The following is a 53,711-nucleotide window of genomic DNA, read 5'->3' as shown; positions in this document are numbered from 1 at the left end:
CACACCCGCCATATCGGCGATCTGCTGCACCGCCTCGGGGAAGCTCAGGCCTTCGAGGTCAGTGAGGAAGCGGAAGTGGTCGCCGGTAACACCGCACCCGAAGCAATGGTAACGACCCTTGCGATCCTCGCAGTGGAAGCTCGGGGATTTCTCGCCGTGAAACGGGCAGCAGGCCCAGTAGTCGCCGCGCGAGACATTGGTCTTGCGCCGATCCCAGGTGACGCGTTTGGCGATCACGTCCGAAATCGGCACGCGGTCGCGTATCTCGTCAAGAAAGGACTGTGAAAAGCGCATGGATACCTCTGGTCGATCCTCCATATAGGCGGCGAAACGGTCGGACGCCACAGCGCTGACCGGCCGTGCCCGCAATTCACAGGCTATCACGACAGAATTTGGAAGCATGGGATGGGATGGCACGCAGGGCCGCGGCGGCCTCTGGCCGTCGCAGGGTCTCATCCGGGAATATTGGGAAGATCAGGCGGAGAAATTCGCGCTGATCGATCAGGCCTATGAAACGCCTTCAGCGCCGGAACGGCGCCCGCCGCAGATGAGCGGGCGCAGTCGGTTACTTCAGCAGGTCCTTGACCAGGCCCGACGCCTTGGCGAAGTCCATCTGGCCGGGATAACGCTCCTTGAGCGCATTCATGCATTTGCCCATGTCGCGCAGCCCCTGTGCGCCGGTTTCCTGGATCACCGAGGCACAGAGCTCCTTGACCTCGTCGTCCGACAGTTGGGCCGGCAGGAACTGGTTGATGATGACGATTTCCTGCCGCTCTTGCTCCGCAAGCTCCGGCCGCCCGCCCTGATCATATATGCGGGCCGATTCCTCGCGCTGCTTGATCATCTTGGCGAGGATCTGCAGGATCTCGTCGTCGCCGACCGGATCCTTGCCCAGGCCACGGTTGGCGATATCACGATCCTTGATTGCCGCCTGGATCAGCCGCACGGTAGAGGTGCGCCGTGTGTCCTTGGCCTTCAGGGCTTCTTTCAGTACCTCAGCGAACTGGTCGCGCATGTCTTTCTCCATGTCGAAGCCGGCCCGCGGTGCTCTTGCCCGGAACCGGTTCGATGCATCAATGTTGTCGTCGTCTTAAACCAGTGCGGCAGGTGCAATCAAACGAATTACACAACCGCTTGAATTAAAAGGAATTTTATTTCCGGACAATTCACAGCGGCTGGTTGACCGGGCTTTGCGCTTTGGCTATTTTCCCGCACCTGCACGACATCGGCATGTGAGCACTTTTCGCGGGGATTCCGCGCGTCCATGCCTGAGCACATGAAATGGCGATCAGCCGCCGGGCTTTCAAGCCCCGCCTCGCGCCGCAACGGGATAGGAACGATGACCGCGACACCCGCATGGACCACTGAAAAACCCACCGCTTTGCTCGTTCTTGCCGACGGCACCGTAATCGAAGGCAAGGGCATCGGCGCAACCGGCAAGGTGCAGGCGGAAGTCTGCTTCAACACGGCGTTGACCGGCTACCAGGAAATCCTGACGGACCCTTCCTATCTCAGCCAGATCGTCACCTTCACCTTCCCCCACATCGGCAATATCGGCGCCAATGACGAAGACATCGAAGACCTGACGCCGGCAGCCCGCCACGGCGCTGTCGGCGTCATCTTCAAGGCTGACATTACCGAGCCCTCCAACTACCGCGCCGCCAAGCATCTCGACGGCTGGCTGAAGGCGCGCGGCATCATCGGCCTTTGCGGCATCGACACCCGGGCGCTGACCGCCTGGATCCGCGAAAACGGCATGCCCAACGCCGTCATCGCCCATGACCCCTCCGGCGTTTTCGACATCGAAACGCTGAAGGAGGAAGCCAAGGCCTGGAGCGGGCTTGAAGGCCTCGACCTTGCCAAGGTTGCCACCTCCGGCCAGTCGTCGCAGTGGACCGAGAAGCCTTGGGTCTGGGACGAAGGCTATTCGACGCTCGGCGATGCCGAGGCGGACTATCACGTCGTCGCCCTCGACTACGGCGTCAAGCGCAACATCCTGCGTCTCTTCACCGGCCTCAACGCCCGCGTCACCGTGATGCCGGCAACGACAAGCGCCGAAGACGTGCTTGCGCAGAAGCCGGACGGCATCTTCCTCTCCAACGGCCCGGGCGACCCGGCGGCAACCGGCGAATACGCCGTGCCGGTAATCCAGGACCTCCTGAAAAGCGATATCCCGGTATTCGGCATCTGCCTCGGCCACCAGATGCTGGCGTTGGCGCTCGGCGGCAAGACCGAGAAGATGCACCAGGGTCACCACGGCGCCAACCATCCGGTCAAGGACCACACCACAGGCAAGGTCGAGATCGTCTCGATGAACCACGGCTTCGCAGTCGATTCGAAGTCGCTGCCGGAAGGTGTTGAAGAGACTCACATTTCGCTGTTCGACGGCACCAACTGCGGCCTTCGGGTCGCCGGCAAGCCGGTCTTCTCTGTGCAGCATCACCCGGAAGCCTCGCCGGGCCCGCAGGACAGCCATTACCTCTTCCGCCGGTTCATGAACCTCGTGCGCGAGAAGAAGGGCGAACCGGCGCTTGCCGAGCGCTGAGAGCGCCGCCGAGACAGGTATTGAAGGCCCGCCCCGAGCGGGCCTTTTCTTTTGGAGCACAGGTTTTCAACGCCGCCCACTCTTACCCTGCGGGCAGATGCTCCGCGATGAAATCGACCACCGCGCGCACCGACGGCAATTGCCCGCGCCGATGCGGCATCAGCAAGGTCGTGGTGACGCTGCCGGCCTCCCAATCAGGCAGGACACGAACGAGGCTGCCGTCGTCGATTTCCGCCCGGCAGAGCTTGCGCGGCAGCGCCGTGATGCCGAGGCCGGAAAGGGCGGCCGCGCGAAGCACATGGGATTCGTCGGCGAGAAAACGCGGCGCGGGACGGACCCGGACGACGACGCCCGCGTCGTTGCGCATCGTCCATCCCTCTGCGGTCAAGGATGCCAGCAGTCCGTCATGACGCGAAAGGTCGCTTGGCTCTGGCGGGGCGCCGCGGCTTTCGAGATAGCCGGGCGCTGCCACCAGCCATATGGCGTCCGTTGCCCCCCGCCGCTGCACCAACCCGGAATCGGGCAAGGGCGCGAAGTGGTCGCGCACCGCAATGTCGAAACCCTCCTGGACGACATCGACGAAACGGTCGGTCGCGTGCAGCATCACCCGCATCTTGGGATAGGCGAGCGCCAACGGCGGCAACAGTGCGGCCAACGTCATCTGCGCCGTCGGTACCGAGGCGGTGATCCGGACCGTACCGCTCGGCTCGGCGAGCCGCCCCTTGACGATGGCTTCCGCCGCTTCCGCCTCGATCAGCATCGCCGCGGCGTGGCGATAAAAATCCTCGCCGACCTCGGTGACGGTGAAGCGGCGCGACGTGCGGTTGATCAGCCGAACGCCTAGCGTCTTTTCCAGTTCGGCCACGCGTTTGCTCAGCGTCGATTTCGGCACGTTGAGCGCCCGTGCCGCCGGCGCAAACCCCTTGTGGTCGACCACATGGGCGAAGACGACGAAGTCGTTGAGATTGCGCATCGCAAATTCCAATGTCTACATGCATGGACGATACATCCACATTTGCCTGTCTTTCGCAATATCGTCCATGAATTTATCTCTCTGCCATCGAAACCGAACATCGAAGGAAGAGAACATGGATCACTATCAGGGCAAGAAAGCCGTCGTCATCGGCGGCACGCATGGCATGGGTCTGGCGACGGTCGAGCGGCTCGTCGACGGTGGCGCCGAGGTGCTTTTGACCGGCAACAACGCGGCAAACCTCGCCAGGATCCAGGAGCGGTTCGGCCCGCGTGTGCATGCGGTAAAGTCCGACATCTCCAACCTCGGCGAGATCGCCGTGCTCGGGGCGACGGTGGGCCAGAAGCTGGGCACGATCGACCTCTTGCATGTCAATGCCGGCACATCGTTGCTCGAGCCCTTCGACCAGGTGACCGAGGCTTCCTATGATCGCCAGTTCACGATCAACACCAAGGGCGCCTTCTTCACCGTCCAGCGCCTGGCACCGCTGATCCGCGACGGCGGCTCGATCGTCTTCACCTCGTCGGTTGCCGATGTCGGCGGCCATGCGGGCATGGCGGTCTATAGCGGCAGCAAGGCGGCGCTGATCTCGTTTGCCTCCGTCTTTGCCGCCGAACTCTTGCCACGCGGTATCCGGGTGAATTCGGTCAGCCCTGGCTTCATCGACACGCCGACCAAGGGCGTTGCCGGCATCACCGATGCGGAACGTGCCGAGTTCAAGGCGCTGGGCGATGCGATCACGCCGATGGGCCGCAACGGCACCGCCGACGAAGTGGCCCGCGCCGTGCTCTTCCTCGCCTTCGACGCGACCTTCACCACCGGCGCAAGACTGACGGTTGACGGCGGTCTCGGCCAGCAATTGTCGCAGGCTGCCTGAACCCCGCCAGAACGGAGAATCCAGATGTCCAATACCATCTCGGTCATCGGCCTCGGCGCGATGGGTACGGCCCTCGCAAACGCCCTTATTGACGCCGGCAACGCCACAACCGTCTGGAACCGCACGCCGTCGCGGGCCGACGCTCTCGTTGCCCGCGGCGCCCACCGGGCCGACACCGTCACTGAGGCCATCGCAGCGAGCGACGTGATCGTCCTATGCCTCACCGACTATGCCGCCGTCGAAGCCACGCTTCATGATCTTGGTCCCGGCCTGTCCGGCAAGACGATCGTCAACCTGACCAATGGCCGTCCGGACGAAGTCCGGGCGATTGCCACCCGCCTTGACGGATGCGACGCCCACTATCTCGACGGTGGCATCATGGCGACGCCACCGATGATCGGCTCGCCGCACGCCTTCATTCTCTATAGCGGCAGCGCCGATGCCTTTGCATTCGCCAGGGATCGGCTCGCGGCCTTCGGCCGGAGCCACTATCTCGGCGAAGATCCGATCCTCGCCGCGGTCAACGACCTCGCCTTGCTTTCGGCGATGTACGGGCTCTTCGGCGGCTACCTGCACGCAACAGCGCTTGCCGGCAGCGTCGGCGTCTCGGCGACGGCGTTCCTGTCCCTGGTCGAGCCCTGGCTTGCGGCAATGATGACAGTCCTGCCCGACTATGCCGAACGGATCGACAGCGGCGATCACGGCCGCGACGTGATGTCGAACCTTGCAATGCAATCGGTGGCGATCACCAATATCGTCGCTGCAAGCCGCAGCCAGGGCATCGATCCGGCTTTCATGGAGCCGATGGAAAGGCTGGCGCAAAAGCGCCTCGCCGGCGGCTTCGGCACCGACGAGATCTCCGGCATCATCGAGGCGATGAGGCGAAAATAGGGTTCTGTCTCCAACACACAGCCGACGCTGGTGAAAGCCCGCCCGGCCGTTGTCGAAACGTCGCATCAACCGAACTGCGCAGCAATGGTCCGTGGTCGAAAGGTCGCGGACCGTCTGCTTGCGATTGACCCGCCGCCGGCCTTCACGCATCCTGCCTGCAACTGGAGGTGACGATGATTACGGGTACACAATGCCGCGCCGCCCGGGCGCTGATCGAAATTTCGCGCGAGATGCTGGCGAGCTTTTCGGGCGTCAGCGAGGACACGATCCTCAAGTTCGAGCGCAAGCTGGAGACGCCCGCCGACGAGGTGATCCTGTCGCTGAGGCATGCGCTCGAAAATGCCGGCGCGATGTTTTTGCCGGAAGGCGAACGCGGTATCGGCGTCTGCCTGAAGTTCACCCGATCCGAGGCGCGTCGCCTCTCCATTCTCGAAAGCGAGGGCGGCGTCGTCGGCGACGACGAGGTTCCGGGCGCTTGAAGTTCAAATCTGATTTCAACGGCTTAGCCGACACGCTTGAATCAGAATGGCCACCCGTTGAATCGGTTTGCCAACAAAAAAGCCCGCCGTTGCGGCGGGCTTTTTCATGAGATCGAATACCTGAGCTTACTTGCAGGCCGCGCAGAAGCGCTGGGTGCGGCGGCATGCTTCTTCGAGCTGCGCTTCCGACGGTGCGTAGGAGATGCGGAAGTTCGGACCAAGGCCGAAAGCCGAGCCGTGAACGACGGCAACGCCTTCGGATTCGAGCAGTTCGGAGACGAAGTCCTCGTCCGTCTCGATGACCTTGCCCGACGGTGCGGTCTTGCCGATCAGGCCGGCGCAGGACGGGTAGACGTAGAAGGCGCCTTCCGGCGTCGGGCATGCAATGCCCTTGGCCTGGTTGAGCATCGACACGACGAGATCACGGCGACCTTCGAAGATCTTCTTGTTCTCGGGGATGAAGTCCTGCGTGCCGTTGAGCGCCTCGACGGCGGCCCACTGCGCGATCGACGTTGCGCCCGAGGTCTGCTGGCCCTGGATCATGTCCATCGCCTTGATCAGTTGCAGCGGGCCGGCTGCGTAGCCGATGCGCCAGCCGGTCATGGCATAGGCCTTGGAGACGCCGTTCATGGTCAGCGTGCGGTCGGAGAGGCCGGGCTCGACTTCAACCGGGGTTGCGAACTTGAAGTCGCCATAGGTCAGGTGTTCGTACATGTCGTCGGTCAGCACCCAGACATGCGGGTGCTTCATCAACACGTCCGTCAGCGCCTTCAGCTCGGCATGGCTGTAGGCGGCGCCCGACGGATTGGACGGCGAGTTGAAGACGAACCACTTGGTCTTCGGCGTGATCGCCTTGTCCAGGTCTTCAGCCCTGAGCTTGAAGTTGTTCTCCTGGGTGGTCGAGACGAAAACGGGCGTGCCGCCGCACAGCGCCACCATCTCCGGATAAGAAACCCAGTAGGGCGCCGGGATGACGACTTCATCGCCCGCGTTCAGGGTCGCCATGAAGGCGTTGAAAAGAATCTGCTTTCCGCCGGTGCCGACGATCGTCTGGGCGGCGGTGTAGTCGAGGTTGTTCTCGCGCTTGAACTTCTTGGCGATCGCTTCGCGCAGTTCCGGAATGCCCGAAACCGGCGTGTACTTCGTTTCGCCGCGGTTGATCGCGTCGATCGCAGCCTTCTTGATATTGTCCGGCGTGTCGAAATCCGGCTCCCCTGCACCAAGGCCGATCACGTCGCGTCCCTTCGCTTTCAGCTCGCGGGCTTTCTGCGAAACGGCGATGGTGGCGGAAGGCTTTACACGGGAAAGGGCATCGGCAAGGAAGGCCATGATGAAAGGTCCTGATCGTTTCGAGACGCGGTGAGCGCTACGGAACGAAAAAGTCAGGCTCCATAGCGGTTAGGTCTATGTCGAAAGACGCCCGGTCTTGCAAGCGCCGGAACGGCAAAAACGCTGGGAATGCGGGCAAAATGCGTCACCATGACAAAGTTTCATGAGTGCGATCAGCGATGACGATCGCCGGTCGATATCCGATCGGCGCCTGTCGGCAACCGCAACGGGATGCATGTGTCGCGACACTCGCCGCCGATGTTCACCCCGAGCCGGCAGTCCGGGGCTGCCGAAAACCATCAACCAAGAACGTCCGGCGGCGGGCATTTATTCAGAAAAAACAGCGGATTTCGGCTTTTTCCGAAAAGCCTTATTTTGGCCACAACAACTGTCGCGGAACGCCGCAATTCCGTCGCGCAACAGCCGGTTTCCGGGCCTTTCCTCTCATGATCCGAACGCATGGCATCACGGGGGTGTGCAATGTTTCTCGACGACGAAATCGCTGAATCACGGACACGGCAGAACGAAGCGCGCTGGGGCATGTATCTGGCGCTCGCAGCCCTCGCCGCCTGCATCGTGATGATCCTCGGCCTGATGACCCAGGCCTCGGCCCAGACGGCCAGCGCCAGGCCGGAGCAGATGGCCGGCTATGTCAGGCCCAACGACATGGGCACCGGTGCCCTGCTCTTCCCCTCCAAGGAACCCGGCTATTTCGTCGAGGCGCCGCGACTGGCGACCGACGTGCAGATCGACGTTAACGGTCCGATCATGCGCACCCGCGTCACGCAGCGGTTCCAGAACCCGAGCAAGGGATGGGTCGAAGGCACCTATGTCTTCCCGCTTCCCGATGATTCCGCCGTCGATACCCTGAAGATGCAGATCGGCGACCGCTTCATCGAAGGTCAGATCAAGCCGCGCCAGGCAGCCAAGGAAATCTACGAGCAGGCAAAGGCCGAGGGCAAGAAGGCGGCGCTGCTCGAACAGCAGCGCCCCAACCTCTTCACCAATCAGGTCGCCAATATCGGCCCCGGCGAAACGGTGGTCGTGCAGATCGAATACCAAAGCGGCGTGCGCCAGTCGAACGACGCCTTTACCTTTCGTTTCCCGATGGTGGTAGCGCCTCGCTACAATCCGCAGCCGGTCGTGCAGACCGTCGATCTCGACAGCCGCACCGGCTATGCCGTCAGCGATCCGGTTCCCGATCGCCAAAAGATCGAGCCGCCGGTGCTCGATCCGCGTGAAAACGCCAGGATCAACCCGGTGACGTTGACGATCAACCTGAAGGCGGGCTTCCCGATCGGCGAGGTGACATCAGCCTATCACGAGATCGAAACTACCACGCTCGACCAGCTGACCCGCAAGATCACGCTGAAGGCCGCAAGCGTTCCTGCCGACAGGGATTTCGAACTCAGCTGGAAGGCGGTCGAAGGCAAGAGCCCCTATGCCGGCCTGTTCCGCGAGCCCGTCGGCGGCAAGACCTATCTCCTGTCCTTTGTCCCCCCGCCGGTCACCGCGACAGAGACCGACAAGCCGGTCAGGCGCGAGGTCGTTTTCGTCATCGACAATTCCGGCTCTATGGCCGGCCCGTCGATGGAGCAGGCAAAGGAAAGCCTGGCGCTGGCGATCTCGCGGCTGAAGCCGGAGGATCGGTTCAACGTCATCCGCTTCGACGACACGATGACCGTGCATTTGCCTGATCTTGTCGAGGCGACGCCTGATAAGCGCGAGGATGCGATCGCCTTCGTGCGCGGCCTGACCGCCGATGGCGGCACGGAAATGCTGCCGGCGCTGGAAGCGGCGCTGCGCACCCAGGGACCGGTTGCATCAGGCGCCCTTCGCCAGGTGGTCTTCCTCACCGATGGCGCCATCGGCAATGAAGGCCAGCTTTTCCAGGAGATCCAGAGCAACCGTGGCGACGCCCGCGTCTTCACCGTCGGCATCGGTTCGGCGCCCAACAGCCATTTCATGACCAAGGCCGCCGAATACGGTCGCGGCACTTTCACGCTGATCGGTTCCGAGAGCCAGGTGGCCGCCCGCATGGGCGAGCTCTTCACCAAGCTTGAGAGCCCGGCCATGACCGACATTTCGGCGACGTTCGAAGGCGCTGCCTCCGGCGACATCACGCCGAACCCGATGCCCGATCTCTACCGCGGCGAGCCGGTGGTGCTGACCGCCGAACTCGACGGCACATCGCCCGAAGGTAAGCTTCGCATCGTCGGCAAGGCCGGCGACCAGCCCTGGCGTGTCGAGATGGACATCGCCAAGGCCGCGACCGGCGAAGGCATCGCCAAGCTCTGGGCCCGCCGCAAGATCGACGATCTCGAGGCAAGCGCGTCGGCGATCGCCGACCCCGCAACGCTCGACAGGCAGATCGAAACCGTGGCGCTTGCCCATCACCTGGTCTCGCGCCTCACCAGCCTTGTCGCCGTCGATGCGACACCGTCGCGGCCCGCCGGCGAAAACCTGACGGAAACCGATGTGCCGCTCAACCTGCCGGCCGGCTGGGACTTCGGCAAGGTTTTTGGCGAGAAGTCCGATGCGACCGGCCCCGATGCGACCGGCGAAGTCGACGAGCGCGAGGCTTCGGCCGAAAGCCAGACGAAGCTGGCGATGGTCACGGCCGACCGCATGCTGGCGGCACCGACGGCGCGCGCAGCGAGCCTCATTGCCGAAGCCAACAACCAGGTGAACCTGCCGCAGACAGCGACCGAAGCGGACAAGCAGATCCTCATCGGCCTGACGCTGCTCGCCTTTGCCCTTGTTGCCGGCAGCACCTTCGTCTTCTGGCGCGTGCAGATCGCCGCCCTCGTCATCGCAGGGGTTCGACGCCATGGCCGCTGACGACGACCTGCCCGGGCCACGCCCGGGCTTCCTCGCCCGTCTCTCGGCCATCGAGACCATCGTGGTCGCGATCATTGCACTGATCGCCCTTGCCGGCCTGATGCTGATCGGCAAGGGATTTTACATGAAGGCCAAGGCCGAGGTCTCGCAGGTGCTGCTGAAGAAGAGCTTCGAAGCGCAGCTGCACGGCGAGGCCAGTGGCAAACCCTGGCCCTGGGCCGATTTTGAAACCACTGCGGAAATCATGGCGCCGCGCATCAATCGCTCCGCGATCGTGCTTCAGGGCGCAAGCGGCCAGGCGCTTGCCTTCGGACCTGCCTGGCTCAGCAACACCCCCCTTCCCGGCGACGAAGGCACCTCCGTCATCGCCGCCCACCGCGACACGCATTTCCGCTGGCTGAAGGACGTTTCCTCGGGCGATCTGCTGGTGCTGACCCGCAAGGACGGGCGACGCTTTCTTTTTCGGGCCGGCGAAGGCCGCGTCGCGCGCTGGGACGAGAGCGGCATCAATGCCTCGGCCAGCGGCCGCAATCTGGCGCTCGCCACCTGCTGGCCCTTCGATGCGATCGAGCCCGGACCGATGCGCTACATCGTGACCGCCGAACTCGTCGGAGAACAGCATCCGGTGCCGCTGACAACAGGCTCGGTTTCGAAATAAAGCCTTTTTGATCCGATTTGACTTGAACGAACCGGACGACCGCTCCAGCTTGGCATTCAACGGCATCAACGGCGCGGAGACATCGAATGCGGCAGGCGCAGGCATCAAGGCTGGAAACGACGGGGATGGCGCGGGCAATTCGTGCGCTGCCACTCCTTGCCGGCCTGGTTTTGTTTGCTGTCCCCGTTGCCGCCGGCGCGCAGGAGACGCGCGAGTTCCCCTCTCAAAGCGGCAAGGTGCTCGTCGAGACGCTGGCGAGCGGACTGCAACACCCGTGGTCCGTCGAGGTCTTGCCCGAGGGTGGCTATATCGTCAGCGAGCGCGCCGGCCGGCTGCGCATCATCCGCGACGGCAAGGCTTCGGCGCCGCTCACGGGCGTGCCCGAGGTGGCCGAACGGGGTCAGGGCGGCCTGCTCGACATTGCGCTTGCCCCTGACTTTGCCACCAGCCGCGCGCTCTACCTGACGCTCGCGGCCAATGGCAAAGGTGGTTTCGGCACGGCGTTGGTGCGGGCGACGCTATCGGCGGACAACACGGGCCTGACCGATGTCAAGGATCTGTTCCGGATGAACAAGCTGACCCGCAAGGGCCAGCATTTTGGCTCACGCATCGCAATAGCGCCGGATGGTAGCCTGTTCTTCGGCATCGGCGACCGCGGCGAGCCCGAACGTGCCCAGGATCTGCACGACCATGCCGGCGCCATCCTGCACATCAACACCGACGGCAGCATTCCTGCCGCCAACCCCTATCGCGGCGGCACAGAGGGCCTGCCGGAAATCTGGTCGAAGGGGCACCGCAACCCGCAGGGCATTGCCATCGATCCGAAGGACGGCACGCTGCTGACCGCCGAACATGGCGCGCGCGGCGGCGACGAGGTCAACAACCCGCAGCCCGGCCATAACTATGGCTGGCCGGTGATCACCTACGGCAAGGACTATTCGGGTGCCGAGATCGGCGAAGGCACCGCGAAGGAAGGCCTCGACCAGCCGCTCTACTACTGGGATCCCTCGATCGCACCGGGCGCGCTCGCCATCTATCGCGGCAAGATGTTTCCGGAGTGGGATGGCAACCTGCTGGTGGCAGCGCTGAAATATCAATTGCTCGCGCGGCTGGAACGGGACGACACCGGCGCGATCACCTCCGAAGAGCGGCTGTTCGACGGCGAGTTCGGCCGCATCCGCGATGTCGTGGTGGCGCCGGACGGCGCACTGCTGATGGTGACGGACGAAGAGGATGGCGCGCTGCTCAGGGTCTCCAAGGCCCCGACGCAATAGGTCAATATCAGCGCAGGTTGGTATAGATCCTCAATCGGGATCAGAGACCGGCGCGAACATCCTTGCGGAACATGAACTTCAATCCGGACCATACCGCATCGACGGCACAGACCTTGGTGTCGACGAGACCAAGTGGCAGGAAGATCTCGCGCAAAACGTCTTCCGTCAGCGTGGTTGGAACCTTCGATGCGCGCTTGGGCCATGAGATCCACATCATGCCATCTGCCTTCAGACTTGCCGCAAGCCGCAGCGCCACCACCTCAAGCTCTGCCCTCGCAACCGCGAAGACGTGGATGTAATCGTGCCGCCGTGACGCCGGGCCGTCGGCGGCGGTTTCGCAACTGGCAAACCCGGGAAAGCCGGTAATGTCGGTCAGATCGCCGGGAACGCCAAGCAACAGCACTGACTGGCCGTCCCTCAAGCCAAGCTTGCGGACAAGCGGCGTTCCGGAATAACCGCTCTCGCCCATCTCCACCTCCCCATCACCACCATGGCAACCGTCACCGGCACCTCACGCGGGCCGCGTCTGCGGCCGACGATGAGCCTTGCCCGAGAAAATCGCAACTGATAGACGGCGATGCATCTGAGGAGAGCAATGATGACCCGCGTCCAGGCCAATCTATTCCTGCTGTTTTCCGGCGCCATCTGGGGTGCTGGCTTCGTCGCCCAGTCGACGGCAATGCAGGCGATCGGCCCGCTCTGGTTCATCACGCTTCGTTTTGCCATCGCAACGCTGGTCGCGCTGCCGCTCGCCGTCGTCGAAACCAGGCGGGCGTCGCAGCCTTTGACCGGCAAGACCATTCGCAATTTCGTGCTTGTCGGGCTTGCGCTCTTTGCCGGCGCCGTCACGCAGCAATACGGGTTGCTGACCACCAGCGTCACCAATTCCGGTTTCTTGACCGGCCTTTACGTCGTGTTCGTCCCTATCCTGACAGTCGTCTTCCTGCGTCGCAAACCGCACTGGATCATCTGGCCCGGCGCGCTGATGGCGCTGTTCGGCATCTTCCTCCTGAGCGGCGGTGCGCTGTCGAGCCTGACCGGAGGCGACTATCTTACTGTCGTCTGTGCGCTGTTCTGGGCACTGCAGATGATGCTGGTCGGCATCTTCGCGGCGGGCAGCGGCCGGCCGATGCTGCTGTCGATGACACAGTTTGCCGTTTGCGCCGTGCTCGGCTGCGTCGCCGCCTTGGCGATCGAACCGCTGAGCATGGAGGCGGTGAAGGCTGCGCTGCCGGAAATCCTTTATGCCGGCATCTTCTCCAGCGGCGTCGCCTTCATCTGCCAGGTCGTCGGCCAGCGCTATACCACGGCACCCCAGGCGGCGATCTTCCTGTCGAGCGAGGCGTTGTTTGCCGCCCTCTTCGGCGTTCTCCTGCTAGGGGAGATCATCACGCCCATCGGTTATGTCGGCTGCGCCATCATCTTTGCTGCCATGCTCGTCGTCGAGATCGTGCCCGAGCTCACAAAAGGCAGCCGTCGGGAAGCCACAGCCTGAGGCGGGATCGGCACGCGCAAGGTGGTCGGCAGAACTATAACCCTTGATTTTGACGGGTACTGAACTGCTGCGTTACTTGTTACTGGCCCGCCCCGCAAAGCTGTTGCTTCACTTTAAAGCGCCTCGATGCAACCTGGCCATTTTCGGTTATTACTTGTAGGATTTCTGCAAGCCGGCTTGGCGCAGCGCGCGACACCATCGCTTTGGAGAGAAGCTTCAAACATATCAGTCGCTTGCCAAACGAATGGACCTCTTTGGCCGCTGCGATGGCGTCGCCGATTGCGGCGAAAAATGGCGCAAAGCACTCAACTTATCGGCACATTCGTTCAAAAAGCTGTGATTTCAACAGCTTGCGATGCATCTTCAATATCACCTGAAAAAACCGCAACTGGCCGAATTTTGAGCAATGGCAAGACGCAATACCATTTCTAAAAAGTTTTGCTTGCCAATTCAAAATAAACCCATCAATCTTACTCTGTTCGGGCAATCTACGAGCACGGGAAGATCTTGAAATAAAAGCGGGCCGGAGACGCAAAAACTCCGGGTGGCCAGACTGGGGGGACGCTTGTTTGCAACCTTTCCGATGGCTGGCTGCGGTAACAGGAACCTTTCCTCAAATATCGAGACCTGCCTGCCCAACGCCCAACCGGGCAAACTGCAATGCTACCCGTCCGTCAAACGGGTGGAGAGAAAAGGACCTGACGCATGGCCGAAACTGGCACTGTAAAATTCTTCAACACCGACAAGGGCTTTGGTTTCATCAAGCCTGACAACGGTGGTGCGGATATCTTCGTACACATTTCCGCTGTCCAGGCTTCCGGCCTGAACGGCCTGTCGGAAAATCAGAAGGTAAGCTTCGACACCGAACCGGATCGCCGCGGCAAAGGCCCGAAGGCGGTCAACCTGCAGATCTCCGGCTAACACCGGTTCTGCTGAAAGATTCAAGTTGAAGCCCGGCAGTGATGCCGGGTTTTTTTGTTCAGGCTCCGTTCAGTTTGGCCCCATTAACCTTCTTTCATCATGAAGGCCGGAAACGCTCCGGACCATGCACAGGATTGAAGCCATGAACAAGTTCATCAAAGCGACGGTTCTCTCGGTCATCGCCGCCGCCTCGGTTCTCCCGACCCTCAGCACGGCTGAGGCTGGCGATTGGAACCGGCACCATGATCGTGGAGACGCCGTTGCGCTCGGCGCTCTTGGCCTCGCCACCGGCGTGATCATCGGCGGCGCGATCGCCTCGCAGCCGCGTTACAGCGAGCGCGTCTATGTCGACCCGGAACCCGATTATTACGAGCCGCGCCCGGTCTACCGTTCGCGCCCGGTCTATCGCGCGCAACCTGTTGTCGTCGATAGCTACAGCGACGGTTACGGCTCGCTCGAGCCCTGGACCCCGTCCTGGTACCGTTATTGCTCGCAGCGCTACCGCTCGTTCAACCCGGACAACGGCACATTCCGCGGCTACGATGGCCGCAGCTACTTCTGCGACGCAGGCTGATCGTAAGGCCCATCACACAGACAAACAAAAAGCGCATGCTCCCCGGGGCATGCGCTTTTTCATTGTTGCAGACGTATCTCCGAAAGGAGGTTCGCGCCTGGAGCAATTCCAGGAAAAGTGTGAAGCGGTTTTCCGCCCGGGATTGCGTAGTTTCAAAGAGTTAGATCATTTCACTGTTTCAATGAAACAATGAAATGATCTAAAGCTCAAAGACCCCGCAAATAGGGATTGGTGCGCCGCTCCTCGCCGATCTGGCCGCCTGGGCCGTGCCCGCAGATGAAACCGACCTGATCACCAAGCGGCAGGATCTTGTCGCGTATGGAATCGAGCAGTTGCTGGTGGTTGCCGCCGGGAAGATCGGTTCGGCCAATCGAGCCGTGAAACAGCACATCGCCGACATGGGCGAAATTCTGCGCCCGGTTGAAATAGACCACATGGCCAGGCGCATGGCCGGGGCAATGCAGCACTTCGAACACATGGTTGCCGAAGGATACGGTATCGCCGTCTTCCAGCCACTGGTCGGGCACGACGTTTTCGACCTTCATCGCCAGGCCGAATTTCTCCGCCTGCTCTTCGAGGCGCGACAGCAGCGGCAGATCGTCCTTGTGCGGACCGATGATCGAAAGCCCAAGCGCTTCCTTCAGTTCCTTGGCGCCGCCCGCATGGTCGATGTGGCCGTGCGTCAGCCAGATCGCCTTCAGCGTGATGCCGTTCTCCTGGATGGTCTGCAGGATCACGTCGACGTCGCCGCCGGGATCGACGATCACGCCTTCCTTGGTTTCAGCGTCGAAGAGAACCGTGCAGTTCTGCTGGAAATGAGTAACCGGGATAATGCCCGCCTGTAGCATGCCGTCTGTGCCTCACTCAGATGTCGTTGGCACACCTATAGCGCCAAACGGCATCAGGCACAGCGCGAATTAACGCAAGGCCGCAATTTCCGCAGAGGGGGGCTGAGGCGTCGGGAATTGTACAGTGGTGAGCAACAGGGCCGAGACAAGCAACTCGGCGGCAACGACGATGGCCACCACCGGGCGCAATCCGTTGACGGCGGGGTTTATCGGATTAACGGCTGAATTCGACATTGAACCTCCCTCTCCTGCCTGCGCTCGCCTTCTTCGCGCGGGCATACCGCTGATCGTTTGCCTCGGGCGCCCGCCCGACATCGACAGGAAGAACACCTTGATCGCGAAACGGTTCCCTTGGACTAACGCCGGGTTGAACCGCTGCAGGTTGAGTATGTCGCATCTTCACATTTCGTGACGTTACCTGGGGAACATCCCCACCATCGCCGCGTTTGCCCCTTAGCCATAAAGAAGGAGCATGATGATGAAGAACCTTACCCGCCCCCTGTTGCGAACTGCCGCGGCCGCGGGTTTCGTACTCGTAGCCGGCGCTTCCGCCGCCTTCGCAGACATGACCGCCACAACCGTCACTGACCTCAATGTCCGCGCTGGCCCGGGCCCGCAATATCCGACGGTTGGCCTGGCCACACGTGGCAGCACTGCGGTCCTTGATGGCTGCATCGAAGGCAGCAAGTGGTGCCGTATCGACGTCAACGGCCTTCGCGGCTGGGTCTATGCCCAATATCTGACCACCGATTTCGGCGGCTCGGCCGTCGTCGTTCAGGATCGACGCTCCGACCTTGCAGTCCCCATCGTGACCTATGAAGCACAGGCTGGCGATCCGCCACTGCCGGCACCCGGCGACGAGCTGCTTGGCCCTGTCGAAGACGTCGAGCCGATCGTGCCGCCGGATACCGTGCGGACCTATATCACCACCAACCCTGGCGAAACCGTCTATCTCGACGGCGAAGTCGTGGTCGGCGCCGAGCTGCCGCAAACGGTCGAAGTGCGCGGGGTGCCGGACTATAGCTACGATTATGTCAGCATCAACGGCCAGCCTGTTCTGGTCGAGCCGGCAACGCGCCGTATCGTTTACGTCTATCGCTAAACGCCGCGCCCAATCAGAGGCAAAACACGCAACCAACTCCAGCGGACCTTGGCCGCTGGAGTTCTCGTTTGCGCTGCAGCGAATCAGTGGTTGCACCCAGCCTGGCGAAAACAAGGCCAGAGCGCTGTAGTAATTCTGTCGTCTTCTGCCCTTTAAACCGCGATAACGGCCGTTTCCGGCATGAACGGCAACATTTTAGCGAGCAAAGCCTTCCCGCGCCGCTGCCGTCACTTCGCCAAATTGACAAGAGTCCAGATTCGGTCTCAACCTGTCCGTGCCGGATCATCGGCATTTGGCGGCTCGTCTTCGACGGGCCTCGATACGGAGGGATCAATGGAAGCATTAATGCCAATCATTACCCAATTGATCGCGGGGGCGGCCGGCGGAAACGCGGCCAGCGCAGTATTGAAACAGGGGGCATTCAGTGTCGTCGCACGCACGATCGTCGGCGCTATCGGCGGCCTCGGCGGAGGATTCCTGATCCAGATGCTCGGCGGCGAAGCGGCCGCAACCGGTCTTGCCATGCAGGCGCTTGGCGGCCTCGTCGGCGGCGGCGTGTTGAGCGGCATCGTCGGCCAGTTCCTCGGCAAGCAAGCCTGACGCCTTCCGAACGATATCCGTAGCAAGACAAAAGGCGGCCGAGGGCCGCCTTTTCTATAGGTCTGGTCGGGCCGGTTATTCGGCGGCTGCCGCGACCGGATAAACTTCCTTCATATAGTCGTTCATCAGCGTTTCGCAGATGGTTGCCGGGGTGAAGCGATAGGGGCCGATCTCGGAAACCGGCGTGACCTCGGCGGCGGAACCGGTGAGGAAGCACTCGCTGAAGTCGGACAGTTCTTCCGGCATGATCACCCGTTCGACCACCTGGTAGCCGCGACGCTTGGCAAGCTCGATCACCGTGCGCCGTGTGATGCCGTCGAGGAAGCAGTCCGGCACCGGCGTGTGGATGACACCGTCCTTGACGAAGAAGATGTTGGCGCCGGTCGCTTCCGCCACCTGGCCGCGGTAGTCGAGCATCATCGCGTCGGCATAGCCCTTGGCTTCGGCCGCATGCTTGGAAATGGTGCAGATCATATAGAGGCCGGCAGCCTTCGATTTCGACGGCGCCGTCATCGGATCCGGCCGGCGATATTCGGCGATATCGAGACGAATGCCCTTGAGCTTTTCGGCCGGGTTGAAGTAGCTGCCCCATTGCCAGATGGCGATCGCCACGTTGATGCGGTTGCTCTGGGCCGAAACACCCATCATCTCGCTGCCGCGCCAGGCGATCGGTCGGGCATAGGCTTCGGAAAAGCCCTGGCGCTTCAAAAGCTCGACGCTTGCCGCATCCAGTTCTTCGACGGTATAGGGAATCTTGAAGCCGAGGATTTCGGCCGAGTTGTGAAGGCGCTGGTTGTGCTCGGTCAGCTTGAAGATGCGCCCGCCATAGGCGCGTTCGCCTTCGAATACCGCACTTGCGTAATGCAGACCGTGGGTCAGCACATGGATCTTGGCGTCTTTCCACGTGACGAACTCGCCATTGAACCAGATCTCGCCGTCCAACTGATCAAAAGGAACCGCTGCCATGATGTCGTCCTCCGGCGCTTGAGCGCCATTCTTGCTGTTGATTATCTTCCCGCTTTCAGTTTATCGGCAAACTGATTGTGGGAAAATTCAATTTCGAGATTTTGGATTTGCGATCAGTGCGGCGCGGCATATCCTCCTGAGGTGTTACCGCCGCCAAATGTCTCGCTTACCGAGCATGGACGCTACCAACGCACTAAAAATATGTCAATAAAGCTGACATATTTTTCCGATTGTTTCGTAAGTTGCAACTTGGCTGAAAGGAAATGACCGCGTGGCCGGCCAATCCAAAGAAAACACCCGATATGTGGGCGACACCGTCGTGCACGACGATGATACGATCGACTTCGAAATCATCGAGCTGCTTTTCTTCGCCTATCGCGACTTCACCTCCGATCCGGACGCGATACTGGAAAAGAGCGGCTTCGGTCGCGCGCATCATCGCGTCGTGCATTTCGTCGACCGCGAGCCGGGCATGACGGTCGCAGACCTGCTCGACACGCTGAAGATCACCAAGCAGAGCCTTGCCCGCGTGCTCAAGCAGCTGATCGATTCCGGCTATATCCGGCAGGTCACGGGGCCAGAGGACCGGCGCCAGCGCATGCTCTACACCACCGAGGAAGGCCAGGCGCTGGCACGTGCGCTCGCCGAGCCACAGTCCCGCCGCATAGCCGATGCATTGGCAAAGACGGGTCCCGGCGCGCGCGACACCGTCAAGCGCTTCCTTGCCTGCATGAAGAACGGCGCCGGGGACTGAAATGTCGAAAGCCCGCGATCGGCGGGCGACGGGGGAAAGCTAGGCATGACAACAAAAGCGACAGTCTCCGACGATGCCGCCCATCTTCTGGTCGTCGACGACGACAGGCGCATCCGCGATCTGCTCAATCGCTATCTGGTCGAACAGGGTTTTCGCGTCACGACCGCTGCCGACGCCGATGAAGCGCGACGCAAGCTGGTCGGTCTCGATTTCGACCTCTTGATCGTCGATGTGATGATGCCCGGCGAAAGCGGCATTTCCCTGACGCAAGGCCTGCGTCAGATCAAAACCGTGCCGATCCTGATGCTGACGGCGCTGGCGGAATCGAATTCCCGCATCGAGGGCCTTGAAGCCGGTGCCGACGATTATCTCTCCAAGCCCTTCGAGCCACGCGAACTGGTGCTGCGTATCAGCAATATCCTGCGGCGCAACCAGCCCGCGCAGGCGCCCAAGGTCGACCAGGTGATCTTCGGTCCCTACACCTTCTCCGTAGTGCGCAAGGAGCTTCGGCGCGGCGCCGATCACATCCGCCTCACCGACCGCGAGCAGGAAATCATGACACTGTTCTCGCAGCGCGCCGGCGAGACGATCCCGCGCCACGAACTGATCGGCGACGACGCCGAGGTCGGCGAGCGCACCATCGACGTTCAGATCAATCGCCTGAGGCGCAAGATCGAGGATGATCCTTCCAATCCCGTTTGGCTGCAGACGGTCCGCGGCATCGGCTACAGGCTGAGCGTGGACTAAAGCATGTCGCGCAAAAGTGCGCAGCGGTTTTGCGGTAACGACATGCGCAGAAACAAGAAATTAAAGCGCAAGAAGCGAACCCCAGAGATCGCGGCGCGCTTTAGAGTGGCGAACTTTTCGATGAGCGTAGCGGAAACCGATGGCAAGCTTTGACAGCATGCGGCGCGAGGCGGCAAAACCGACCGACAGCCCGTGGAATCGCTTCACCCGCTGGCTGCGCCGGCGATTGCCGATGGGGCTTTATGCCCGCTCGCTGCTCATCGTCATCATCCCGATGGTGCTGCTGCAGTCGGTCGTCGCCTTCGTCTTCATGGAGCGACACTGGCAATTGGTGACGCAGCGCCTCTCGGCCGCCGTCACCGGTGACATCGCCGCGATCGTCGACCTCATTGCCACCTTTCCCGCCGATCGCGACATCTCCGAAATCGTCCGCGTCGCCCGCGATCAGCTCGATCTCAGTATTTCCGTCGAACCGGGCGGCGAACTGCCGCCGCCGCGGCCCAAGCCCTTCTTCGAGATCCTCGATCAAATCCTCAGCGAGGAGATATCGAGCCAAGTCCGACGGCCCTTCTGGATCGATACGGTCGGCAACTCCAATCTCGTCGAGATCCGCATCAAGCTCGACGATGGCCGCATGCTCCGGGTCTATGCGCGGCGCAACCAGGCCTACGCCTCGAACACGCATATCTTCATCGTCTGGATGGTCGGCACCTCGCTCGTGCTGCTATCGATCGCCATCCTGTTCCTGCGCGGACAGATCCGGCCGATCCTGGCTTTGACCAAAGCGGCAGAGAGTTTCGGCAAAGGCCAGAAGATCGACGACTTCGCACCGCGCGGCGCCGATGAAATTCGCCGCGCCGGCCTCGCCTTCATCCAGATGCGCGAGCGCATCGAGCGCCAGATCGAGCAACGCACGGCCATGCTCACCGGCGTCAGCCATGACCTTCGAACCATCTTGACCCGCTTCAGACTGCAGCTGGCGCTGGCTGGGAACAAACCCGACCTCGAGAGCCTCAATCAGGATGTCGACGACATGCAGAACATGCTCGAAGGCTACCTCGCCTTTGCCCGTGGCGAGGCGGAGGAAGACGTCGGGCAATTGAAGCTCAGCGACCTGATGACGCGCCTTGCTGGCGAAGCCGAACTGCACGGCAAGACTCTGACCACCTCGATCGAGGGCGAAGATGAGGTCCGCGTCCGACCGAACGCCTTCACGCGCCTCGTCGCAAACCTCGCATCCAACGCCTACCGCTACGCCAACCGGGTCAACATCGACGCACGCCACAGCGCCAAATGGGTGACGATCACCGTCGACGACGACGGCCCCGGCATTCCCGAGCGCTCGCGCGAGGATGTGTTCAAGCCGTTCTTCCGCCTGGACGAGGCACGCAACCTCGACAGCTCCGGCACCGGCCTTGGCCTGGCGATTGCCCGCGACATCGCCCGCAGCCACGGCGGCAACGTCACGCTCGGCGACAGCCCGCTTGGCGGTCTGCGGGCAACCGTGCGCGTGCCGGCGTGACCCTGGCTGCTTCGGCAAAAAGCCGACCATGTTGGAAATGCCGTACTTGAGGAGACGCCGGACGTGTCCGACATGCTAGACTGGGACGATTGGGAACAGCGGCTGGCTCTGCACTGGGCGGATTTCGGCCGTATGGACGCGGAAGTGTTCGTCGAGCGGCTGGAAGCGCTTGCGGCCGAGCTGCGGGACGGCGATCCGATCGGCCTTTTCGAACGGGCATCGGCTCAGGATTCCCTCGGCAATGAGGCAAACGCCGCACCCTTGTACCGGCAGGCGCTTGCCGGCGGCCTGTCTGGCATTCGCCGCCGCCGCGCTACCATCCAGTATGCGAGCACGCTTCGCAATCTCGGGCAGACCGACGAGAGCATTGCCTTGCTCGAGGCCGAGCTCGCGATGCCATCAGACGAACTCGATGACGCCGTCGCCGCCTTTCTGGCGCTCTCGCTCGTCGATGCCGGACGGGCACAGGAAGCGGCGGGCCTGGCGCTCGGCAGGCTGGCGCACCATCTGCCCCGTTACAATCGGTCGCTCAAGCGTTACGCCGACGCCCTGCTACCGGACGCGTGAGCGTGCATGATTTATAATGTTCAGCGTCCTTAGCGCGCCAAATTTGGCGCGCGGCGCTGTCAGCAAACCCGGTTACTAGCGCGAATAGACGGAAATCAGGCCGCGTCGCTCGTTGAAGCGGTGCCAGGCATCGATGCGGCGCGGATGGCGGGCACGCATGGCGTCGAGCGGCGCAAGCAGCCTGCCTTCACGACCGAGCGACGCATCGAGAATCTCGATGATCCGGCGGTTCGGCCAAGGCTTTCTGGTGATCGTCAAAAGCGCCCGGAAAGCCTCGTCCTCGCGGCCGGCACCGAGCTGGTGGGCGATCAGCCCATAGGCAAAGGCGGTCGACCGGCTGACGCCGGCATGGCAATGCACCAGAATGCGGCTCGACGTTTCCTCGGCGGCGGGACGCATCGCTTCGAACACCTCCAGAACCAGATCCGGGAAATGCTGCGTGGCAACAGCGTTTTCCTGGTCGCGCATGCGCACGACCCGGTGGCTCGCCTCGGCGATCACCGGCACGTCGGTGTCGGGCAGTTCCGGATCGAGCAGCGAGAGAACATGGCTGGCGCGCCATTCACGCGCCGCGTCAGCCGCGCGCCGAAGGCAGGAAACCTTCACGCGCTCGGGTATTAGATCAACATGGATTGTCATCGGATCACATCAGCTTCCGGCCGTTGGGGATCGGCTTGTCGATGGCAGCCAGCACGATCGCGCCGGCCTCGTCTTCAAAGCCCAGCGTCAGAACCTCGGAACGGACGGGGCCGATCTGGCGCGGTGGAAAATTGACCACAGCCATGATCTGCCGCCCGACGAGATCCTCAGGCTGGTAATGCACGGTGATCTGCGCCGATGACTTTTTTATGCCGATCTCGGGGCCGAAATCGATCTTCAGCTTGTAGGCCGGCTTGCGCGCCTCGGGGAAAGCCTCGACCTCGACGATGGTGCCGACGCGAATCTCGACGCGTTCGAAATCTGCGAAAGTAATCGTTTCCGACATGACAATGCTCTTGAATTAACCGGCCAGTTCCTCGGCGCGCTGACGGGCAGCGGCAATGGCCTTGTCGAAGAGTGGCTGCATCCCGTCATCGGCCATCAGCACCGCGAGCGCTGCGGCGGTCGTGCCGCCCGGCGACGTTACGTTCTGGCGCAGCCTCGAAGCGTCGTCGGGGGACTGATGAAGGAGTTCACCAGCCCCCGCGACGGTTTCCCGCGCGAGCCGCATGGCAAGGTCCGCCTTGAGACCGGCCTTGCGCCCGGCCTCTGCCATGCACTCGACGAGGTAGAAGACATAGGCCGGACCACTGCCGGAAACGGCGGTGACGGCATCGATATCAGCTTCGGTCTCGACCCATTCGACCGGGCCGCTGACCTTCAGGAGATCATGCACTTGGCTGCGCTGGGCGTCGCTGACGCGGGCATTGGCAAAGGCACCGGTAACACCGCGCCCGATCATCGCCGGCGTGTTGGGCATGGCGCGCACAGTGGCGGCAGCGCCCAGATGGCTCTCGATGAAGGCAAGCGTCTTGCCGGCGGCAACCGAAACGATGACCGTGCCCGAACTGACGAGCGGCTTCAGCGGCGGCAGCACCGCCTCCATCACCTGCGGCTTGACGGCAATGAAGATCACCGCAGCCTCGACGCCATCAGGAGCCGAAGTTGCGTGGCTGACGCCATTGTCGGCGATCAGCTTTGCCATGGCCGGCGGCGGGCCGGGATCGATCACCAGAATATCGGCGCCCTTGACGCCGCTCTTCAGCCAGCCGCTGAGCATGGCGCCGCCCATGTTGCCGGCGCCGACAAGAACGATGGGACCGGAAGCGACGGCAGCCATATCAGGCCTCCCCGACTGTTTCGAACAACACCGCGTCGACGGCGCGCTGCGCATCCATACCCGACCAGACGACGAACTGGAATGCCTGGAAATAGGACTCGCAGGCGTCAAGCGCGCTCGAAAGCAGAACCTCGACCTGCTGGTTGGTCGGTTCGGCACCGCCAGCGAGCAGCAGAGACTGCCGGAAGATTACGACCTCTTCCTGACGCCACAGGTCGAAATGCCCCATGAGCACTTGACCGTTGATGTGCGACAGAAGGCGGATGACTTCGTTGACGCGGCTATCGGGAACCTTGATGTCGAAGGCGCAGGCCAGATGCAGCGCCTCGAACTCTTCCATCCACGAGAAGGAAACGTGGTAGTCCGCCCACTTGCCTTCGACGGTCATGGCGATCTCGTCCTCGCCCGACCGTTCGAATGACCAGTCATTGGTGGCGGCCACAAACTCGATCATATCGACCGGGTTGGACTGACGCTCGATTTCCATTTCCAAAAGGCTCATGCATCACCCTAGTAGGCGCGACACAGGCGCGCGTTATCACGCTCACAAGACGCAACTCTGCAAACCTGGCACTGAACAAAAACACACTATGATTGCTGAACTCACATCCATCCTGGCTGACTTACCCTGCCTGGAGCTTGCGTGGTCCGTTTCGAATCATCATTTAAAATCAGTGTATAATGGCGGAGTCAGGCTGCCAGCCCCCCGGCCGAAAAATAGCCGGGTACAACCAGCTCGGCGTTGCCATTTCCATTCAGCGCGGGTGCTTAAACGACTCTGGCATAAGGGTTTTTTGCCAGTGTCCACAGGTGGAAAACTTTTCAGGTTTTATTAACCACCACGGGCGGTGTTTCATCCCGCCAAGGAATAGCGACAGCAAAACGCCCGCAGAATCGATCCGCGGGCGAAGTAGAAACGTTGAAAAGCCGTTATTTGGCAGGAATCGCGTTACTTGCCGCTTTCAGCGAGACGCGCTTCTAAGGCCTCGATACGCGCCAGAAGCGCATCGTTTTCTTCGCGCGCCTTGACCGCCATTTCCTTCACGGCTTCGAACTCCTCACGCTTGACGACATCAAGCGAATTCATCGCGCGCTCGGCCTGGGCGCGAAAAGCGGTCTCGACCTCGCGACGCACACCCTGGGCCGCCCCAGCGGCATCGGTCATCAGCTTGGCAAAATCGTCCATAATGCGGTTGGCGCCTGTGCTCATCGTCCTGATCTCCATTTCAGCCGCCGCTTCGCATTGCGATGCGGTCCTGATTTTCAGGTAGGGTCAGGCGCGAACGGATGCAAGAAAAATCAATAAAATGTGGCCAGCCGACGACTGCAAGTGGCCTTGACCACGCCGGATTCGATCGCCATGTTCCGGCAAAACAACCGGTCCGGAACGAGAAGCCATTTTGGAAACCATCGCGACCCGCCTCGCCATTCTCCCCTTTCCCCAAATCGATCCCGTGATCTTCCAGATCGGGCCGCTTGCCGTTCATTGGTATGGCCTCGCCTATGTCGCCGGCATCCTGATCGGCTGGTACTACGCCCGCCGCCTCGTGCAGAACACTTCGCTCTGGCGCAACGGCGAACCGGCGGCCACGCTGGCGCAGCTCGACGACTTCCTGCTCTGGGCCGCCGGCGGCATCGTTCTCGGCGGCCGCATCGGCTATATCCTCTTCTATGATCTCGGCTCCGTTCTCGAGAACCCGATCCGAGCGATCGAGATCTGGAACGGCGGCATGTCGTTCCATGGCGGGTTGCTCGGCACGACCATCGCCATCTTGATCTTCGCGCGCAAGCACGGCATTGCCATCTGGAGCATGCTCGATATCGTCGCAGCCGTGGTGCCGATCGGTCTTTTCTTCGGCCGCATCGCCAACTTCATCAATGGCGAACTCTGGGGCCGGCTGTCGTCGATGCCCTGGGCAATGGTGTTTCCGACCGGTGGCCCCTTTGCCCGCCACCCGAGCCAGCTCTACGAGGCGGCACTCGAAGGCCTCGTGCTGCTTGCGGTCATCGCCTGGTTCATCTTTCGCCGCCATGCGCTGAAATCGCCGGGCCTTGTCACCGGCATCTTCGTGCTCGGTTATGCCGCAAGCCGCATTTTCGTCGAATTCTTCCGCGAACCGGACGCGCAGATCGGCTATCTCGCCGGCGGTTGGCTGACGATGGGCATGCTGCTTTCGCTGCCGATGGCGCTTGCCGGCATCTGGGCCATCACCCGGGCGCGCCGGGCCGCTGTCGCCGCCGCATAACTGGACGGACGCATGACGACACCACTCGCGGACAAGATAAAGACGCTGATCAGGACCAACGGACCGATCAGCGTCACCGACTATTTCTCGCTCTGCCTCGCGGATCCGGAATACGGATATTACCGCGTGCGCGAACCCTTCGGCAAAGCGGGCGACTTCACCACTGCCCCGGAAATCAGCCAGCTTTTCGGCGAGATGATCGGCATCTTCCTCGTTCATGCCTGGCAGCAACATGGCACGCCGAAGCAAACCGTGATCGTCGAGATCGGCCCCGGCCGTGGTACGATGATGTCGGATGTCCTGCGGGTCGTCAGGCGCCTTTCCCCCGAACTCTATGCCGCCGCCAGCGTCCATCTGGTCGAAACGAGCGAGCGCCTGCGCAAGGTCCAGGCGGAAACGCTGGTCGCGCATGGCGAGAAAGTGCAATGGCACACCAGTTTCGAAACGCTGCCGGAGGGCTTCCTGCTCCTGGCCGCCAACGAGCTCTTCGATGCCATACCGATCCGCCAGTTCGTCCGAACGCCGCAAGGGTTTCGCGAACGCATGGTCGGCCTCGACGCTGACGACGAGCTGACATTTGCCGCGGGGGTCGCCGGCATTGACCCGACGCTGCTGCCGACGCCTGCACAGGTGGTTCCAGAAGGCACGATCTTCGAGATCGCCCCTGCCCGCGACGCCGTCATGGCCGCCCTTTGCGAGCGGCTGAAGATCGGCGGTGGCACCGCCGTCATCATCGACTACGGGCACCTGGCGACCAATTTCGGCGATACGCTGCAGGCACTGCTCGACCATCAATACGACCCGCCGCTTGCCAATCCCGGCCGGGCTGACCTCACCAGCCATGTCGACTTCGAGCAACTCGCCCGACGCGCAAAGAACGATGGCCTGCAGATCAACGGCCTTGCCCACCAGGGCGATTTCCTGATCGGCCTTGGCCTTCTGGAGCGAGCCGCAGCACTCGGCCGCGAGAAGGATGCCGCGACCCAGGAAGGCATCCGCGAGGATGTCGAGAGGCTTGCCGGATCCGGCGAAGGCAAGATGGGCGAACTCTTCAAGGTGCTCGCCGTCAGCAGCCCGCCGATCGCGCTTCCGCCGTTCCGCAAATCCAAGGCATGATTGCTTCGACGGTAGCCGGCTGCAGCGCCCTTTGAACGTTGCCTTTGGCGCCTCGCTCCATAGGTCGAGAGCCACCGCCGGACGGCCCCCCTGTCGTTCGGCAATTGACAGCCCCGCCGTCGCGGGTCAACATCGCGCTGGCAAATCAGCCGCCAGCCACCGGGCCGCACGTGCCCCCAACCCCATTGAAACTCACGTCAAAGCAAAGGGCGAAAACACCGATGCAGCACGATGCCGCGCTTTCCCCCGTGCAAAGCTCGCTCTTCAGCGACAAGGCCGGTCCGGCGATCGCACATGGTTATTTCACCCGCCAAGGCGGCGTTTCTGAAGGCATCTATCGCGGGCTGAATGTCGGCCTTGGCTCGAACGACGACAAGGAGCGGGTCGGTGAGAACCGTGCCCGCGTCAGCCGGTGGTTCGGTGCCGACCCGGAGCAGCTTGCCACCGTCCACCAGGTCCATTCTCCCGATGCGGTCGTCGTCGACGGCAGCTACAACGGCAGCCGGCCAGATGCCGACGCGCTGGTCACGGCAACGCCGGGCATCGTGCTCGGGGTGCTTTCGGCCGATTGCGGGCCGATCCTGTTTGCCGATGCGGATGCCGGCGTCATCGGCGCTGCCCATGCCGGTTGGAAGGGCGCGCTTGGCGGGGTGCTCGAAAGCACCATCGAGACGATGTTGACGCTCGGCGCCCGGCGCGAGCGCATCGTTGCCTGCCTCGGCCCGTCGATCAGCCGACGCAACTACGAAGTCGGCGCCGAGTTCGTCGACCGGTTCCTCGCGACCGATGGCAGCTATGCGCAATTCTTCAACCCATCCGAACGCGACGACCACGCCATGTTCGACCTGCCGGGCCTGACCATCGCGCGCCTGACCGCAGCCGGCGTCGCCGCCGAAAACCTCGACATCTGCACCTATGCCGACGAGGACCGCTTCTTTTCCTACCGCCGCACCACGCATCGGCAGGAACCGGACTACGGCCGGCAGATATCCGCAATTTGCATACGGGAGACCTGACATGGCGCTGCAATTTGCCCAGGAGGAATATGCCGCCCGCCTTGAGCGGCTGACCGCGAAGATGCGTGACGACAAGCTCGACGCGGTTCTGCTGTTTGCGCAGGAAAGCATGTACTGGCTGACGGGCTACGATACCTTCGGCTACTGCTTCTTCCAGACGCTGGTGGTCAAAAAGGACGGCTCGATGGTGCTCTTGACGCGCTCGGCCGATCTGCGCCAGGCCCGTCACACCTCCAATATCGAGCGCATCGAGATCTGGGTCGACCGCGTCAACGCCGACCCGACGATGGATCTGAAGAACCTCTTGAGCGAAATGGACCTGCTCGGCAACCGCATCGGCGTCGAATACGACACCCATGGCATGACCGGCCGTACCGCACGCCTCGTCGACCACCAGCTTTCGACCTTCGGCGAGCTTGTCGATGCCTCGCTGCTCGTCAGCCGCCTGCGCCTGATCAAGAGCCCGGCGGAAATCGCCCATGTGGAAAAGGCCGCAAGCCTTGCCGACGACGCACTCGACGCAGCACTACCGCTCATCGGCCCCGGCGGCAACGAAGCCGATATCCTTGCCGCAATGCAGGGAGCGATCCTTGCCGGCGGCGGCGACTACCCCGCCAACGAGTTCATCATCGGCTCCGGCTCCGACGCGCTGCTCTGCCGTTACAAGGCCGGCCGTCGGCTGCTCGACAGCCAGGATCAACTGACGCTCGAATGGGCAGGCGTCAGCGCACATTATCACGCCGCCATGATGCGCACCGTCGTCATCGGCGAACCGACCAACCGCCACCGCGAGCTTTACAGCGCCTGCCGCGAAACCATCCAGGCGATCGAGATGGTTCTGCGCCCCGGCAACACCTTCGGCACGGTCTTCGACGTGCATGCCAAGATCATGGACGAGCGCGGCCTTGCCCGGCATCGGCTGAACGCCTGCGGCTATTCGCTCGGCGCGCGCTTCTCACCTTCCTGGATGGAGCACCAGATGTTCCACGCCGGCAACCCGCAGGAAATCGAGCCCGACATGTCGCTGTTCGTGCACATGATCATCATGGATTCTGACAGCGGCACCGCCATGACGCTCGGCCAGACCTACATCACAACCACTGATACGCCGCGTGCCCTATCCCGTTATGGGCTGGACTTCATTTCTGCTTAGGGAAATCCGCCTACACTCACGCTGAAATGGCAGACAACAGGAGCTGACTTCACAGAACTGCCGCGAAAGAGAGACGGACGGTTTGAACGATGCGAAAGCTTATCACGCCCATCGCAAGCCTTGGCCTTGTTGCCGCCTTGGCAAGCTGCAACAGCACGGACGCGCTGATACCGCAGGTCGACGTCGGCGGCGGCACGTTCCGCTCGCCACCGGTGACGCAATCTGACCTCGAGTCGATGTCGACGCAGACGGCCGTCGTTCCTGTGCAAAGCTCGCCGGTGCAACGGACCCAGGCCTTCGCCTCGCAACCGGCGCCCGCCAGCATGCCGACGGAATATGCGACCGGCGACAGCACCTACACCGATCCCCCCGGCTCGCTTGAGGCGCAGGCAAGCCGGCTCGCCGCCGGCGTTGAACCGGTCCGGAACACGACGACGCTCGCCGAGCCGGCGCCCGTAGAAACGTCCGAACCGGCCGCTGAAGAGGTTCAGCAGCAGCCGGCCGTCGCCTCCGTGCCTTCCGCAAGCACGGCAACAAGCGGCACGATCCGCTTCCTGCCGATCATCGGTGCGCCTGTGGCCGCCGTCACACCGCTTTCGAAACAGCTCGGCGCTGAGGCGCGCAGCCATGGCCTGACGATCAAGGGTTCGGCCGATGCCAGCAGCGAACACATTCTCAAGGGCTACTTCTCGGCACTGAAGGACAACGGCAAGACCACGATCGTCTATGTCTGGGACGTGCTCGACGGCAGCGGCAACCGACTGCACCGCATTCAGGGACAGGACGCGGTTGCTACAGTCGGCGCCGATCTCTGGGAGGGCGTTCCGGCCGAAACCATGCAGGCAATCGCCACCAAAACCATCAACGCCTATCTTGAATGGCGGCAATCCAGGCCCGGTTAATACAAAGTTTTTAGGATAATGCGCTTCGCGGCGCAGCATTCCCCTTGCATTCAAGTTCAGTGTCGCTAAAAAGCGGCCGATCAGCTCTGAACGGCGGCCATCCGCAAAGAATGACCGCGATTGGAATGGCTCTCGGAATCTGCGCGGAAAATGCCGCTCCCGGAAATGAACCCGGACGGTAGCCGCGCCAGCTCAAGGCGGTCCGTCAATGAAGGTTTTCGCAGGCAATTCGAACCGGCTGCTGGCCGAAGCGATCTGCAACTATCTCAACCTGCCTCTTGGAAAAGCGACCGTAAGGCGGTTTGCCGACCAGGAGATTTTCGTCGAGATCGGCGAAAACGTGCGCGGCGAGGATGTCTTCATCATCCAGTCGACCTCGTTCCCCACCAACGATCACCTGATGGAACTGCTCATCATGATCGACGCGGTGCGCCGTTCCTCGGCCCGCCGCATCACCGCGGTACTCCCCTATTTCGGCTATGCCCGCCAGGACCGTAAGCCCGGTCCGCGCACGCCGATCTCGGCCAAACTCGTCTCCAACCTGATCACCGAAGCCGGCGCCGACCGCGTGCTGACCCTTGATCTTCACGCCGGACAGATCCAGGGCTTCTTCGACATCCCGACCGACAACCTCTATGCGATCCCGATCCTCGCTCGCGACGTCAAGGAAAACTACGACCTGAAGAACGTCATGGTCGTTTCGCCCGACGTCGGCGGCGTGGTGCGCGCCCGTGCGCTGGCCAAGCGTCTCGACTGTCTGCTGGCGATCGTTGACAAGCGCCGTGACCGCCCGGGTGAATCCGAAGTCATGAACGTCATCGGCGACGTGAAGGGCAAGGACTGCCTGCTGATCGACGACATCGTCGATTCCGGCGGCACGCTCTGCAACGCCGCCGAAGCGCTGCTGAAGAACGGCGCAACCAGCGTCACCGCCTACATCACCCACGGCGTGCTTTCCGGCGGCGCGGTTGCCCGCGTTACCTCGTCGATGCTGAAGGAGCTGGTGATCACCGACTCGATCCAGCCGACGACGGCGGTCCAGTCCGCGCACAACATTCGCGTCATCACGACGGCGACCCTGCTCGGCGAAGCGATCAACCGCACCAGCCAGGAAGAATCGGTTTCGAGCCTCTTCGATTGAGATAGGCTCGGCCGCCCGCAAACGTGTCCCTCTTCGCCAAGCGGGATTGGGCGTTCATTTTCTGTCGTTCCTGACCAGCGCGTTGCGTTCAAGCAGCCTAATGCAACGCGCTTCAACTGCTTGATTTCACGCATGTCGTTGTCGCAAAACGGCTGCGCACTTTTGTGCGACGTGTCTTCCCGCACAATTTCATCCTTAAATCGAAATTGATTAAGGATGAAATTGTGCAGTAAATCAAAGTGCTACAGCGATCTTTGCGCGTCTAGTTAGACGCGCGGCGCTGCAGCACCGGCCCCGAGAGTTGTCATCTTCCATCTGTAGGGGTAACATTTGCCCGTTGCAGCTAGCGTCTTTCGCTGCAGACGGCTGTGCGTCGATGAGGTGCTTCTGATCGAACAGCAGCCCTTTTGATACTTTGACGGACATATTCGGAACGTTACTTCCATGCAACGCCACTTAGGTGGCGGCTCCACCGATCTATCCCGATCACGCACGGATAATTTGGAGGAAAAGATGAGTAACCGTACGCTAATCCTCATTCTTGCAGGCGGCCTCGCCTTGTCTGGCTGCCAATCTGCTACAACTTCCCAGACGAGCACCGGCGATTTCGGCTGCCTTGCCGGAACCGTCAGCGGCGCAATCCTTGGCGGGTTCGCCGGCTCGGCCATCGGCGCAGGCAGCGGTCAGCTCTGGGCTGTCGGCGGCGGCGCCGTGCTTGGCAGTGCGGCCGGTAGTGCCTTGACTTGCCGCTGATTACGAAAGGCTACGAAATGCGAAAAGTAGCTCTGCTTATGGCAGCCGTGCTTTGCCAGCTCGCTCCGGTCGCCGCACAGGATAAGCCTGCGGCGATGTATCAGGGGCAAATGGATCGGCTCGACCGCGACGGAGACGGCGCGATCAGCCGGCCCGAGTATCAGGGCTTCATGACAACGGCTTTCACAAGTCTGGACAAGAACAAGGACGGTACCCTGAGCGCCGCCGAGGCAGCGCCTGTCCTTAACGCGCAACAGTTTGCCGCCATCAACGTCAACCGCGACGGCAAGATCACCCAGAGCGAGTTCCTGAACAGTGTGATGGCCGATTTCAAGGCGGCCGACCGCGGCGGCGACGGTAGTCTGCAGTAGAACACGCGCGGATCGGACGAAAAACGGTCGCGAATGCCGCGCGACTGAGGTCACGGCTGTCAGGTCACGCTGACGGAAGCAGCGGTTATGCGCCGTCGCTTGTCGCTGTGACCACCAGCGGGCAGGCCTCGGCGCCGTCAAATAGGCGCGACCGCGTCAGGAACCGCCTCTCCCGGCCATTATCAAGCGAGAACATCCCGCCCCTGCCCGGTACGACGTCGATGATGAGCTGCGTGTGCTTCCAGACTTCGAACTGGCTGGCGCTGATATAGACCGGAACACCGCCGATCTCGCCGAGCTTCACATCATTGTCGCCGACGATGTAGTCGTCGGCGGGATAGCACATCGGCGACGAGCCGTCGCAGCAGCCACCCGATTGATGAAACAGAATGTCCGGATGGTCGCGCCTGATCTCGGCGATGAACTCGAGCGCGGCATCGGTCGCAAGCACTCGCGGTTCGGTGGCGGTCATGTCGAACTCTCCTTGCGCAAGCGCTGCGCCTCGCTGTTTCAAAGTCAGGGTGGACCGAGGGCGAGAGCTGGAGGAGGGCCCTCGGCCGCACCTGGGAGGCCCTCTCCCGCTCGGGGAGAGGGAACGATGCCGAAGCTCAGAAGAAGCCGAGCGCCTTCGGGCTGTAGCTCACCAGCATGTTCTTGGTCTGCTGGTAGTGGTCGAGCATCATCTTGTGGGTCTCGCGGCCGATACCCGATTGCTTGTAGCCGCCGAAGGCTGCATGGGCCGGGTAGGCATGGTAGCAATTGGTCCAGACACGGCCTGCCTGGATCTCCCGGCCGAAGCGGTAGCAACGGTTGGCATCACGGCTCCAGACCCCGGCGCCGAGGCCGTAGAGCGTATCGTTGGCGATCTCCAGCGCTTCGGCTTCGGTCTTGAACGTGGTCACGGACACCACCGGCCCGAAGATCTCTTCCTGGAACACCCGCATCTTGTTGTGCCCGCGGAAAACGGTCGGCTTGACGTAATAACCTTCCGCCAACTCGCCTTCGAGCACGTTGCGGCCGCCGCCGGTCAACACTTCTGCGCCCTCCTGCCTGCCGATGTCGATGTAGGACAGGATCTTTTCGAGCTGTTCGCTCGACGCCTGCGCGCCGATCATCGTGGCGCTGTCGAGCGGATTGCCCTGGCGGATCGCTTCGACACGCTTCAGCGCCCGCTCCATGAAGCGGTCATAGATGCTTTCCTGCACCAGCGCCCGGCTGGGGCAGGTGCAGACCTCACCCTGGTTCAGCGCGAACATCGCGAACCCTTCGAGTGCCTTGTCGAAATAGTCGTCGTCCTCCGCCAGCACATCGGCAAAGAAGATGTTCGGCGACTTGCCGCCAAGCTCGAGCGTGACCGGAATGAGGTTCTGGCTGGCATATTGCATGATCAGCCGGCCGGTCGTGGTTTCGCCGGTAAAGGCGATCTTGGCGATGCGCGGGCTTGTGGCCAGCGGCTTGCCGGCTTCAAGACCGAAACCATTGACGATGTTGAGCACGCCGGCCGGCAAGAGGTCGCCGATGAGGTCCGCCCAAACGAGGATCGAGGCCGGTGTCTGTTCGGCTGGCTTCAGCACCACGCAGTTGCCGGCGGCAAGCGCCGGGGCAAGTTTCCACGCGGCCATCAGGATCGGGAAGTTCCAGGGGATGATCTGGCCGACGACACCGAGCGGCTCATGGAAATGATAGGCGACCGTGTCATGGTCGATCTCGCCGATCGAGCCTTCCTGGGCGCGGATGCAGGCCGCGAAATAGCGGAAATGGTCGATCGCCAACGGAATGTCGGCGGCCATGGTTTCGCGGATCGGCTTGCCGTTGTCGAAGGTCTCGGCGCGCGCCAGGAGCTCCAGATTGTCTTCCATGCGGCCGGCGATCTTCATCAGGATGTTCGACCGCTCGGCAGCCGACGTGCGCGCCCACTTCTCGCGGACGGCATGGGCGGCATCAAGCGCAAGCTCGATGTCGGCCGCATCCGAGCGCGCAACCTGGCAAAGCACGCCCCCGGTCACCGGCGTCGTGTTGTCGAAATAGCGCCCGGCCACCGGCTCGCGCCATTCGCCGCCGATGAAGTTGCCATATTTCTGCCTGAACGGGCTCTCGACGATCTTCTGATGCAACATGCTCATTCCTCCCTGTGAACCAGCAACCAAAGCTGTAGGAGGAAGGTGATCGCAAAGCCTGCGATGCGACAGTGACCGAAACACGATGGACGCGCCCTTTGTCGCAGATGTGAGACAGCTGGACCCAGGTCACCGTGCTGCAGTGCAACAAGCGACAAGGACAGGGAACTCCATAATCGGTTTCGGTGGCGCTCGCCCCTCATCCGCCTGCCGGCGCATTCTCCCCGCAAGCGGGGAGAAGGCGGTCGCGGCGCTATCCCGCCCCATCGTCAGGCTCCGACTCGCGGCTCAACGGCTGGCACGTCCCCTCTCCCCGCTTGCGGGGAGAGGGTTAGGGTGAGGGGCAGCCTTCAGATGACGTAGAAAGATCAGTTGACCGAAAGCCGCTTCATCTTGCGATAGAGCGTGGCGCGGCTGATGCCGAGAAGTTCCGCCGCCATCGACACATTACCGTTGGCGCGCGACAGCACGCGCCGAAGGGCCGCACGCTCGGCGTCTGGAAGTTCCGCGCCGTCGTCGGATGTGCCTTCCTTGAGAAGATCGGATGCCGGAATGCCCGACGCGATGCGTTTGTCGTCGAGACCGAGCCACTGGCGCGCCGCCCGCGTCGCGCCCAGCACGAGATCGTCCCGATCGACCGCCAGCAGCGCCGGCCCTGCCCGGTCGACCGGCACGAGCACGATGCGCGATCCGGCAAAGGCCCGGCGAAAGAGCCCCGCCTCGATGCGCGCGGCGGCATCGCGCACTGCTTGCGACAGCAGCGAGATGGTGATTTCCGACGCGTCGTCACGGCAGGTGGAAATATCGATCGCGGCCGCCAGCCGGCCGAGATGATCGCGGATCGGTGCCGTCGTGCAGCTGAGCCCAATATTGCTGCTGAGAAAATGCTGGTCGCGCTGGATGATGACGGCGCGCTCGTCGGCGATCGCCGTGCCGATGCCGTTGGTGCCGACGCTCGCCTCGCTCCACACCGTTCCGGACCAGAGGCCGACGCCTCGGAAATCCGCATCGTCACCGACAGCACCACGCCGCTCAAGCGCCACGCCCTTGTCGTCGGTCAGAAGCAGGCAGCAGCCAGCCTTGCCGACGGTCGCGAACAGCCGGTCGAGTTCGCCGCCCGCTTCTGCGATCAGCTCTGCCGATCTCTGGCGGGCCAATCGGAACTCGCTTTCGGGAAGTCGAAACGGCGTGCGCCTGTCCTCAGGCGCCAGGCCATGGAGCGTCATGCAGCGACGCCAGGAAGCAGCAACGGGCGAACTGGCCGCCGCCGACGACTGGTGCGCCACCTGATAGACATATTCCGTGTGATCCCTGACGGCAGGCATCGGTTTCCTCCCTGCAAGCGACGTCCGGCAACCGCAGGTCACGACCGCTCTCCCAAACGGCGGCCTGCTTTGGCCGCACTATAGGCATCGTTTACGGAAGAGGTCCAGCAAGACGAAGGTCCACGTCCAAGCGCGTATCAGCGCGTTTGATGCGTTCATCACGCCGGCGGTATCGACAGGCCGGCGGAATATGATAGGCGAGTTCGAGCATCATCCGACGCCCCATCACAACAACCGGTTGCCAGCCATGCTTCGTGACTTCTCGCTCCAGAGCCTGTTCATGGGCCTCTTGATCGCCTTTGTCGGCTTCGCCAGTTCCTTCGCCGTCGTCCTTCACGGGCTTGGCGGCGTCGGCGCGACGGAAGCACAGGCCGCATCCGGGCTGATGGCGCTGTCGATCTCGATGGGCGTCTGCGCCGTCATCCTCAGCGCCGTCACGCGGCTGCCGGTCAGCATCGCCTGGTCGACACCCGGCGCCGCCCTTCTCGCCAGTTCCGGTGTGGTCGAGGGCGGCTTCAACGCAGCCGTCGGCGCCTTCCTTGTCTGCGGCCTGCTCATCGTCGTCGCCGGCCTCTGGAAGCCGCTTGGCCGCATGGTCTCCTCCATTCCGGCCGCACTCGCCAATGCCATGCTGGCCGGCGTCCTGCTCAGTCTCTGCTTTGCCCCGGTCAAGGCGATCGGCTTCAATCCGCTGTTCGGCCTGCCGATCCTCTTGGCCTGGGCGATCGTCGGCAGCGTCAACAAGCTCTATGCGGTGCCGGCGGCCTTGCTCGCCTTCGTGCTCGTCATTGCCTTCGGTGTCGACATGCCGGCCGATGCCTTGGGCGAACTGTCTTCGGCGCTGGTGCCGCGGCCGGAGTTCGTGATGCCGTCCTTCACGACCCCGGCGATGATCAGCATCGCGCTGCCGCTGTTCATCGTCACCATGGCGTCGCAGAACATTCCCGGCATCGCCGTGATGAAGGTCAACGACTATAACCCCACCCCCGGCCCGCTGTTTGCGACGACCGGCCTGTTTTCGATGCTGAGCGCGCCCTTCGGCGGCCATGCCGTCAACCTTGCTGCCATCACCGCGGCCATGGGCGCCGGCGCCGACAGTCATCCGGATCCGGCGCGACGCTATTGGTCGACGATCAATGCCGGCATCTTCTATGTCATCTTCGGCCTGCTCGCCGGCGCCGTCACCACCTTCGTCAGTCTCGCGCCGTCGGTGCTGATAGAGGCGGTCGCCGGCCTCGCCCTTGTCGGCGCCTTTGCCGGTTCCGCCATGGCAGCCTTCACCGACGCCAGGACGCGCGAGGCAGCTGCGATCACCTTTCTGGTCACCGCCTCCGGCGTCAGCTTCGGCGGGGTCTCCGGCGCCTTCTGGGGCCTGATCGCCGGCGGCCTGATGCTGGCGCTTGCGCGCTTCACACGCAAAAAGGCCTAAGCGCGCCGCGGCCGCGACGCGCTTTCGCTCTTTGATTTCGCGCATGTCGTTATCGCAAAACCGCAGTGCACTTTTGCGCGACATGCTTTAAAACCGCGGCAAAGCTTGCATTTGCGGGCGATCTCGTCTATGCACCGCCCGTCCGCGTAGACACCCTTGGAGGCAACGCGGATGAAGCCCATGCGGCTTCGGTTCTTCTGCCATTGCGGATGAACTCTCCAGAATTAGACATAGAAAGGTCTACCCATGAGCCACGCATCTTATGAGCTCAAGGCCGAGACGCGCGAACGGGTTGGTAAGGGGTCCTCCCGTGAACTTCGTCGCAACGGTCTTATCCCGGCTGTCATCTACGGTGACAAGCAGGCCCCCATTTCGATCGCGCTGTCCACCAAGGACGTGACGATGAAGATCCACGCCGGCGGTTTCATGACCACCGTCGCGATCATCGACGTCAACGGCGAAAAGATCCGCGTCCTGCCGAAGGACTACCAGCTGGATCCGGTCCGCGACTTCACCATGCACGTCGACTTCCTGCGCGTCTCCAAGGACAGCAAGGTCACCGTTCAGGTTCCGGTTCACTTCGTCAACGAAGAGAAGTCCCCGGGCCTCAAGGCTGGCGGCGTTCTCAACATCGTTCGCCACGATGTCGAACTGGCCGTTGCTGCCGACGACATCCCGGAATTCCTGACTGTTGACCTGTCCGGTCACAAGGTCGGCGACGCGATCCACATCTCCGACATCAAGCTGCCGAAGGGCGCGACCCCGGTTATCACCGACCGCGATTTCACGATTGCGACGATCGCTGCTCCGGCTGGCGGTCTGAAGGAAGAAGTCGAAGGCGAAGGCGAAGCAGAAGCCTGATTCACCTTAAGGTGAAGCGGCAATCCGGCAGCCGCCGGATACCCTGCAATACCCATTGAAAGGCCCGCCCCGTCAAACGGGGCGGGCCTTTTGCGTTGAACGCACGGGGTTGTCGCGCTGGTCTCACGCCTTCGATCGAGCCGCCCCACTCACGAATTGTCATGTAGCAATTTCAGCAACATTTAAGGTTTTGATGATGTTCTTGCAGCGGGGAAATTGTAAGCAAGCGTCATAAGAGAATCCGAAATGACAAGAGTGGCAACGCCTGGGGGATGCGTCCAATGATGCATTCCGTCGAGAACCGATTTATTGCGATTGTCTGCGGTGCAATGCTGGTTTTCGTTGCCCCTCTCTTCGTGCTCTTCCTCAGCATTTCCAGCGAACGCATCGCACGCGAGCGCCTGCACAACATCGAGCTTCTGATGGGCGCCAGCGCTGAAGCGCTGGGCAAGCCGATCTGGGATTTCGACAGCGACGGCATCAAGCGCATCGCCCGCTCGCTGATGAACGACACCGATATTCTCGCCGTCACGATCCGCGACACCTCCGGCTCGATCCTCGCACAGATGCCCTCCGGCGGCCTCGGCGTTGACAGCGACAGCCGTATCCTGAAAACGCCCATTTCCTTCGACTCGATCGACGGCATCAAGGAAATCGGCAGCCTCGAAGTGCGCGCGCCGACACGCGGCCTGCTGTCGCAGTTCAGCAAGGACGAGCTCGCGATCCTCGCCATCCTGCTGATCGCCGTCGCCACCGTCTTTGCCGCCGCGCTCATCGGCAACCGCTTCACCGTCATCCGCCCGCTGATGCGCCTGACGGCCGCCATCGAGGCGACGCGGCGCTTAGGCTCGCGCCACCGCGTCGACTGGACAGCCGACGACGAAATGGGCGCGCTGGCCGCCAATTTCAACGAGATGCAGGACCGGCTCGAACGCGAGTCGATGGAACTGAAGAGCGCACATGAGCGCGCCACCGACATCTACAACCTGACCCCGGCGATGCTGTTTTCGCTCGATACCGACAACCGCCTCTGCGCCGTCAGCGATTACTGGCTGCAGGCAACCGGCTATGCCCGCGAACAGGTGATCGGCGAGAACTTCACCGACTTCATCGATCCGCACTGGCACGAGACCTACCGCAGCCACGCCAAGGCAATTGCGGTCGGCGACCACAATATCTGCGAGGTTACCGTCCCCTTCCGCAAGGCGGACGGCGAGTTCATGACCGTGCTGATCCTCGAGACGGAAACGACGGGGGACGGCGACCTGTCACTGTCCGTCATGACCGACGTCACTGCACTGAAGCAGGCCGAAAGCCGCAACCATGCCCAGGCGATCACCGATCATCTGACCGGGCTTCTGAACCGCCAGGGCTTCGGGGCGGCTCTCGACGAGGCGATGGTGACCGCCGATGCCTGCGGCATCCAGGTGGGCTGCCTGTTCATCGACCTCGACCGCTTCAAGTGGATCAACGACAACTTCGGCCATGCCGCCGGCGACGAGGTTCTGCGCCGCACGGTCGAGCTGATCCGCGCAACCCTGCGTCCCGACGATGTCATGTCCCGTCTCGGCGGCGACGAGTTCGCGATCCTGGTTTCGGACATGGATGTCGCGACCCTTGCCTCCGAAATCGGCGAGCGCATCGTCAATGCCCTGCGCGAGCCCATGCACATTGCCGGCAACGAGCTTTTCGTCAGCGCCAGCGTCGGCATCTCGGTCTATCCCGAGCACGCCGAAAACGCGTCTGACCTGCTGCTCAAGGCCGATATGGCGATGTATGCCCGCAAGCGCGACGGCAAGAACGGCCTGCAGGTGTTCGACGCCAGCATGCTCGATACCGCCCGTGAGCGCCACGAGATCGAACAGTGCATCGAGGCAGCCCTCAAGGACGATCACTTCGACGCCTGGCTGCAGCCGATCGTCAGCCTCAGCGACGGCCAGATCGCCGGCTTCGAGGCGCTGATGCGCCTCAACCATCCGGAAAAGGGCGTGATGCCGCCCGGCAAGATCATCGGCATTGCCGAGGAAACGGGAACCATCACCCGCATCGGCGATTGCATTCTCGAAAAGGCGATCCGGCATCTGGCGGCGATCTCCGCCCTCGACGGCACGCACAACACCTATCTCGCGGTGAATTTCTCGCCGCTGCAGTTCGAGCTGACGCTGCCGCACAAGCTCGCAGCACTGCTCCTCAAGCACCATATTTCGCCGAACCGGATCGTCATCGAAATCACCGAAGCGGTGCTGATGCTCGACAATCCGGAAGTGCATGGGGTACTGAAGCAACTCAACGAATTCGGCTGCCGGATCGCGCTCGACGATTTCGGAACCGGCTACTCGTCGCTGAGCTACCTCAACCGTTTCCCGGTCGACATCGTCAAGGTCGACCAGTCCTTCACCCGTTCGCTCAGCTCCGGCACCGCCGACATCCGCCGCAAGAGCCGGATGCTGATCAAGGGCATCCGCACGATCTCGCACCAGATGGGCTGCACCGTGGTCGCCGAGGGCATCGAGACGAAGGAGCAATGGCAACTCCTGCGCAAGCTTGGTGTGGATTGTGGGCAAGGCTATCTTTTCAGCCGCCCCATGCCGATCGGCAAGATGCTGGCCATGCTGGAGAGCGACTCCGAAGTCAAGGCAAACACTCACGGGTAACGGCCAGATGCTGGCGCGAAGGAGCAAGGCGTGAAAGAGCTGATCCTGGCATTCTTCCTCGGTCTTTCCACAGCCGCCGAAGCGCACACGATCAAATTCGTGACCGAGGATTATCCGCCCTACAACTTCTCGACCCCGAGCGGTGCGAGCGGTTCCTCAGTCGACCAGGTAACGGCGATCATGGAAGGGCTCAAGCTTCCCTATACGATCGAGGTCCTGCCCTGGGCGCGGGCCTACATGCTGGCCGAAACCGATGCGTCCTATTGCGTCTTCACCACCGGCCGCAACGCCGAGCGCGACAAGCTGTTCCAATGGGTGCAGCCGCTGCTCGTCGACCACATGATCATGGTCCGCCGCAAGGGATCGGACATTGCCCCGAGTTCGATCAATGCTGCGAAGCAGTTCACCATCGGTACGCAACGGGAAGATTTTTCGGCCACCTACCTCGTGGAACACGGCTTTCAGAAGATCGACTACGCGACCAACCTCGATTCGACGGTGAAGAAACTGATCGCCGGCCGCATCGATCTGATGATGACGTCGGAGAAGACGTTCGAAAGCATGCGGGCCGAGGGCAAGCCCGTCGAGGCGGCACTGATGCTGGAAGGAAAGTATTACGGCATCGCCTGCCACCGCGACATGGACAGGGAAACGGTCGAGAAGATGCAGCGCCAACTCGACCGCCTGATCGGCACCGGCACCCAGGATGCAATCTTCGGTCGCTACGGCCTCCGGCCGAGCGGAAGCGTACAGGCGACGAAATAAGGATTGACTCCGCTGGCGTTTCGCGCTCGTGAAGCGGGGAAAGCCCGACGGAGCGTAACGACATGCTGATCATCGCAGGACTTGGCAATCCAGGTTCGAAATATGCCTCAAACCGCCACAATATCGGTTTCATGGCTGTCGACGTCATCCATCGCCGCCACGGCTTTTCCGCCTGGTCGAAGAAGTTCAAGTCCGAGATCGCCGAAGGCGAAATCGGCGGTGAGCGCGTTCTCCTGATGAAGCCGCAGACCTTCATGAACCTCTCCGGCGAGGCGCTCGGCGAAGCCATGCGCTTCTACAAGCTGCACCCAAAGGACATCACCGTCATCTATGACGAGCTGGACCTGCCGGCGGCAAAGGCGCGCATCAAGGTCGGCGGCGGCCACGGCGGGCACAACGGCATCAAGTCGATCGATGCCCATTGCGGCAAGGAGTATCGGCGCATGCGGCTCGGCATCGGCCACCCGGGCGTCAAGGACCTCGTCCACGCCCATGTGCTCGGCGATTTCGCCAAGGCCGACCAGGCCTGGCTGGTGCCGCTGCTCGACGCCATCGCCGACAATGCCGACATGCTGGTGCGCGGCGAGGATTCGCAGATCCTCAACAAGATCGCGCTTGCGACCGGCGGCAAGCCGGATGAGGACAAGCCGCAGGCGCAAAAGAAGCAGGGCGCTCAATCCCATATCCACCAGGCGCGCAATTCGGCCCAACCGAAGAAGCTGCCGACAAGCGGCCCGATGGCCGATATGCTAAAGAAACTGTTCGGCCCGAAGGGCGACTGAGGAGTGTCGGCCTTGCCCTTCGCCATCCGTGCCGCATCGGCAGGCGACCTGCCCGGACTTCTTGCGCTTTATGGCGAACTGAACCCGGACGACCCGGCGCTCGACGCCGCACTGGCCGCCGATCGCTTTGCGACGATCCTTGCCCAGCCCGGCATGACGATTTTCATTGGCCTTGCCGGCGACATCGCGGCTGCATCGGTCACATCAGTCGTCGTGCCGAACCTGACGCGGGGCGGCGCACCCTATGCCCTCATCGAAAACGTCGTCACGTCAGCCGCCTTTCGCCGACGGGGCTTTGCCGGCGCACTGATCAGCCATGCCATCGGGGAAGCCTGGGCCGCCGGCTGCTACAAGGTGATGCTGCTGACGGGCTCGAAGGATCCCGCGACGCTGCGCTTTTATGAGAACTGCGGCTTCCGGCAGGACAAAACAGGCTACCAGATCCGGCGTCCCTGACCGTCATTCCTCCGGCTCGGTCATGAACATCAGCGGGAAGCCGGCATCCTTGGCGAGATCGGTCGCCTCCTTGGCCTTGGTCTCGGCGATATCGCGCACGCAGACGACGACGACGGAAACCCCGAGCTTGTGCGCCGTCATCATCACCCGGTAGCCCGCCTCCTCGCTCATGTGGAACACGGCCTTCAGCACCATGACGACGAAGTCGCGCGGCGTGTAGTCGTCGTTGACGAGAATGACCTTGTAGAGTTTCGGCCGCTCCAGCTTCGGTTTCGGCTTCAGCTTCGGTTTTGCGGCAAGATCGTCGTCACTCATCGGAAATCCACCCGTTGATGACAGGAAAAGCGATCGCGGTCGGCCATTCGACCCCAGGGCGCTGGCACTTAATATTGTACGCCAGCCACGGGCAATCAAGCAAAAGCCGGCTTCTTCGCCGCACCGAAACGCGCGAAGGCTTGACCGTCCGGCTCCTTTATCCCATAGCCACGCCCAACGAATTCGAGAACGACAGGTTTTAGCCATGGGCTTTAAATGCGGTATTGTCGGGCTGCCGAACGTCGGCAAGTCCACTCTCTTCAACGCGCTCACCAAGACGGCGGCAGCTCAGGCTGCCAACTATCCGTTCTGCACGATCGAGCCGAACACCGGCGAAGTCGCGGTTCCCGATCCGCGCATGCGCAAGCTGGCCGATATCGCCAAGTCGAAGGAAATCATCCCGACGCGCATCTCCTTCGTCGACATCGCCGGCCTCGTGCGCGGCGCGTCGAAGGGCGAAGGCCTCGGCAACCAGTTCCTCGCCAACATCCGCGAAGTGGATGCGGTGGTGCACGTGCTGCGCTGCTTCGAGGATGACGACATCACCCACGTCGAAGGCCGCATCCACCCGGTCGCCGATGCCGAGACGATCGAGACCGAGCTGATGCTCGCCGACCTCGACAGCCTCGAGCGCCGCACCGAGCAGACCCGCAAGCGCGCCGGCGGCAAGGACAAGGACTCCGTGGCGCAGTTGCCGATCATGGAAGCCTCGCTGAAGCTGCTGCAGGACGGCAAGCCGGTGCGCACGCTGCTTGCCAAGCTCGATGCCGAAGAGCTGCGCATTCTGCAGGGCCTCAACCTCCTGACCGCCCATCCCGTGCTCTATGTCTGCAACGTCGCCGAAAGCGATGCCGTCGACGGCAATGAACACACCCGCGCGGTTGCCGAAATGGCAAAGGCGCAAGGCGCCGAAAGCGTCGTGATCTCGGCGGCGATCGAATCCGAAGTGGCACAGCTGCCGGAAGAGGAAGCCAAGGAGTTCCTGAGCGCGCTTGGCCTGGAAGAAGCCGGTCTCGACCGCCTGATCCGCGCCGGCTACAAGCTGCTCGACCTCATCACCTACTTCACCGTCGGCCCGAAGGAAACGCGCGCCTGGACGATCCAGCGCGGCACCAAGGCACCACAGGCCGCCGGCGTCATCCACACCGACTTCGAACGCGGCTTCATCCGCGCCAACACCATCGCCTTTGACGACTACATCGCGCTTGGCGGCGAAGTCGGTGCCAAGGAAGCCGGCAAGGCCCGCGACGAAGGCAAGGAATACGTCGTCCAGGACGGCGACGTCATCCACTTCCGCTTCAATACGTAAGACAAGTGGCCCGAAAGGGCACAGCGATCCTGCGCGACAGGCGCGGGCTCAAAGAGCTGAGGCGCGCTTCAAGCGCGCAGCCAATAGGACGACCCGATATCACGGCGCGGCATGCAACCGCGCCGTGATCGTTTCCGGCAGCAGGTCCATCACCGCGCGGCGCAGCCTCTGCCAGAAAATGCCGATGAACAGCACGGTAACGCCGACCACTGCGAAGGCGACGAAGACGTAGCTGTCGAGCGACGCACCGCTCTTGCTGAGCATCGTCCAGACCGCGCCGCCCAGCGACAGCAGCCCCGATGTGACGAAGGCGCGGCGATCGATCACCAGCCCGACCAGCATGAACAGAGCCACGATAAGAATGGCGGCCATCGCCTGGCCAAGGCTGGCCTGCCCATCCCACCATGTACCGCTACCATTTGAAGTGAAGACGAGACCCATCAACGAGTAGAGCAACGCCGGCGCTGCTGCGAGATGCAGCCAGAAAGCCGTGTCGGAGCGCGACGTCACGCGCTTTGGATCGGAGACGTCGTAGCGCATGGCGACCGCAAAGATCCCTACCGCTCCGACGAGCAGGATCAGCGGGAAGAGCACGATATAGTCGTCGCTAGCAACATTGATGCCCAAGAGTTTGTCGAGCGCGAATACGACACACATCACCGCGATAGATGTGATCGACAGCACCAGGCCGGCCAGGGCCAGCGGAACGCGGTAGCGCCAGTAAAACAACGCCAGGGGTATCGGAAAAGCCGCGAGATAGACCAGGGTATAGGTCAGCGGGTGCCAGTTATCCTGATGTTCGCTCAACACGGCGTACGTCGCCATAGCAACCCAATGCACGAGAGCCAGTGTCAGCGCCACCGACGGCAGCGCCAGCCGCTGGCGCCGCACCAGAATTTCGGCAAGCACGAGAATAACCGGCAGCGTCGCGAACGGCCCACCCAGCCCCCACAGGCCGATCAGGACAACAACGACGCCGATCGTGATCAGGATATCGTGAAATCCCCGGACGAACCGCGGCTGCTCGCTGTCTTCGGCCGCGCGGGCATCGAGAGCGGCATCGTCCCGGTCCACGGCGGCATCCGGTGACGCCGGCCCGAAGCTGATGCCGCGGTCAGCGAGATAGGCTTCGAGATCGCCGACCTGGCGGGCAGAGATGATCCCTTTTTCGGCAGCTCCTGCGAGCGCCCTGTTCAGTTCAGTCACGAGCATTCCTCAATCAAAAGCGGATCGATACATCCGTAAAACAGGTGGTTGCATGAACATGCGGCATGCGCAACCTGCAAATTCCTTGCTGCGGCCGATCATTTGGCATGAGAGCCCCACGCTTCAAACCTCGCTCAAAGCGATTCCGATTTGAGAAATTATGCAGTACGTAAAGCGGCAGCAAATCAGACGGGACAACTCAGCATGCTGTATTTCGAGGATTTTTCTGAAGGACGGCGCTTCGACTACAAACCGGTCGAAATGAAGCCCGCGGACATGATTGCCTTTGCCCACGAATTCGACCCGCAGCCGATGCATCTCGACGAGGAAGCCGGCAGGCGCAGCATCCTCGGCGGTCTCTCGGCTTCGGGCTGGCACACCAGCGCCGTCGGCATGCGCATGATGCTCGACGCCTTCATGGGCCAGTCCTCGTCTCAAGGCGCGCCCGGCATCGACTTCATGGCCTGGAAGAAACCGGTGATCTCCGGCGACGTGCTGAGCGGCTTCAGCCAGGTGCTCGAAGCCCGCCGCTCGAAGTCCAAGCCGAGCCTCGGCATCGTCAAGTTCCGCAACGAAATCGTCAACCAGGCCGGTGAGCCGGTGGCGGTTTCCGAATGCTCCGTGCTCTTCCGTTGCCGCGACAAGGGTCAAAACTGATGATGACGATGGAGGAGTTTTACGCGACCGGCCGCAGGACCGTCATCGGCAGCCTGACGTTCACGGCCGAGGATATCGTCCGTTTCGCCCGCGACTTCGATCCGCAGCCCTTCCATCTTGACGCCGAGGAAGCCCGGCATTCGCTCTTTGGCGGCCTGTGCGCGTCCGGCTGGCATACCTCCGCTGGATGGATGCAGTGTTTCGTCCGGTTCTGGAAGGATGAGCAACGGCGGCTTGCAGCGGAAGGCCTGCAGGCACCAAGGCTCGGCCCTTCGCCTGGGTTCCGCGATCTCAGATGGCTGAAGCCGGTCTATGCCGGCGACACCGTGACCTATGCCGTGACGTTCCTCGAAAGCCGCACCCTTACGTCGCGGCCGGGCTGGCGGATCAACAGCATCCTCTGCGAAGGCGAAAACCAGCACGGCGAAGCGGTGATCCGTTTCGAAAGCAAGGTGATCGAATTCGTTTAGAGCATTTCCAGGAAAAGTGCGCAGCGGTTTTCCGTACGGAAATGCGTAAAAAAATGGAGCTAGATCGTGAACGACCGTCGCTCCTCCCAAATGATGCCCAGCACCGTTATTCCTTAAGTCAGGAACCATTTGGGCGTAAAATCCGTTCGGACTTTTAAAGCTCCACGCGAGTGGCCGGCAGGCCAAGGCGCACGGGAGCTTCGACAGGAGGAACCGGAGGACTATCGATGGAAAAGACCCATGTTCGCGAACTGGCGGATGAGTATCTTCGCCTCGGCGGCCATCGCCGGGTGGCGATCGACGATAACGAAACCTCGATCAGAAGCTGGGAAAGCGAGCCGCCGGAAGCCGACGCTTTCTGGCGGAAAGAGGTGGAAACGCTTTCGCCGGCAACGCAGCGCGAAGTACAACTGATGCTGCCGACGATCAACCGCGCCTGAGCGCGGTCAGTGACCTTCGAATTCGATCAGCGTGCGGACATTGACGCCGAGCGCTTCGAGCTTCTTGCGGCCGCCGAGTTCCGGCAGGTCGATCACGAAGCAGGCCGCAACGATATCTGCGCCCATCTGCTTCAACAGCTTGGTGGCCGCTTCGGCCGTGCCGCCGGTTGCAATCAGGTCGTCGACCAAGATGACCTTGTCGCCCGGACGGATCGCATCCTTGTGCATCTCCATCTCATCGACGCCGTATTCGAGGCTATAGGCGATGCGCACCGTGTCGTGCGGCAGCTTGCCCTTCTTGCGGATCGGCACGAAGCCTGAGGAAAGCTGGTGCGCGATCGCGCCGCCGAGAATGAAACCGCGCGCCTCGATGCCGGCGATCTTGTCGATCTTGGTACCGGCATAGGGATGCACCAACTCGTCGATCGCACGGCGGAACGCACGTGGATTTCCAAGCAGGGTGGTGATGTCGCGGAACATGACGCCCGGCTTCGGATAATCCGGAATGTTGCGGATGGCGGCGATCAGTTCCGATTGAACGGTGGTGGTCATGGGCAAAGAAGGCCTTTGTGTCTCTTGTTACCGCAAACCCATAACACCATCGACCCGCATGTCTATAACGGTTTCTTGCCGCACGGGAGGCTGGAACAATTTGGCCGCTCCGGGGGTTGATGCTACGCTGGGGCCTATGGCACGCGGAGGAGATGTGCGTGCCGCCTGCTTCGTTTTGAGCTCACATCGGAAGGAGGAACATCATGCGCCTGTTTGAATGCGGTTCTCTTGTCCCGGGTTGCGAATGGCACACCCGCGCCGATAACGATGCCGAAATCGTTCGCCGCGTGGTGGAACACATGCGCCAGGCCCACGGCGAAACGATGATCCGCGAAAACATGATCGACAACATCAAGGCCCGCATCGTCGAAGAGACCCAGGCCGCCTGAGGAAAATACATCTATCCCGAACGCGCGCGGGTTTCGAAACAACGACGAACCCGCGCCGCGTGCCTTTGCGCTGACGCCCAGTGAGGGTGCGTGGCATCGAACCGGTGCGGACCGAAGCAATCGGCGGAACCGCCCGTTCTGGGGTTTCAGAACGAGTTTACCGATTGCGTGATGCGGTCATGGAAATGCCGTACACAGCCTCGTCTTCGGCGACACCATGCGCAATGGCAACGGCGCGAAGGGAGATTTGACCTGCACGGTATTCACGCTCTATAGCCTCGCGATCAGCACGTGGACTATCGCGTTACTTGCCATCGTGACCTCTTGCGTTTGCCGGCAGCCTGCGCGAATTTCCCATGCCCTGCATTTTTTTGAACTGGCACTCGAAACCTATGAATGACAAAGTTTTTGAAACTCTGACCGGCATGTACTTCACGGTCGACGATCCCGATGGAAGTTACGGCACTGGTCAAGTTATTCGTCTCGCTGCCGAAGGGATCTATTTCATTCGCTTCGACGGCAACGAGGTGACACTGCCTCTGGAGCTCGTATCCATCGGGGAGATGTTGCAGACCACCGACGAAGAATACAAGCTCTGGCGGTTCTTCGACACAATCGAGGAACGGGACAAGTGGATCGAATGGCTAGACGCGCCATCCAAGCCGCGGGTTGTCTCGTTGGTGAAGCCGACCAAGTAACGGCTAGCTAGCAGCCCACTGCCCCGCGTAAGAACCGCGCCTTCGAACTTTGACATGGTCTCACGTCGAGCGCTTTACGCGCGCGGCACCATGGCTTCGAGCCGGGCGACGAGGTTCGCCCGGTCGACGCTGAAGTTGCGCTCAACCCACAGGGTCTCCAGCTCGCTTAAGACCTCTCCGACGCGCGGCCCGGCCGGAATACCGGCCTTCAGCACATCGGCGCCCGTCAGCGGGAAGCTTGGGCGCTTCCATGCCTCGGTGCGTTTCAGCAGGCGTTGGAACGCAGCCGTCTCGGCCAGCAACGCCGGATCGTTCTCGGATTTGCGTCTGGCAGAGGCGAGCGCCAGCCGCAGACGAGCGGATATCCCCTCTGCACCGTGGCGATAGAGCAGCCGGTCAAGCGCCGCATCCACGGTCTTGGCCGGTATCACCGGCGCACTCGCCCAGCGCGCGAAGAAGGCCGCCTCCGCCTTGGACATGCGCAGCCGTACGGCCATGGCTTCGAGCCGCTCTTCGTCCGGTGGCACGATCGCGGCAAGGCGCAGCAGCGGATCCGGCGCCCACGAGAATGCCCGCTCGGCGGCAACCAGTTCCGGAATGGCGTCGATGCCCCATTTCTCGGTCTCGGGCAGGATTTCGGTCAACACGCCGGCCTGGCGCATCCAGAGCAGCGCACGGCCGGGATCCTCGGCCGAAAGAAGCTTCTTCGTCTCGGCCCAGACCCGTTCCGCCGAAAGCGTCGACAGCTTCGAGCGCGCCTGGGCGCAGGCCCTCAAGCCGTCGGCGTCGGGACGACCGTTGCCGTAATGGGCGAAGAAGCGGAAGAAGCGCAGGATCCGAAGATAATCCTCGGCCACCCGCTCGGCCGCGCTGCCGATGAAGCGCAGGGTGCGGCTCTCGATGTCGGCAAGGCCGCCGACATCGTCCACGACCTCGCCCCTATGGTCGGCATAGAGTGCGTTGATGGTGAAGTCGCGCCGCTCGGCATCCACCTTCCAGTCGGTGCCGAAGGCGACTTCGGCGCGGCGCCCGTCGGTCGCGACATCGCGGCGCAGCGTCGTCACCTCATAGGGCGTGCCGTCGATGACGAGCGTCACTGTTCCATGGTCGATGCCGGTCGGCACCACCTTGATGCCCGCGGCCTTCGCACGAGCGGAAACTTCTTCCGGATGCCAGGTGGTGGCCATGTCGACATCGCCGGCCGGCACGCCCATCAGGCTGTTGCGTACGGCGCCGCCGACGACGCGCACCTCCCCGCCCTCGGCGTTCAGGAGATCGAAGACGCGGCGAAGGGATGGAGCCGAAAACCAGCTCTCACCGGCAACCGAGGTCATGCATAAAGCCTTTCATAGAGCATTCGGACGATGCCGGCGGTGATACCCCAGATATTCCTGTCGCCATAGGGCATGCGATAGAAATGCCGGTCTTCTCCCTGCCAGTGGCCACTTCCACGCCCATGGTTTCCAGGGTTCATCAGGAAGGACAACGGCACTTCGAAGACGCTTTCGACCTCGTCGGGGTTGGGCACCAGCTCGAAGCCGGGCTGCACCACCGCCAGAACCGGCGTGATCTTGAAGCCGGACAGCGCCATGTAATGCGGCAGCCGTCCGATGGTTTCGACGAAACGTGGATCGAGACCGATCTCCTCCTGCGCCTCGCGAAGGGCGGCAAGCTCGATCGAGCGGTCCTCCGGGTCGACGGCACCGCCGGGGAACGCCACCTGGCCGGAATGCTTGCGCAAGCTCGCTGTCCGCTGGGTGAAGATGACATGCGCATCCTCGCCGTCGTCGACCACCGGGACCAGCACGGCCGCATCCTTCAGATGCAGGGTCTCAAGATGCGGCACGATACCAGGATTGAGCAGAAAATCGCCGTGCTCGCGCCACGCGCTTTCCACCGGCCCGCCCATCTGGGTCAGCGCCCTGCGGCGAAACTCGTCGGCGGAATAGGGATGCCTGTTCATCGCGACAGCGCTTCCAGTTCAGCGGCCGGCATGATCGGGAAGACGGAGCCGCCTGAGCGCACGCAGAACATCTCGATGCCGTCGACGACCACGGTCTCGCCGAGTTCGACAATATCGTACATGACCGGCCGGGAAACCAGCGCTTCAAGCCGGCCACGCACATGCAGGTAAGGCTTCAGCTCGCGGTTCTCGCCGTGGATGACGAAACGCAAGCCATGTTCCGGTCCAGCCTCGACAACGTCGCCGACATTGGTGCGAAAGGTCAGCACTTGCACGCCATCCGTCTGCGTCACGCTCATTTCGACGGCAACGAAGGGCGCATCGACGATGCGGATCGCCACCTTTTCCACAGGCGTCACCAGATAAGTTACGCCGTCCTCGTCCTTGCGCAAAACTGTGGAGAACAGCCGCACCAGCGGCTGCCGGCCGATCGGCGTGCCGAGATAGAACCAGGTGCCGTCGGCGCGGATTTCCATGTCGATATCGCCGCAGAACGGCGGATTCCAGCGCTCCACGGGCGGCAGGCCGCGCTTGCCGTCACCCGTTTGGCCGGCCGCGCGCGAGATCAACGCCGCCAGTCCGGCCGCGTCCCCGGTTCGCTGAATTTCGGCTTTTGCCATCGTTCCGTCCCGATTGGCCCCGATTTTGCACCGGAAGCGTGTATGCCGCCGCGCGATGCGGCGTGTATGATGTCACGAGATAGTGCGTCTGCGGCGACTTGTCAGCCGTCAGCCAGGGTCTAAATTGGAATAAGGCAACTGAAAATCCCCGGCGGGGCGATTCGGTTCAACAACGGGCGACCGGGGAGTACGACCATGAGTGTGATGAAGGGCGCCACGGACGCGACCGACGAAAAGGCGATCGTTGCCGCGGCGGAAAACGCACTCGCGGAGATCGCGCTTGTGCGCGCCGAAGTCGGCAAGGTCATCTTCGGTCAGGAGAACGTGGTCGAGCAGACCCTGCTTGCGGTGCTCTCCGGCGGTCACGCCCTGCTCGTCGGCGTTCCCGGACTTGCCAAGACCAAGCTGGTGGCGACGCTCGGCACTGTTCTCGGGCTCGATTCCAACCGCGTGCAGTTCACGCCCGACCTGATGCCATCGGATATTCTCGGCTCCGAAGTCATGGACCAGGATGCCGCCGGTCATCGCTCCTTCCGCTTTATCCCCGGCCCGATCTTCACGCAGCTGTTGATGGCCGACGAAATCAACCGCGCCTCGCCGCGCACGCAGTCCGCGCTGCTGCAGGCGATGCAGGAGTACCACATTACCGTTGCCGGCGCGCGCAAGGACCTGCCGCAGCCGTTCCACGTGCTTGCTACCCAGAACCCGTTGGAGCAGGAAGGCACCTATCCCCTGCCGGAAGCCCAGCTCGACCGCTTCCTGATGCAGGTCGATGTCGGTTATCCCGAGCTTGCGGCCGAGCGGCAGATCCTCTTGGAAACCACCGGCGTCGGCGAGAGTTTTGCCCGGCCGGTGATCGACGCCGCCCGCCTGCAGCAGATCCAGACCCTTATCCGCCAGATGCCGGTCGGCGAGAAGGTGGTCGACGCCATCCTGGCGCTGGTGCGCTCCGCCCGCCCCGGCAACGGCAATGCCGCCACCGACAAGAACGTCGCCTGGGGGCCCGGGCCGCGCGCAGGGCAGGCACTGATGCTCTGCGCCCGCGCCCGCGCGCTCTATGACGGACGTCTCGCGCCGTCGATCGACGATATTCTGGCGCTCGCCGAGCCCGTTCTCCAGCACCGCATGGCGCTGACCTTCGCCGCCCGTGCCGAAGGCATGACCGTGCGCGACGTGATCGCCGGGCTGGTGAAACAAGCCAAGGGATAAAGAATGGCCTCCATCGGGCACATTGTTGCGCGTACCCCCGCTGGTGAGGTTCTTTCCCGTGCGCAGCAGCGCGCGATGCTCGTTCCTGACTGCCTGGTAGAAGCGCGCCGGATCGCCAATACGGTGATTTCCGGCTGGCACGGCCGACGCAAGCGCGGGATCGGCGAGAATTTCTGGCAGTTCCGGCCCTATAGCGACGGCGAAAGCCTGTCACGCATCGACTGGCGCCGCTCCGCCCGCGACGATCATACCTATGTGCGCGACCGCGAGTGGGAGGCGGCCCACACGATCTGGCTCTGGGCCGACCTGTCACCGTCGATGATGTACAAGTCGACGCTCGGTTCGGTGTCGAAGGAAAGCCGGGCGCTGGTGCTGATGCTGGCGCTCGCCGAGATCCTCGCGCGCTCCGGCGAACGCATCGGATGCCCCGGGGTGATGGAGCCGATCTCCGCCCGCAACGCCGCCGAGCGGCTGGCAACCGCGATCATGCTGAGCCCGCTTGCCGAAGGACTTCCCGAAACGGGCATGATCCGCAGCGCCAGCGATCTCGTGCTGATCGGCGACTTTCTCGATCCGACCGACAGGATCATGGAGCGGCTGGGTCCGCTCGCCCGCCGCGGCCTGCGCGGCCACGTCGTCGAGATTGCCGATCCGGCAGAGGAAGTTTTCCCCTATGCCGGGCGGACCGAATTCAGCGATCCAGAAACCGGCCAGAAGCTGACGGCTGGCCGCGCCGAGATCCTGCGCGAGGACTACCAGCGCGCCTATCTCGCCCGCCGCGAGAGCCTTGGCGTGACGCTGCGCCATCTCGGCTGGACCTTTACGCCGCATAGAACCGACCGGCCCGCCTCCGAGGCGCTGGTTGCCGTCCACATGTATCTCTCCGGCATGCCGGGTCGCGCCCCCCATGGAGGCCAGCTATGACCGGCCTTCCGTTCCTCTTCGCCAATCCCGCGCTCTTGGCGGCGCTGATCGCCCTGCCGGTGATCTGGTGGCTGTTGCGCATGACCCCGC

Annotated in this window: 63 protein-coding genes (2 of these 63 running past the window's edge); 41 read left to right on the top strand and 22 right to left on the bottom strand. The window is 62.4% G+C overall.

Annotated features, from left to right (window positions below; translation table 11 throughout):
• Together dnaG and AC244_RS08200 are read right to left on the bottom strand one after the other, a co-directional pair.
• Nucleotides 1-294, bottom strand: partial view of a DNA primase gene (dnaG, locus tag AC244_RS08205; RefSeq protein ID WP_053248263.1) — the 5' portion only. It extends 1,725 nt beyond the left edge of the window; only the first 294 of its 2,019 coding nucleotides appear in the window; the start codon lies at nt 292-294; the stop codon falls past the left edge of the window.
• A gap of 271 nt (nt 295-565) precedes the next feature.
• Nucleotides 566-1,015 (bottom strand): GatB/YqeY domain-containing protein, encoded by a 450-nt coding sequence (locus tag AC244_RS08200; RefSeq protein WP_053248262.1) that lies wholly within the window; start codon nt 1,013-1,015, stop codon nt 566-568.
• Nucleotides 1,016-1,339: 324 nt separating this feature from the next.
• Between AC244_RS08200 and carA the strand changes: the two genes are divergently transcribed.
• Complete coding sequence (gene carA, locus AC244_RS08195; RefSeq protein WP_053248261.1) at nt 1,340-2,545, top strand: glutamine-hydrolyzing carbamoyl-phosphate synthase small subunit; 1,206 nt, start codon at nt 1,340-1,342, stop codon at nt 2,543-2,545.
• An 82-nt stretch (nt 2,546-2,627) separates the two neighbouring features.
• Here carA and AC244_RS08190 read toward each other — a convergent pair whose 3' ends face one another.
• Nucleotides 2,628-3,518, bottom strand: coding sequence for a LysR substrate-binding domain-containing protein (locus AC244_RS08190; RefSeq protein ID WP_053248438.1), 891 nt, complete (start codon nt 3,516-3,518; stop codon nt 2,628-2,630).
• A 115-nt stretch (nt 3,519-3,633) separates the two neighbouring features.
• Here AC244_RS08190 and AC244_RS08185 point away from each other — a divergent pair, with 115 nt between their 5' ends.
• The 3 genes from AC244_RS08185 to AC244_RS08175 all read left to right on the top strand — a co-directional run bounded on the left by AC244_RS08185 (nt 3,634) and on the right by AC244_RS08175 (nt 5,765).
• Nucleotides 3,634-4,395 (top strand): SDR family oxidoreductase, encoded by a 762-nt coding sequence (locus AC244_RS08185; protein WP_053248260.1) that lies wholly within the window; start codon nt 3,634-3,636, stop codon nt 4,393-4,395.
• A 24-nt stretch (nt 4,396-4,419) separates the two neighbouring features.
• Nucleotides 4,420-5,286: an NAD(P)-dependent oxidoreductase gene (locus tag AC244_RS08180; RefSeq protein WP_053248259.1), complete on the top strand. Its 867-nt coding sequence runs from the start codon at nt 4,420-4,422 to the stop codon at nt 5,284-5,286.
• 173 nt (nt 5,287-5,459) lie between these two features.
• Complete coding sequence (locus AC244_RS08175) at nt 5,460-5,765, top strand: hypothetical protein (protein WP_053248258.1); 306 nt, start codon at nt 5,460-5,462, stop codon at nt 5,763-5,765.
• A 126-nt stretch (nt 5,766-5,891) separates the two neighbouring features.
• On the opposite strand, the gene AC244_RS08170 is transcribed toward AC244_RS08175, so the two are convergent.
• Nucleotides 5,892-7,094, bottom strand: a complete 1,203-nt coding sequence (locus tag AC244_RS08170; protein ID WP_053248257.1) for a pyridoxal phosphate-dependent aminotransferase — start codon at nt 7,092-7,094, stop codon at nt 5,892-5,894.
• A gap of 480 nt (nt 7,095-7,574) precedes the next feature.
• On the opposite strand from AC244_RS08170, the gene AC244_RS08165 reads away from it, so the two are divergent.
• The 3 genes from AC244_RS08165 (at nt 7,575) to AC244_RS08155 (ending at nt 11,867) form a co-directional block, all read left to right on the top strand.
• A complete protein-coding gene (locus AC244_RS08165; protein ID WP_053248256.1) occupies nt 7,575-9,935 on the top strand; it encodes a marine proteobacterial sortase target protein in 2,361 nt (786 codons plus the stop codon).
• Nucleotides 9,925-10,593, top strand: coding sequence for a class GN sortase (locus AC244_RS08160; protein WP_082366770.1), 669 nt, complete (start codon nt 9,925-9,927; stop codon nt 10,591-10,593). Before AC244_RS08165 ends, AC244_RS08160 begins: the two co-directional genes overlap by 11 nt.
• 86 nt (nt 10,594-10,679) lie before the next feature.
• A complete protein-coding gene (locus tag AC244_RS08155) occupies nt 10,680-11,867 on the top strand; it encodes a PQQ-dependent sugar dehydrogenase (protein WP_082366769.1) in 1,188 nt (395 codons plus the stop codon).
• 40 nt (nt 11,868-11,907) lie between these two features.
• On the opposite strand, the gene AC244_RS08150 is transcribed toward AC244_RS08155, so the two are convergent.
• Nucleotides 11,908-12,336 carry a hypothetical protein gene (locus AC244_RS08150; RefSeq protein ID WP_053248254.1) on the bottom strand — a complete coding sequence of 143 codons (429 nt, stop codon included), beginning with the start codon at nt 12,334-12,336 and terminating at the stop codon, nt 11,908-11,910.
• A gap of 129 nt (nt 12,337-12,465) precedes the next feature.
• Here AC244_RS08150 and AC244_RS08145 point away from each other — a divergent pair, with 129 nt between their 5' ends.
• The 3 genes from AC244_RS08145 to AC244_RS08135 all read left to right on the top strand — a co-directional run bounded on the left by AC244_RS08145 (nt 12,466) and on the right by AC244_RS08135 (nt 14,857).
• Complete coding sequence (locus tag AC244_RS08145) at nt 12,466-13,362, top strand: DMT family transporter (protein ID WP_053248436.1); 897 nt, start codon at nt 12,466-12,468, stop codon at nt 13,360-13,362.
• Between the two features lie 705 nt (nt 13,363-14,067).
• Nucleotides 14,068-14,283, top strand: coding sequence for a cold-shock protein (locus AC244_RS08140; protein ID WP_025427905.1), 216 nt, complete (start codon nt 14,068-14,070; stop codon nt 14,281-14,283).
• A 142-nt stretch (nt 14,284-14,425) separates the two neighbouring features.
• The gene (locus AC244_RS08135; RefSeq protein WP_053248435.1) at nt 14,426-14,857 is read left to right on the top strand and encodes a BA14K family protein; all 432 of its coding nucleotides are present in this window, start codon (nt 14,426-14,428) and stop codon (nt 14,855-14,857) included.
• Between the two features lie 206 nt (nt 14,858-15,063).
• On the opposite strand, the gene AC244_RS08130 is transcribed toward AC244_RS08135, so the two are convergent.
• Both AC244_RS08130 and AC244_RS37460 read right to left on the bottom strand, forming a co-directional pair.
• Nucleotides 15,064-15,705 carry an MBL fold metallo-hydrolase gene (locus tag AC244_RS08130; RefSeq protein ID WP_053248253.1) on the bottom strand — a complete coding sequence of 214 codons (642 nt, stop codon included), beginning with the start codon at nt 15,703-15,705 and terminating at the stop codon, nt 15,064-15,066.
• A 69-nt stretch (nt 15,706-15,774) separates the two neighbouring features.
• Nucleotides 15,775-15,939, bottom strand: coding sequence for a hypothetical protein (locus tag AC244_RS37460; protein WP_202596052.1), 165 nt, complete (start codon nt 15,937-15,939; stop codon nt 15,775-15,777).
• 244 nt (nt 15,940-16,183) lie between these two features.
• Between AC244_RS37460 and AC244_RS08125 the strand changes: the two genes are divergently transcribed.
• A complete protein-coding gene (locus AC244_RS08125) occupies nt 16,184-16,807 on the top strand; it encodes a DUF1236 domain-containing protein (protein WP_053248252.1) in 624 nt (207 codons plus the stop codon).
• A gap of 333 nt (nt 16,808-17,140) precedes the next feature.
• Nucleotides 17,141-17,407 (top strand): hypothetical protein, encoded by a 267-nt coding sequence (locus AC244_RS08120; RefSeq protein ID WP_025427909.1) that lies wholly within the window; start codon nt 17,141-17,143, stop codon nt 17,405-17,407.
• A 75-nt stretch (nt 17,408-17,482) separates the two neighbouring features.
• Here the strand turns inward: AC244_RS08120 and AC244_RS08115 are convergent, their stop codons facing one another.
• Nucleotides 17,483-18,373, bottom strand: coding sequence for a branched-chain amino acid aminotransferase (locus tag AC244_RS08115; RefSeq protein WP_053248251.1), 891 nt, complete (start codon nt 18,371-18,373; stop codon nt 17,483-17,485).
• A gap of 271 nt (nt 18,374-18,644) precedes the next feature.
• Between AC244_RS08115 and AC244_RS08110 the strand changes: the two genes are divergently transcribed.
• The 5 genes from AC244_RS08110 (at nt 18,645) to AC244_RS08095 (ending at nt 21,963) form a co-directional block, all read left to right on the top strand.
• A complete protein-coding gene (locus AC244_RS08110; RefSeq protein ID WP_053248250.1) occupies nt 18,645-19,127 on the top strand; it encodes a MarR family winged helix-turn-helix transcriptional regulator in 483 nt (160 codons plus the stop codon).
• Nucleotides 19,128-19,172: 45 nt separating this feature from the next.
• The gene (locus tag AC244_RS08105; RefSeq protein ID WP_053248249.1) at nt 19,173-19,874 is read left to right on the top strand and encodes a response regulator; all 702 of its coding nucleotides are present in this window, start codon (nt 19,173-19,175) and stop codon (nt 19,872-19,874) included.
• A gap of 3 nt (nt 19,875-19,877) precedes the next feature.
• Nucleotides 19,878-20,027, top strand: a complete 150-nt coding sequence (locus AC244_RS37455) for a hypothetical protein (RefSeq protein ID WP_202596051.1) — start codon at nt 19,878-19,880, stop codon at nt 20,025-20,027.
• The gene (locus AC244_RS08100; protein WP_053248248.1) at nt 20,014-21,396 is read left to right on the top strand and encodes an ATP-binding protein; all 1,383 of its coding nucleotides are present in this window, start codon (nt 20,014-20,016) and stop codon (nt 21,394-21,396) included. Before AC244_RS37455 ends, AC244_RS08100 begins: the two co-directional genes overlap by 14 nt.
• 72 nt (nt 21,397-21,468) lie before the next feature.
• A complete protein-coding gene (locus tag AC244_RS08095) occupies nt 21,469-21,963 on the top strand; it encodes a tetratricopeptide repeat protein (protein WP_053248247.1) in 495 nt (164 codons plus the stop codon).
• A 75-nt stretch (nt 21,964-22,038) separates the two neighbouring features.
• Here AC244_RS08095 and AC244_RS08090 read toward each other — a convergent pair whose 3' ends face one another.
• From AC244_RS08090 to AC244_RS08070, 5 genes are all read right to left on the bottom strand, one after another.
• Nucleotides 22,039-22,602: a dual specificity protein phosphatase family protein gene (locus AC244_RS08090; protein ID WP_053248246.1), complete on the bottom strand. Its 564-nt coding sequence runs from the start codon at nt 22,600-22,602 to the stop codon at nt 22,039-22,041.
• A gap of 4 nt (nt 22,603-22,606) precedes the next feature.
• Complete coding sequence (locus AC244_RS08085) at nt 22,607-22,948, bottom strand: tRNA-binding protein (protein ID WP_053248245.1); 342 nt, start codon at nt 22,946-22,948, stop codon at nt 22,607-22,609.
• A 15-nt stretch (nt 22,949-22,963) separates the two neighbouring features.
• The gene (gene proC, locus AC244_RS08080; protein ID WP_053248244.1) at nt 22,964-23,782 is read right to left on the bottom strand and encodes a pyrroline-5-carboxylate reductase; all 819 of its coding nucleotides are present in this window, start codon (nt 23,780-23,782) and stop codon (nt 22,964-22,966) included.
• Between the two features lies 1 nt (nt 23,783).
• Nucleotides 23,784-24,284: a YbjN domain-containing protein gene (locus AC244_RS08075; RefSeq protein WP_025427918.1), complete on the bottom strand. Its 501-nt coding sequence runs from the start codon at nt 24,282-24,284 to the stop codon at nt 23,784-23,786.
• Between the two features lie 447 nt (nt 24,285-24,731).
• Complete coding sequence (locus AC244_RS08070; protein ID WP_053248434.1) at nt 24,732-24,992, bottom strand: accessory factor UbiK family protein; 261 nt, start codon at nt 24,990-24,992, stop codon at nt 24,732-24,734.
• A 190-nt stretch (nt 24,993-25,182) separates the two neighbouring features.
• Here AC244_RS08070 and lgt point away from each other — a divergent pair, with 190 nt between their 5' ends.
• From lgt to AC244_RS08030, 8 genes are all read left to right on the top strand, one after another.
• On the top strand, nt 25,183-26,028 hold the full coding sequence (gene lgt, locus AC244_RS08065) for a prolipoprotein diacylglyceryl transferase (RefSeq protein ID WP_053248243.1): 846 nt from the start codon (nt 25,183-25,185) through the stop codon (nt 26,026-26,028).
• 12 nt (nt 26,029-26,040) lie between these two features.
• Entirely contained in the window at nt 26,041-27,144 is a 1,104-nt protein-coding gene (locus AC244_RS08060; RefSeq protein WP_053248242.1) for a class I SAM-dependent methyltransferase, read from the top strand.
• A gap of 221 nt (nt 27,145-27,365) precedes the next feature.
• Complete coding sequence (pgeF, locus tag AC244_RS08055) at nt 27,366-28,160, top strand: peptidoglycan editing factor PgeF (RefSeq protein WP_053248241.1); 795 nt, start codon at nt 27,366-27,368, stop codon at nt 28,158-28,160.
• A 1-nt stretch (nt 28,161) separates the two neighbouring features.
• Nucleotides 28,162-29,313, top strand: a complete 1,152-nt coding sequence (locus tag AC244_RS08050) for a M24 family metallopeptidase (RefSeq protein ID WP_053248240.1) — start codon at nt 28,162-28,164, stop codon at nt 29,311-29,313.
• 89 nt (nt 29,314-29,402) lie between these two features.
• Nucleotides 29,403-30,215 carry a hypothetical protein gene (locus tag AC244_RS08045; protein ID WP_053248239.1) on the top strand — a complete coding sequence of 271 codons (813 nt, stop codon included), beginning with the start codon at nt 29,403-29,405 and terminating at the stop codon, nt 30,213-30,215.
• A 208-nt stretch (nt 30,216-30,423) separates the two neighbouring features.
• On the top strand, nt 30,424-31,356 hold the full coding sequence (locus AC244_RS08040; RefSeq protein WP_025427925.1) for a ribose-phosphate pyrophosphokinase: 933 nt from the start codon (nt 30,424-30,426) through the stop codon (nt 31,354-31,356).
• 513 nt (nt 31,357-31,869) lie between these two features.
• The gene (locus tag AC244_RS08035) at nt 31,870-32,109 is read left to right on the top strand and encodes a hypothetical protein (protein WP_053248238.1); all 240 of its coding nucleotides are present in this window, start codon (nt 31,870-31,872) and stop codon (nt 32,107-32,109) included.
• A 17-nt stretch (nt 32,110-32,126) separates the two neighbouring features.
• On the top strand, nt 32,127-32,480 hold the full coding sequence (locus tag AC244_RS08030) for an EF-hand domain-containing protein (protein ID WP_053248237.1): 354 nt from the start codon (nt 32,127-32,129) through the stop codon (nt 32,478-32,480).
• Nucleotides 32,481-32,565: 85 nt separating this feature from the next.
• On the opposite strand, the gene AC244_RS08025 is transcribed toward AC244_RS08030, so the two are convergent.
• The 3 genes from AC244_RS08025 to AC244_RS08015 all read right to left on the bottom strand — a co-directional run bounded on the left by AC244_RS08025 (nt 32,566) and on the right by AC244_RS08015 (nt 35,922).
• The gene (locus AC244_RS08025; RefSeq protein WP_053248236.1) at nt 32,566-32,952 is read right to left on the bottom strand and encodes a DUF779 domain-containing protein; all 387 of its coding nucleotides are present in this window, start codon (nt 32,950-32,952) and stop codon (nt 32,566-32,568) included.
• Between the two features lie 136 nt (nt 32,953-33,088).
• Complete coding sequence (adh, locus tag AC244_RS08020; RefSeq protein WP_053248235.1) at nt 33,089-34,597, bottom strand: aldehyde dehydrogenase; 1,509 nt, start codon at nt 34,595-34,597, stop codon at nt 33,089-33,091.
• 368 nt (nt 34,598-34,965) lie between these two features.
• Entirely contained in the window at nt 34,966-35,922 is a 957-nt protein-coding gene (locus AC244_RS08015) for a helix-turn-helix domain-containing protein (protein ID WP_053248234.1), read from the bottom strand.
• A gap of 247 nt (nt 35,923-36,169) precedes the next feature.
• On the opposite strand from AC244_RS08015, the gene AC244_RS08010 reads away from it, so the two are divergent.
• The 6 genes from AC244_RS08010 to AC244_RS07985 all read left to right on the top strand — a co-directional run bounded on the left by AC244_RS08010 (nt 36,170) and on the right by AC244_RS07985 (nt 42,869).
• Nucleotides 36,170-37,351, top strand: coding sequence for a benzoate/H(+) symporter BenE family transporter (locus AC244_RS08010; RefSeq protein WP_053248433.1), 1,182 nt, complete (start codon nt 36,170-36,172; stop codon nt 37,349-37,351).
• 246 nt (nt 37,352-37,597) lie between these two features.
• Nucleotides 37,598-38,212: a 50S ribosomal protein L25/general stress protein Ctc gene (locus AC244_RS08005; protein ID WP_053248233.1), complete on the top strand. Its 615-nt coding sequence runs from the start codon at nt 37,598-37,600 to the stop codon at nt 38,210-38,212.
• Between the two features lie 281 nt (nt 38,213-38,493).
• On the top strand, nt 38,494-40,866 hold the full coding sequence (locus tag AC244_RS08000; RefSeq protein WP_053248232.1) for a putative bifunctional diguanylate cyclase/phosphodiesterase: 2,373 nt from the start codon (nt 38,494-38,496) through the stop codon (nt 40,864-40,866).
• Between the two features lie 30 nt (nt 40,867-40,896).
• Nucleotides 40,897-41,631 (top strand): substrate-binding periplasmic protein, encoded by a 735-nt coding sequence (locus tag AC244_RS07995; RefSeq protein WP_053248231.1) that lies wholly within the window; start codon nt 40,897-40,899, stop codon nt 41,629-41,631.
• Between the two features lie 62 nt (nt 41,632-41,693).
• Complete coding sequence (gene pth / locus AC244_RS07990) at nt 41,694-42,413, top strand: aminoacyl-tRNA hydrolase (protein ID WP_053248230.1); 720 nt, start codon at nt 41,694-41,696, stop codon at nt 42,411-42,413.
• Nucleotides 42,414-42,425: 12 nt separating this feature from the next.
• The gene (locus tag AC244_RS07985; RefSeq protein ID WP_414735885.1) at nt 42,426-42,869 is read left to right on the top strand and encodes a GNAT family N-acetyltransferase; all 444 of its coding nucleotides are present in this window, start codon (nt 42,426-42,428) and stop codon (nt 42,867-42,869) included.
• Between the two features lie 3 nt (nt 42,870-42,872).
• On the opposite strand, the gene clpS is transcribed toward AC244_RS07985, so the two are convergent.
• Nucleotides 42,873-43,184 (bottom strand): ATP-dependent Clp protease adapter ClpS, encoded by a 312-nt coding sequence (gene clpS, locus AC244_RS07980; RefSeq protein ID WP_053248228.1) that lies wholly within the window; start codon nt 43,182-43,184, stop codon nt 42,873-42,875.
• Between the two features lie 205 nt (nt 43,185-43,389).
• Between clpS and ychF the strand changes: the two genes are divergently transcribed.
• The gene (gene ychF, locus AC244_RS07970; protein ID WP_053248226.1) at nt 43,390-44,493 is read left to right on the top strand and encodes a redox-regulated ATPase YchF; all 1,104 of its coding nucleotides are present in this window, start codon (nt 43,390-43,392) and stop codon (nt 44,491-44,493) included.
• A 99-nt stretch (nt 44,494-44,592) separates the two neighbouring features.
• Here the strand turns inward: ychF and AC244_RS07965 are convergent, their stop codons facing one another.
• Nucleotides 44,593-45,699, bottom strand: a complete 1,107-nt coding sequence (locus tag AC244_RS07965; protein WP_063934088.1) for a hypothetical protein — start codon at nt 45,697-45,699, stop codon at nt 44,593-44,595.
• Between the two features lie 204 nt (nt 45,700-45,903).
• Here AC244_RS07965 and AC244_RS07960 point away from each other — a divergent pair, with 204 nt between their 5' ends.
• The 3 genes from AC244_RS07960 (at nt 45,904) to AC244_RS07950 (ending at nt 47,266) form a co-directional block, all read left to right on the top strand.
• Entirely contained in the window at nt 45,904-46,356 is a 453-nt protein-coding gene (locus AC244_RS07960; protein WP_053248225.1) for a MaoC family dehydratase, read from the top strand.
• Entirely contained in the window at nt 46,356-46,826 is a 471-nt protein-coding gene (locus AC244_RS07955; RefSeq protein ID WP_082366768.1) for a MaoC family dehydratase, read from the top strand. The genes AC244_RS07960 and AC244_RS07955 overlap by 1 nt, the downstream gene beginning before the upstream one ends.
• A 227-nt stretch (nt 46,827-47,053) precedes the next feature.
• The gene (locus AC244_RS07950) at nt 47,054-47,266 is read left to right on the top strand and encodes a hypothetical protein (RefSeq protein ID WP_053248224.1); all 213 of its coding nucleotides are present in this window, start codon (nt 47,054-47,056) and stop codon (nt 47,264-47,266) included.
• A 6-nt stretch (nt 47,267-47,272) separates the two neighbouring features.
• On the opposite strand, the gene AC244_RS07945 is transcribed toward AC244_RS07950, so the two are convergent.
• Nucleotides 47,273-47,818: an adenine phosphoribosyltransferase gene (locus AC244_RS07945; RefSeq protein WP_053248223.1), complete on the bottom strand. Its 546-nt coding sequence runs from the start codon at nt 47,816-47,818 to the stop codon at nt 47,273-47,275.
• A 203-nt stretch (nt 47,819-48,021) separates the two neighbouring features.
• Here AC244_RS07945 and AC244_RS07940 point away from each other — a divergent pair, with 203 nt between their 5' ends.
• The 3 genes from AC244_RS07940 (at nt 48,022) to AC244_RS07930 (ending at nt 48,905) form a co-directional block, all read left to right on the top strand.
• Nucleotides 48,022-48,207 carry a DUF1059 domain-containing protein gene (locus tag AC244_RS07940; protein ID WP_053248222.1) on the top strand — a complete coding sequence of 62 codons (186 nt, stop codon included), beginning with the start codon at nt 48,022-48,024 and terminating at the stop codon, nt 48,205-48,207.
• Between the two features lie 217 nt (nt 48,208-48,424).
• A complete protein-coding gene (locus AC244_RS07935) occupies nt 48,425-48,607 on the top strand; it encodes a hypothetical protein (protein WP_053248221.1) in 183 nt (60 codons plus the stop codon).
• On the top strand, nt 48,600-48,905 hold the full coding sequence (locus AC244_RS07930; RefSeq protein WP_053248220.1) for a hypothetical protein: 306 nt from the start codon (nt 48,600-48,602) through the stop codon (nt 48,903-48,905). Before AC244_RS07935 ends, AC244_RS07930 begins: the two co-directional genes overlap by 8 nt.
• A 74-nt stretch (nt 48,906-48,979) precedes the next feature.
• Here the strand turns inward: AC244_RS07930 and AC244_RS07925 are convergent, their stop codons facing one another.
• The 3 genes from AC244_RS07925 to AC244_RS07915 are packed head-to-tail and all read right to left on the bottom strand — an operon-like array spanning nt 48,980 to nt 51,488.
• Nucleotides 48,980-50,239: a CCA tRNA nucleotidyltransferase gene (locus AC244_RS07925; RefSeq protein WP_053248219.1), complete on the bottom strand. Its 1,260-nt coding sequence runs from the start codon at nt 50,237-50,239 to the stop codon at nt 48,980-48,982.
• The gene (locus AC244_RS07920) at nt 50,236-50,868 is read right to left on the bottom strand and encodes a CoA pyrophosphatase (RefSeq protein ID WP_053248218.1); all 633 of its coding nucleotides are present in this window, start codon (nt 50,866-50,868) and stop codon (nt 50,236-50,238) included. Before AC244_RS07920 ends, AC244_RS07925 begins: the two co-directional genes overlap by 4 nt.
• Nucleotides 50,865-51,488, bottom strand: a complete 624-nt coding sequence (locus AC244_RS07915) for a DUF1285 domain-containing protein (RefSeq protein ID WP_053248217.1) — start codon at nt 51,486-51,488, stop codon at nt 50,865-50,867. Before AC244_RS07915 ends, AC244_RS07920 begins: the two co-directional genes overlap by 4 nt.
• Before the next feature lie 195 nt (nt 51,489-51,683).
• Between AC244_RS07915 and AC244_RS07910 the strand changes: the two genes are divergently transcribed.
• The 3 genes in view from AC244_RS07910 to AC244_RS07900 are tightly spaced (at most 3 nt apart) and all read left to right on the top strand, a layout consistent with a single transcriptional unit that may run on beyond the window.
• Nucleotides 51,684-52,697: an AAA family ATPase gene (locus AC244_RS07910; protein WP_053248216.1), complete on the top strand. Its 1,014-nt coding sequence runs from the start codon at nt 51,684-51,686 to the stop codon at nt 52,695-52,697.
• A 3-nt stretch (nt 52,698-52,700) separates the two neighbouring features.
• The gene (locus AC244_RS07905) at nt 52,701-53,621 is read left to right on the top strand and encodes a DUF58 domain-containing protein (protein ID WP_053248215.1); all 921 of its coding nucleotides are present in this window, start codon (nt 52,701-52,703) and stop codon (nt 53,619-53,621) included.
• A protein-coding gene (locus AC244_RS07900; RefSeq protein ID WP_053248214.1) for a DUF4159 domain-containing protein crosses the window boundary here: on the top strand, nt 53,618-53,711 show its 5' end (the start). The gene runs 2,714 nt beyond the window's last position; the window shows 94 of its 2,808 coding nt (coding positions 1-94); the start codon lies at nt 53,618-53,620; the stop codon falls past the right edge of the window. Before AC244_RS07905 ends, AC244_RS07900 begins: the two co-directional genes overlap by 4 nt.

The organism is Ensifer adhaerens, assembly GCF_001270265.1.
Lineage (GTDB): Bacteria > Pseudomonadota > Alphaproteobacteria > Rhizobiales > Rhizobiaceae > Ensifer > Ensifer adhaerens_B.
This window is presented reverse-complemented; position numbering and strand designations above follow the sequence as displayed.

Bases quoted from the DNA above. Each gene is read 5' to 3' on its own strand.
- AC244_RS08165 (WP_053248256.1), top strand. From the start codon at position 7,575: ATGTTTCTCGACGACGAAATCGCTGAATCACGGACACGGCAGAACGAA.
- AC244_RS08010 (WP_053248433.1), top strand. From the start codon at position 36,170: ATGCTTCGTGACTTCTCGCTCCAGAGCCTGTTCATGGGCCTCTTGATC.
- AC244_RS08120 (WP_025427909.1), top strand. From the start codon at position 17,141: ATGGAAGCATTAATGCCAATCATTACCCAATTGATCGCGGGGGCGGCC.
- AC244_RS08200 (WP_053248262.1), bottom strand. From the start codon at position 1,015: ATGCGCGACCAGTTCGCTGAGGTACTGAAAGAAGCCCTGAAGGCCAAG.
- AC244_RS07910 (WP_053248216.1), top strand. From the start codon at position 51,684: ATGAGTGTGATGAAGGGCGCCACGGACGCGACCGACGAAAAGGCGATC.
- AC244_RS07955 (WP_082366768.1), top strand. From the start codon at position 46,356: ATGATGACGATGGAGGAGTTTTACGCGACCGGCCGCAGGACCGTCATC.
- AC244_RS08090 (WP_053248246.1), bottom strand. From the start codon at position 22,602: ATGACAATCCATGTTGATCTAATACCCGAGCGCGTGAAGGTTTCCTGC.
- AC244_RS08155 (WP_082366769.1), top strand. From the start codon at position 10,680: ATGCGGCAGGCGCAGGCATCAAGGCTGGAAACGACGGGGATGGCGCGG.
- AC244_RS08115 (WP_053248251.1), bottom strand. From the start codon at position 18,373: ATGGCAGCGGTTCCTTTTGATCAGTTGGACGGCGAGATCTGGTTCAAT.
- AC244_RS07930 (WP_053248220.1), top strand. From the start codon at position 48,600: ATGAATGACAAAGTTTTTGAAACTCTGACCGGCATGTACTTCACGGTC.
- AC244_RS07935 (WP_053248221.1), top strand. From the start codon at position 48,425: ATGCGCAATGGCAACGGCGCGAAGGGAGATTTGACCTGCACGGTATTC.
- ychF (WP_053248226.1), top strand. From the start codon at position 43,390: ATGGGCTTTAAATGCGGTATTGTCGGGCTGCCGAACGTCGGCAAGTCC.
- AC244_RS08145 (WP_053248436.1), top strand. From the start codon at position 12,466: ATGACCCGCGTCCAGGCCAATCTATTCCTGCTGTTTTCCGGCGCCATC.
- AC244_RS08135 (WP_053248435.1), top strand. From the start codon at position 14,426: ATGAACAAGTTCATCAAAGCGACGGTTCTCTCGGTCATCGCCGCCGCC.
- AC244_RS08180 (WP_053248259.1), top strand. From the start codon at position 4,420: ATGTCCAATACCATCTCGGTCATCGGCCTCGGCGCGATGGGTACGGCC.
- AC244_RS07920 (WP_053248218.1), bottom strand. From the start codon at position 50,868: ATGAACAGGCATCCCTATTCCGCCGACGAGTTTCGCCGCAGGGCGCTG.
- AC244_RS08035 (WP_053248238.1), top strand. From the start codon at position 31,870: ATGAGTAACCGTACGCTAATCCTCATTCTTGCAGGCGGCCTCGCCTTG.
- AC244_RS08095 (WP_053248247.1), top strand. From the start codon at position 21,469: ATGCTAGACTGGGACGATTGGGAACAGCGGCTGGCTCTGCACTGGGCG.
- AC244_RS08015 (WP_053248234.1), bottom strand. From the start codon at position 35,922: ATGCCTGCCGTCAGGGATCACACGGAATATGTCTATCAGGTGGCGCAC.
- AC244_RS08030 (WP_053248237.1), top strand. From the start codon at position 32,127: ATGCGAAAAGTAGCTCTGCTTATGGCAGCCGTGCTTTGCCAGCTCGCT.
- AC244_RS07950 (WP_053248224.1), top strand. From the start codon at position 47,054: ATGGAAAAGACCCATGTTCGCGAACTGGCGGATGAGTATCTTCGCCTC.
- AC244_RS08040 (WP_025427925.1), top strand. From the start codon at position 30,424: ATGAAGGTTTTCGCAGGCAATTCGAACCGGCTGCTGGCCGAAGCGATC.
- pth (WP_053248230.1), top strand. From the start codon at position 41,694: ATGCTGATCATCGCAGGACTTGGCAATCCAGGTTCGAAATATGCCTCA.
- pgeF (WP_053248241.1), top strand. From the start codon at position 27,366: ATGCAGCACGATGCCGCGCTTTCCCCCGTGCAAAGCTCGCTCTTCAGC.
- AC244_RS08050 (WP_053248240.1), top strand. From the start codon at position 28,162: ATGGCGCTGCAATTTGCCCAGGAGGAATATGCCGCCCGCCTTGAGCGG.
- AC244_RS08160 (WP_082366770.1), top strand. From the start codon at position 9,925: ATGGCCGCTGACGACGACCTGCCCGGGCCACGCCCGGGCTTCCTCGCC.
- AC244_RS08075 (WP_025427918.1), bottom strand. From the start codon at position 24,284: ATGAGCCTTTTGGAAATGGAAATCGAGCGTCAGTCCAACCCGGTCGAT.
- AC244_RS07905 (WP_053248215.1), top strand. From the start codon at position 52,701: ATGGCCTCCATCGGGCACATTGTTGCGCGTACCCCCGCTGGTGAGGTT.
- AC244_RS07925 (WP_053248219.1), bottom strand. From the start codon at position 50,239: ATGACCTCGGTTGCCGGTGAGAGCTGGTTTTCGGCTCCATCCCTTCGC.
- AC244_RS08125 (WP_053248252.1), top strand. From the start codon at position 16,184: ATGAAGAACCTTACCCGCCCCCTGTTGCGAACTGCCGCGGCCGCGGGT.
- AC244_RS08060 (WP_053248242.1), top strand. From the start codon at position 26,041: ATGACGACACCACTCGCGGACAAGATAAAGACGCTGATCAGGACCAAC.
- AC244_RS08140 (WP_025427905.1), top strand. From the start codon at position 14,068: ATGGCCGAAACTGGCACTGTAAAATTCTTCAACACCGACAAGGGCTTT.
- AC244_RS08150 (WP_053248254.1), bottom strand. From the start codon at position 12,336: ATGGGCGAGAGCGGTTATTCCGGAACGCCGCTTGTCCGCAAGCTTGGC.
- proC (WP_053248244.1), bottom strand. From the start codon at position 23,782: ATGGCTGCCGTCGCTTCCGGTCCCATCGTTCTTGTCGGCGCCGGCAAC.
- AC244_RS07940 (WP_053248222.1), top strand. From the start codon at position 48,022: ATGCGCCTGTTTGAATGCGGTTCTCTTGTCCCGGGTTGCGAATGGCAC.
- AC244_RS08070 (WP_053248434.1), bottom strand. From the start codon at position 24,992: ATGAGCACAGGCGCCAACCGCATTATGGACGATTTTGCCAAGCTGATG.
- AC244_RS08045 (WP_053248239.1), top strand. From the start codon at position 29,403: ATGCGAAAGCTTATCACGCCCATCGCAAGCCTTGGCCTTGTTGCCGCC.
- AC244_RS07915 (WP_053248217.1), bottom strand. From the start codon at position 51,488: ATGGCAAAAGCCGAAATTCAGCGAACCGGGGACGCGGCCGGACTGGCG.
- AC244_RS37460 (WP_202596052.1), bottom strand. From the start codon at position 15,939: ATGTCGAATTCAGCCGTTAATCCGATAAACCCCGCCGTCAACGGATTG.
- clpS (WP_053248228.1), bottom strand. From the start codon at position 43,184: ATGAGTGACGACGATCTTGCCGCAAAACCGAAGCTGAAGCCGAAACCG.
- AC244_RS08130 (WP_053248253.1), bottom strand. From the start codon at position 15,705: ATGCTACAGGCGGGCATTATCCCGGTTACTCATTTCCAGCAGAACTGC.
- AC244_RS08170 (WP_053248257.1), bottom strand. From the start codon at position 7,094: ATGGCCTTCCTTGCCGATGCCCTTTCCCGTGTAAAGCCTTCCGCCACC.
- AC244_RS07945 (WP_053248223.1), bottom strand. From the start codon at position 47,818: ATGACCACCACCGTTCAATCGGAACTGATCGCCGCCATCCGCAACATT.
- AC244_RS08000 (WP_053248232.1), top strand. From the start codon at position 38,494: ATGATGCATTCCGTCGAGAACCGATTTATTGCGATTGTCTGCGGTGCA.
- AC244_RS08100 (WP_053248248.1), top strand. From the start codon at position 20,014: ATGGCAAGCTTTGACAGCATGCGGCGCGAGGCGGCAAAACCGACCGAC.
- AC244_RS08175 (WP_053248258.1), top strand. From the start codon at position 5,460: ATGATTACGGGTACACAATGCCGCGCCGCCCGGGCGCTGATCGAAATT.
- AC244_RS08190 (WP_053248438.1), bottom strand. From the start codon at position 3,518: ATGCGCAATCTCAACGACTTCGTCGTCTTCGCCCATGTGGTCGACCAC.
- AC244_RS08025 (WP_053248236.1), bottom strand. From the start codon at position 32,952: ATGACCGCCACCGAACCGCGAGTGCTTGCGACCGATGCCGCGCTCGAG.
- AC244_RS37455 (WP_202596051.1), top strand. From the start codon at position 19,878: ATGTCGCGCAAAAGTGCGCAGCGGTTTTGCGGTAACGACATGCGCAGA.
- adh (WP_053248235.1), bottom strand. From the start codon at position 34,597: ATGTTGCATCAGAAGATCGTCGAGAGCCCGTTCAGGCAGAAATATGGC.
- AC244_RS08085 (WP_053248245.1), bottom strand. From the start codon at position 22,948: ATGTCGGAAACGATTACTTTCGCAGATTTCGAACGCGTCGAGATTCGC.
- AC244_RS08185 (WP_053248260.1), top strand. From the start codon at position 3,634: ATGGATCACTATCAGGGCAAGAAAGCCGTCGTCATCGGCGGCACGCAT.
- AC244_RS08005 (WP_053248233.1), top strand. From the start codon at position 37,598: ATGAGCCACGCATCTTATGAGCTCAAGGCCGAGACGCGCGAACGGGTT.
- carA (WP_053248261.1), top strand. From the start codon at position 1,340: ATGACCGCGACACCCGCATGGACCACTGAAAAACCCACCGCTTTGCTC.
- AC244_RS08105 (WP_053248249.1), top strand. From the start codon at position 19,173: ATGACAACAAAAGCGACAGTCTCCGACGATGCCGCCCATCTTCTGGTC.
- AC244_RS07960 (WP_053248225.1), top strand. From the start codon at position 45,904: ATGCTGTATTTCGAGGATTTTTCTGAAGGACGGCGCTTCGACTACAAA.